The sequence below is a fragment of the Bacillus sp. B2-WWTP-C-10-Post-4 genome, from assembly GCF_009183805.1.
GTDB classification, from domain to species: domain Bacteria; phylum Bacillota; class Bacilli; order Bacillales; family Bacillaceae_G; genus Bacillus_A; species Bacillus_A cereus.
The window spans coordinates 1-57671 of the sequence record NZ_WEII01000019.1; the positions used below are offsets into that span (position 1 = coordinate 1).

Consider the following 57671-nt stretch of genomic DNA (forward strand, 5'->3'; position numbering starts at 1 on the left):
ATCGTATCCTTTACTAGTCAATTGCAAGTCTTTTACCAATAAGTTATAAGGATAACGCTGGTGAAATAGACATTGTTTTATTTCATGATTTACTCTTTTAATGAAAGATAGAACACTCTCATCTCCATCAACATTTAACCGTAACGGCATTGTGCTAGTAAACATACCTACTATTTTCTTTTCTAGTACACCGGAACGATTTAGTACAGGAGATCCAATGATTATGTCTGATTGATCATACATTTTATGAATATAAATAAGCATAAAGGTTGAAAATAATGTATTCATAGATATTCTATGTTTTTGTATAAAAGACTGTAGAGCAACCGATTTTTCTTTTTCAATTAAAAATATCTTTCGTTTCCCTTCTAGAGAATGAGATGTTTTTGATAAAAAGAAATCTGGCAGATTCATAAATTTCTCATTCCAATAATTCTTATTTTTTACGTATCGAGGGGATTCCAGATATTTCTCCTCTGCTTGTAAATAAGACAGATAAGTAGATTCAACCGTATCATTTATATGCTCATCATTCTTTAACTTAGAGTAAAAATCGATAATTTGACTCGTCATAAGTTGGATTGTCCAACCATCAGCTATAATATGATGAAACTTAACAAAATAGGAGCTTTCTACATCACTTATTTTCAAGAGCACAAATTCAAACAGAGGGCCTCCTTCAAGTGGAATTTGTTTTTGAAATTCATCCTGGGCCCATTTTCTAGCTTCTAAACTTGGATTATGATGATTAGAAAAATCAATTAAACGTATTGATGTAGGTTCAAATGGTGATATATATTGGTGGGGTTCTCTATGTTGTTGAAAAATCCGTAGACGTAAACCATCATTTTTCTTAATGAATAATTGAATTGCTTTTTCTAAAATTGTAAAATTAATTTCCCCATTAATAAGAACCATCCCTCCGATGTTATACATAGATGTGTTTGGATAAATTTGTTCATTATACCAAACTCTTTTTTGTGGATGCGTAAGAGAATGCTTTACAATTGTTTGTTGCATATTTCCACTTCCCCTCTATCCACATCCGTTGGTGTTTCCGGAAATTGTATATTAATATAGTGAGGATAAGGATTTATATTCTCAAGATTATGTTCTAAAATTAATATTCCATTTTCGTTGCTAGTTTCCTTAAATCCAGCTAATCGGTACGTAACAAACATCATACGGTTACGGTCAGTCTGTCGAAACTCAGCCAAAAAGCGTTTACCTGCCTGTTTTGTCCTTTCCATTAGATATGTGAGGAGTATAGTACCAACGCCACGGGACATTACACGACAAGACATGAGAAGAAGTTTTAGACAGTCGGCTTCCTCCGTCTTTTTTACAAGTGTTAAACCAATCTTCCCATAGGAGCCATATTTGTCTGATAACTCACAAACTAATAATAAATAATCTGGATGATTACGATAATAGTTTAATTCATCATAATCATAGGTAATACCAGTCGAATTTAATTGATTCGTACGTACTGTTAACTCCTCTGCACGCTGCAAATCTTCCTCACGAGCCTCACTAATCACAAAATTCATCCCAAGTGAAGCTAAAAATTCTTCTTTTGGGCCTTCATATTCTTCTTCATCCTTCGTTCTCTTAAGATTTTCTAAATACATCAGTCTTCGACGACGTGAATCTTCTGTAATTCTTTTTGGTTGTAGTCGTGGCAAGTCTAATAACGACTTATATTCATTTACATGTATACACAGAATATCATTATGAACACTCTGTACTTCTTCTAATTCAAACGGTTGGTCATCAATGAACGCAAAAGTATCAATACCTATGTTTAAATTTTTTCTAATTTTCTCAATGGAACTAGATTTAGAGTTCCAATGAATCTCCGGATATAAAAAATACTCTTCTATTCCAAATTCCCGTAATTTAGCTATTGCATCTTCGTAGTTATTTTTACTAGCAACTGATTGCAGTATTCCACGTCGATCTAATTCACATATAATTTCATAAATTCCAGGTTTTAAAGTAACTGTACCACTCTCTAATAAAACACCATCCCAAATTGTACAATCTAAGTCCCAAACAACACATTTAATTTCCTTACTCATGATAATGCCTCCTTTGTTTTATTCATTTTCACAGTTCCCATCTCCATCACTATAAGCTTATCTGCCAAATGAAAATATTGATCGTCGTGAGTAATAGCAATAATACATTTACCCTTCGCTCGCATTTGAGGTAACAATTCTTCATAAAAGAAGCGTCTATAACCAGGATCTTGATCTGCTGCCCATTCATCAAATAAAAGTATAGGTCGATCTTCCAAATACGTAACCAGCAATGCCAACCTTTTCTTTTGTCCAGTTGATAGTTGCGTAGTAGTAAAGCGCCCATTCTCAATGCCAACCTTGTCACTCAGTTGGAGAAGTTCTAAATAATGATCGATTTCTGCTTTCATTCCTTCTGTATTAATTCCATATAGCCTATCAAAAACATGAAAATCACTCAGGATAGCTGAATAGTATTGATTCAATTCCTCTGGAGCTATGTCTTTTCCATTTAATAAAATGTTACCTTCATTAGGTTCATATAACCCAGTAATCAGTTTTGATAAAGTAGATTTTCCACTCCCATTACCACCAGCAATAAAGACTATTTCTCCAGAATTAAACTCCATGTCTATTGGACCAATACCAAAACCAGTAAAATCTCCATCTTTATTCTTATACTTATAACTTACATTTTGTAGCTGCAAACAAATTGGCACATCTAAGTACTCTTTTGTTGTCGCGATTTGCTCATTTGCCTTTATATGATCTACACTCTTCACCATTTGTTGAATACGTTGCCAAGAAATACGTACATTTACGAGCTGAGGGATACCGCCCAGTATTTCATTAACTGGACCTGTCATATACAGAAAAACGATTACATAGTTACTTATCGTCTCTTTCGGCATATTAACAAAAATTTCTGGAAATACGAAAACTACAATACCAATAACAAAAATGAATAATAGTTCTCCCAGAACAAACACATTTGCAAATTTAATATCTCCTATCGTTCGTTTAACACGATAGTTATTACAGCTTTCATTCATAACTTCTCGAAAATCGTTTCGTTTTCCAGTATGAAGCCTAAGCTCTTTGAAACCATGCCTTAGATCACCAATCAAACGAAAATATACATTCTGAATATCTCTTGTTTCATTCCAAACTTTATCTGCTTGTCGTCCGATCAAAGAATATACCCCTGCAGTAATAAAGATGATACACAAGGATAGTAAAAAGGCATACATATTCATTACACCAAGATAGAGAAAACAAAATAGTAACGTTAATAAACTTGTTCCAGCAGTAACTAATAGATTGAGAGAACGAGAGATAACTTCCGTATCGTTATTTAATGTCGCCTCTATTCGGCCCTTCTCAATCAACTCCAATTTGTAATAAGGAGTCTGTAACAACTTATCTGTTAATTCCATCCTTTTTTCATAAACTAGCTCGTTTGTATACGATACAATGCTAGTTCTAATAATACGTTGTGAAAAGACATACATAACGATTCCAAGTACAAAGTAAAACAACAAGCCATTTTCCAAATTATTTGATCTAACAAACGTTTCATTAATCACAAAAATGAGAAAGGCATTACCAAATCCTGATATTAATCCCAAAACAATTAAAGTCAAAAGCGACTTTCCCTTTTGTCTTGGAAAACAAAGATTTAAGAATGTATGGATAACATAGGCCAAACCCACCCCAGCAATTGCATATATTGCAAGTACAACAGTTGAAGGAGCCCAAACTTTTATAAATGCCCACGGAAGCCCTCCAAACAAGAGATTTGGTAGTTGATAAAGTGCATAAATCATTAGCCCATATATTGCAACAACTAATACCATATGTAACCATGTTTTTCCCGTTGGTAATATAAACTTTCTTTTTCTAAAAATAATCTCCCTGATTAAATGAAATAACATGACCAATAACGTTAGTAAACACAAAGATGAGATCACAAATAAGGCTGTTCCTATTTGATCCGTTTTCTTATATTCATCATAGAGTAACGGTTTAACTTCTTTATCTATCATCATATTTAAAAGACTGCTACCGATATAGTAAGTGTAATTACTATTCAGATTTGCTAATACTACGACCCCTATCTGTTCCTCATCACGGAAACCAATATACGATGAATAATTTGGGTTACTTCCACCATGTGAAATTTCCCCTCCACCACTTTGATAGACCTCCCATCCAGCTGCATATGAAGCTCCATTGCTATCTGGGGCAACCTTTCTATTCGCTTTATGAGAATCGTTAATCAATTCCTCCGGAAACATCCTAGGCTTTTCAACCCCAAGCTGTAATTTTAACCATCTTTCCATATCATTTATATTTGAAATAAAATATCCAGCCGGTGTATTCCCCCTATAATTAGGAGCGTCATAGGGTAATGATTGTAAGAAATTACGCTTGTAACCTTGGGCCATGTTATCTAATGGGGCCATCTCACGTCCAGCGTATGTACTCAATAGATCCAACTTTGATAGCACATGATCTTGAACATATCTTTCAAATGATTGATTAGTTGCCTTCTCGATTACTAAGCCTAATAGATCGTAGTTAACCGTAGAATATTCAAAACTGCTACCCGGCTCTCGGTTTAGTCCTATTGGCATAACATTCCTAATCGTTTTCTCAATAGAATCTTTGCCATTGGTTATAGGAATATATCCAATGGCCTTTTCCGGTATTCCACTAGTATGGTGTAATAAGTCATAAAGTGTAATTTCATAAGGTTTGCCTTTATACTCCATTTCAAACCATGAAACATATTTAGTTAAAGAATCACTAAGTTTAATTTTCCCTTCTTTTTCTAGCTGCAATACAGCTAATGCCGTAAAAGCTTTTGAAGTAGAACCTAGCTCGAAAAGCGTCTCATTCGTAACTTGACGTTTTTTGTTTGTATCGGCATAGCCATAATTCTTCTTATAAATCGTTTCATTTCCTTTTACAATTACTACTGAAAGTCCAGGAATACCCGCTTGAGATATTTGTTCTTCTATATGCTTCTGTATTTTCTTCTCATTAAACTGTACCGTTTCCTGTGCTTCCACCTGTCGATAAGGGAGTACTATTAAGGTCATTAAAATGATAAACTTCAACCATATGTTTAACTTCATATTTTTAGCCCTCTTTTAGTTAACTTGGATTAACTTTTCAATTTTCTTTTTAAATGGTTGCACAACATTTTGACCAATACGTTCAATTTCATGCTCACTAATCTGAGAAGTAATAAGAAAATAATTTGCCCCTATTTCCCAAAAATCAGTTAACGTCGAGATGACTTCCTCATAGCTACCAACTATAGAAATTGAATTAGATGGGTTAACTAAACTTAGACCTCCCCAAAGATGATCATCTATCCACATACTATCTTTTGTAATTAAATCTTTGTATCGGCGAAGTCCAACAGAATCTGCATTATCTAAAAATAGCTTAGTCATCCTCTTTAAGGCTGCTGGTGTTCTCTCAAGTAATTCATATGCCTCTTCATATGCTTCTTCTGAAGTCTCACGAGCAATGATGTCTACTAAAATAGCACCTGGAATTTTCTCGCGCCCATATTGCTTAGCGTAATTATTAACTGTTTGATAGTGTTCTCTAAGACTTTTGCGGTCTGTTGCATAAAGTATATAAGCATCACCATACTCTGCAGCTACTCTCATTGCCTCCTCGGAGGACCCCGCTACAAAGTAGCGGGCACTTCGAAAGAGATCTTCCTTTGGATAAATATCAGTATTTTCTACTTGATAAAATTCACCTTTATAGCTAGTTACTCCTCGTCTTAATTGTTGTAACAGCTCAATATATTCTTTTGTCCTAGCATATCGAACATGGTGCGGTTCTGGTAATCCATCACGCGCAAGGACAAGCGAGGCACTTCCAGTTACAATGTTAATATCTGCACGATTACCAATTAAACTATTTAAAGTATTCAATGCTTTTGCTGTTACGGTAGGAAGCATCTGGTTTGTATTTTGCGCAACCAAAATCTTTACAAACTCCGTATTCATTCCAATCATAGACGCTGCTATCATTGGATCAACAGATGTTGGTGCAATGGAAACCAATACCGAGTCAAAGTTATTTTTCTCAGCTCTTTTAGCTTGATTAACATATTCCTCTAGAAGTTCTTTTGTTTGTGGTGTTGGAATAACAGGTAATCCCCAGCAAAACTCAACTTTTGACGGAACTACTTCTTTATTAATCATGTTGTTCCCCTCCCTTTACTACTTTCTACTTTTTAAAGCAGATAATGTATTTTTCATAACCGATTTCGCTTTCAATAACTCTTTTTTATTTGTTAAATTGTTATTTACTTCTTGATTACTTAAATATTTAGCAAGAGATTTAATTGACGTATGCTCATAAAGAACAACTATAGGTAAGTCTCGTTTAAAGGCCTCTTTTAATTTCACATTAATACGAACAAGATCTAAAGAACTCATTCCTAGATCGAAGAAATTATCGTAAATTCCTATTTCTTCGATTCCAAACATATCTTTTAATAATTCGTATAATTGTTGTTCAATTTCATTAGTTGGTGGTCTATACGTTGTGGAAACATCTGAACGATTCTGCTTTAATCTATTCTTACTTCCTTTTTCCAATAGTTCATTATAATAGTTGGCACCATTTAAAAGTTTCCAATGTAAATCTATTGGAGAAACCACGACTTGTTGTTGATTTCTATTGATGATACTACGGAATACTTTTAAACCCTCTTCTACAGTTACACCATCATGTAATACACTTTCCATATCCATATTAAATTGCTTTGCCCATATTTCAGCCGACTTAAGTGACATACCCACCTCTTGCCAATCTGGCCAATTAATAGCTACAGTGAACACTCCATCATGAGCCCGCTTATAAAACGCAAATGCATCTAAAAATTCATTCGCTGCATTATAACCACTCTGACCAAATTTCATATGATACGCCACATTACCAATTGATGAACATAATACGAAGAAATCAATTGGTTCATCTTTTAATAAAGCATCGAGTACTAGTGTACCTTTAATTTTCGGAGCTAAAATTTTATTATTAGATTCTTTTTCACGATTCATCATAATACCTAGATAATCAGCGACACCTGCTGCATGAATTACGCCATTAATAGAACCAAAACGAGATTTAGCCTTTTCAATTGCCTGTTTCATATCATCTTGAATGGAAACATCAGAACTTAGGATCATGTATTCTGCACCTTGAGACTCCATTGTCAACAAATCAGAAATAACTCGGCTTACACGCTCGTCTTTATTTTCTAAGTACTGTTCCCATTGATTACGTAGTGGGAACTCTGAGCGGCCAATCAATATAAGTTTGACATTTGGTACTCTATTAGCTAAATCTTTTGCAATTTCAAATCCAATTCCACCAAGTCCACCAGTAATTAAATAAACGCCACCCTCTCGTAATCTATCAATTTCTACATCTTCTTCCTCAAAAGGACTTTGAATAATCGTTTGCGCCCATCGATGACGTCCTCGATAAGCTACAACTATATCAGTAGAATCCACAAAACTCTCCATTAAACCCGCTTCTTCAAACATTTGTTGAGAATCTGTATCCATATCAATGGTACGACATTTTATATTTTGAAACTCAAGATTGCATATTTTTGAAAAGCCTAGAATTGTAGCTTGCTCTGGCTTTAAGTTCAGCTCTGTACCTGTAACTTCAAACATACGGTCAGTAAAAATGTTTAACTGTAATGCTCCCTCATAATTAATTTTCCCAATTGCTTGTGCAATATAAAGTAACGAATAATATCCTTCATCCATTGATCGTTCAATTCTCTCTTGATCGAGAATAACATCATTAACTGGATTAAAGCTCCAAGCATGTATAATCTTATTTGGTAATAAATCTTTTTGTTCTAATTCTGAAAATAGTATTTCATAATGCATTTTTTGAGATGGACATATCGTATATAAACCGTCGGATTTTTCAGAGAAAATACCACCTGTTTTAACTTCAATTACATCATGACCTTCTCTTTTTAATTTTTCTATCAGTCGATTGAATCGATTTAGATGATCATTGAAAATAAGCCATTTATATTTTTGTTCTTTCTTTATTTGTATAGATTTTAATGTTTTGCGTTCCCAAGAAGGCAAATAAAACCAGTCTTTAATATTAGCCTGTTTATTATGGCCTCTTGTTTCCTGAGTTAAACTCTGAGATTGAGTATTAAAAAATGGATCAGCTTTAAATCGTTTTTTCATGAAAGGATACGTTGGTAAATCTAATAACCTTTTATTCTCACTGTTATTAAAAGTATTCCAATTTATAGTTCCACCTTGCATCCATAACCGTCCCATTTGCTTGCATAAATGCTCGAAGTCATTTGATTTATCCAGAGGATGACGTAACATGTTTAAAGCCAATTGATCTTTACTTCTATTTAAATGTTTTAATACAAAAGTTGATAATGCATTACCTGGGCCAATCTCAAGGCAAATTACATTTTTCAAATGAAAAATTTCAGATAATCCCTTTGAAAATTGAACAGTACTTCGTAGATGCTGTGCCCAATAAGAAGGTGATGTGGCTTGATTTGCTGTAATCATTTCACCTGTAACATTAGATATATAAGGTATTTTAGGACTTGATAATTTTATATTTCCTACAGCTTGCTCAAATGCATCTAGAACTTCATCCATCATTCGAGAATGGAAAGCATGCGAAGTAAATAGACGCGTTGTCTTTACTCCATGATTTAAAAGTAATTCCTCAATCTTATTGATTGAAAGTACAGTACCAGAAATTACTGAATGTTGAGAGGAATTTACAGCTGCTATATCTACATCATCTGTTATATAGGTTTTTAATTCTTCAACAGATAAATTTACACTTAGCATAGCGCCTTCTGGTACGCTATTCATTAACTTCCCTCTAATCATTACTAAATGTAATGCATCTTCATAAGACATTACTTCTGCTAAACAAGCTGCTACAAACTCACCAATACTATGGCCAAACATGACCCTTGGATAAACTCCCCAATTCATTAGAAGCTTGGCTAATGCATATTCAATAGTGAATAGTAGAGGTTGCGTCATTGAAGTTCTATTTAACTGTTCAGTTGCTTTATCCTCTGTCTCCTTTGTAGGATACAAAATATTTTTCATGTCTATATCTAACCAATTTGAGAGTAGGGCTAAACCTTGATCAACGTGTTCACGAAATACAGGTTCATTTTCATATAAATCTCTACCCATATTGATATACTGTGATCCTTGACCTGAAAAAAGAAAGGCTAAAGGTCTACTCTCCATTGCGTTTGTTTTCTCTAGTCCCGTATCACCAAGTTTTTCTATGGCATCCTCCATTCCATTAGCAACTACAGCAGTTCTATATGGAAATTCACGACGACCTTTTTGTAATGTATACGCTGTATCAGATAGTGATATCTCTGGATTCTCCTTCAAATGCAATAATAGATCGTTAGTAGCTTTATCTAAGGATTCCTCTGTTTTTGCTGAAACAGTTAATAAGTTCCAAGATTGTTTTTCAAAATTCTTAGCATTGTCAGGAACAGACTCTAACACTATATGTGCATTAGTTCCACCCATCCCAAACGAACTAACACCCGCTCTTCTTACCTCTTCTTTCCATGGGATAAGTTCCGTATTTACACGAAACGGATTTTTTCCAAAATCAATGCTAGGGTTTGGGTTATTATAATGAAGGCTCGGCGGAATTTTCTTGTTTTTCAAAGCTAAGACCGTCTTTATAAATCCTCCAACTCCTGCTGCAGCATCTAAATGTCCAATGTTCGTCTTCACTGATCCAATTAAAACTCTACCTGGTTCTTGCTTACCAAAAGCTAACTTCAATGCTTCTACTTCTATAGGATCACCTAGTTGCGTACCAGTCCCATGAGTTTCTATATATGAGATTTCTTCAGGCTTAACACCAGCTATTTCATGAGCCGATTTTATAACAGCAGCTTGTCCATCAACCCCTGGCGCTGTAAATCCAGCCTTATTGGACCCATCATTGTTTACTGCAGCTCCTTTAATAACTCCATGTATTAAATTTCCATCTCGAAGAGCGTCCTCCAACCTTTTCAGTACTACAATACCAGCACCATTTCCACCCACTGTTCCTTGAGCATCCTTATCAAAAGCTCGACAATGACCATCTGGTGAGAAAATCATACCATCTTCATATAAATATCCTGTTTTTGTTGGATAAGTTATACTTACTCCCCCGGCCAAAGCTATATCGCATCGTCCATCAATAAGATCTGCCCATGCGTTTTGAATAGCAACTAAGGAGGTAGAACAAGCTGTTTGTACTGTAATCGCTGGTCCTTTTAGATTTAGTTTATAAGCCAATCGAGTAGCAAAGAAATCTTTTTCGTTTAACAACATTGCTTGGAAATCTTCTAATGTATTAGAAGATTCACTAGCAATAGAACGAAGCCAGTGGAAATTTGGTGATCCTCCAACATAAACTCCTGTATCCATATGAGAAGAATTAACCTCACCTGCTTGTTCTAGTGCTTCCCATGCGCATTCATGAAGTATTCGCAGTTGTGGATCCATCATTTCAGCTTCTTTTAGACTGTAATCAAAAAATTCATTATCAAATGCATCTACATCTTCTAAATACCCTTTAGATTTTATATAATTAGGTTTTTGAATCACTTCATTTGGTATGCCCATCTCACTAAGTTCTTCATCTGTAAATGTACGAATGGATTCTATCCCTTGTTCTAAATTTGACCAGAATTGCTTAAGATTAGAAGCGCCTGGCATACGAACCGCCATACCAACCACTGCTACATCATTTTTATTCATAGATAAAAGATTTTCTTTCTTAACTTCCTCAGGTTGGTGTTCCATAGCATTATCACTTCTAAAGTAGGAAGCTTGATCATGAACCGTTGGGTATCGGAATAACATAGGCATTGTAAGTTCTTTTTCAAACTTGCTTCGTAAACGCGAGAACAATCGAACCATTTTTAAGGAGTTCCCTCCAACATCAAAGAAATTATCATACAACCCTACTTTTTCTACCCCCAAAACTTCCTTCCAAACATCAGCTACCGTTGTTTCAAGCTCATCTAGTAAATCATTTGGTTGTACTAACTTAGTAGGCTTAGGTAAAGCACGACGATTAACTTTTCCATTCGTAGTTAATGGCATTTCACTTAAAAGTACAAAATACATAGGTATCATATACGAAGGTATTTTGTCAGTAAGATAATAACGTAATTCATTTTGAGATATATCTTGATCAGTTAGTATATAAGCACACAGTTCTTGTTCCTCTCCAAAAGCAATAGATAAAACTACCGCTTCCTTCACATCCGCATGCTGTTGTAAATGATGTTCTATTTCTCCTGTTTCAATTCGATAACCACGTATCTTCACTTGATGATCACTACGACCTATATACTCCATTTCGCCATTTTCAAGAATACGGACTAAATCTCCTGATCTATATAATCTTTCACTTGGATTATAAGGATTCTGTATAAAACGTTCACTGTTTAGTTCAGGTCGATTTAGATATCCCCGCGCAACTCCATACCCTCCAACATAAAGTTCCCCTTGCATTCCCTTAGGTGTAGGATTCATATGTTTGTCAAATACATAGCACGAATACGTAGGAAGAGGCACGCCTATAGCACTAAGATTACTGTGCATTTCTTTTTCTCCAATTTCCTTATAAGTAACATGTACTGTCGTCTCAGTTATTCCATACATATTTACTATGACCGTATTAGGTGAACGCTTAAACCAACTTTGCAGTAAACCTGGCTTCAGCATTTCCCCTCCAAATGTAATTAACCTAATTTTAAAAGCAAGTTTAGGCATCTCTTCAACTACTTGTTGAAAAACATAGAATGCAGATGGAGTTTGATTCAATACCGTTACTCCCTCATCTGCAATCAACTGGGCAAGTTTATACGTATCACGGATTGTTTCTTTTGTTGCCAGGACAAGACGTCCACCATAAGTAAGTGATCCAAATATCTCCCAAACTGACATATCAAAACAGAAAGAATGAAATAGTAACCACACATCATCACTAGAGAATTTAAAACTATTTGGTTGATGCATGACAAGTTGTATTACATTACTATGTTCAATCATAACCCCTTTAGGACGTCCTGTTGTTCCAGAAGTATAAATGACATATGCTAAATTATTTGGGGCAACATCTACTCTCTCGAAATCTTGCATAGGTGTCTCATTGAGTTCTTCAATAAAAAGCTTTGTGCTATCAAATTTAACTTTATCCTCAAATGAATTTGAGGTTATTATTACATTCGAACCACTATCTTGAAGAATAAAATCAATTCGTTCCTGCGGATAATCAGGATCAATTGGAACATAAGCCCCACCTGCTTTTAAAATACCAAGTAGAGAGATAATCATATTAAATGAGTAATCCAACATTACAGCTACTGGAGAATCTAAAGTTACACCTTCTTTTAGAAGAGCAAATGCCACTTTATCCGCACGCTCATTCAACTCTCCATAAGTCATCTCACTATTCTCAAATGTAAGTGCCACTCTCTCAGGATGCTTTTCAGCTTGCATCTCAATTAATTGATGAAGTGTTGTGTGTGGGAATGTAGCACTTTGATTTTGACCACCTTGAAGCAAAAACTTTTCTTCTGCCTCATCTAACATTTTAAGAGTTTGTATTGGTTGTCCTTCATCTAAAAGCATTGAATCTAATAGCTGTATAAAATGGTTAGTTATACTGGTAATAATGGATTCATCAAATACATCTTCAGGCCACATCATTGCAAGTTTAATAGAATCGAAACACTCTATTGAGACGGTTAAATCATAGTTGGTCATTTCATTTACTTCATAACCTGAAATTCTTACACTTTCATCAATTTCTTTCAGCTTTTCTATATCAAGAGGATAATTCTCAACTACCATAATAGTGTCAAATGACACGTTTAAATCAACAATTGGAGTCGTTTCATATTCAGTTCTTCTTTGGACATCACTTTGAATTCTTTGTAAAAGATCTGAAACAGTCATTCTCCCATCAGCACTTACACGAAGTGGTGGTGTATTTATAAATAAACCTACCATTTCACTCAGACCGTGCATTGGAATTGAACGCCCAGATACTGTTGTACCGAATATTACGTCCTCTGAATTTTTGTACCTTTGTAATAATAGACCCCAGGCTGTATAGAATAATGTAGCCAATGTTACACCTTGATTACTTGCAAAACTTCGGAATCTATCACTTCGCTCTTTATCTATCTCTTTTACATATGTTTTTGCTTTTTTTAGTTCATTAGAATTCTTATTGGATAAATTTATTTGTTCAGTTAATTCATTTAAATATTGTTCCCAAAAAAGCTTTTGTTTTGATTTATCTTGTTTTTGTTGCCATAGTATATATTCTTTAAATTTCCTTTTATTTATAGATGATGGTACATCTCCCTTTATTAACTCTCGATATACCTTAATAAACTCTTGTAAAATAATACTATTACTCCAACCATCAAACAAAATATGATGATGACGTACAACCATTTCATATTCGCCTTCGTTCAAATGGCACAGTTCGATAGAAAAGGGAACTGTTTGTAAATCAAAGCTTTCTGTATCATTAGATACTTTTCCATCACTATAAATAATGTTCGGAGTATGCTCTTTTAGTATAAGTTGTACAGGTTGTTTAACTTTTTCCCATCGAAAAATTGTACGCAGCATTTCATTTTCCCGCGTTACATAATTCCACGCCTCTTCAAACTTTGGAATATTAATTTTTCCAGTTAAGCAAAGTCGAAGTTCTTCATGATATAGCTTTCCTTCGGGTTCTTTCAAATAATGATAAAGAATACCTTCCTGCACTGGTGTAAGGGCGATTACATCTTCAATATCTTCTTTATGAATCTTTACTGCTTTCCTCATTAACAGAACCTCCTACAAGTGTGGTATGGTGTGAATATTTATCGGAACCTAATAAGGCAAGTGCTTTTCTATCTATCTTTCCGCTATCCGTTAATGGCATTTCATTTACACGTACAAAACGGTTAGGTATCATATAATCTGGTAAAAATAAGCGAAGATATTTTTTTAACCTCTCTAACTCAATATCATTTTCTGACTCATAGAAAGCTATTAACTTAACTACCATCTCTGATTCTTGTCTTACAATTACCGCACATTGTAAAACTCCTTCACAAGACATTAAACACGATTCTATTTCCCCTAACTCAATACGAAGCCCATTAACTTTAACTTGAAAATCAATTCTTCCATGAAACTCAATATTCCCATCCGATCTTATTAAAGCTAAGTCACCAGTTTTATATATACGGGTATCAAGGGAATATTGTACAAACTTTTCTGCCGTTAATTGCGGCCTATTTACATATCCACGTGCTAATCCTATACCTGAGATACATAATTCTCCTATATGGCCTTCCGGAAGTTTATTACCATATTTATCAACAACAAACATCTCAATATTCTTAATTGGTCGCCCTATTGGAACGCTCCCTTCTGTAATCTCATGTGTCGGACAATCATAAGCAGTCACATCAATGGTTGCTTCAGTAGGTCCGTACAGATTAGTAAGAAGTGTACCATTAGAAAAATTTAGCAACTTATTAAAACGGTTTACATGTTGAGACAGTAGTGCCTCACCACTAACAAATACTTGTTTCAACGATTTTATTCGGTTAGTTTCACCTGTCACATCAAGATAGTGTAAAAATGCACTTAACATAGATGGTACAAAATGCATAATTGTCACGTCATTACTTTCAGTTGTCTCAATAATAGCCTGTGGAAACTTCTCCATCCCCGGCGCAAGAATACATACTTTGGCTCCAACTATGGCCCACCAGAACATCTCCCATACGGATACATCAAATGTATAAGGGGTCTTTTGTAATATAGTATCCTTTGAACTAATTGGATAAGCCTCTTGCATCCACTCAATTCGATTTATTAAGGCCGAATGCTCAATCATAACACCCTTAGGTTTCCCGGTTGAACCGGAAGTGTATATTACGTACACAAGATCAGAGGGTTTGTTAATACACTCTAGATTTTCACTCTTTCCTTCATAGGAAATCGAATCTAAAGCCAACATATCAGCCTTCAAACTATCTTGAAAACGATGTAGGATTTGCTTTTGCGTAAGTATTAATTTAGCACCGCTATCTTCTATAATGAATTGTAATCGTGATGATGGATGATTCGGGGAAAGCGGAAGATATGCTCCGCCCGCTTTCAATATCCCGAAAATTCCGACAACCATTTCGATAGATCGCTCTACCATAATACCTACAACTGTATCTGGACCAACTCCACCTTCACGTAAAAGACGAGCTAATTGGTTACTTTTTTCATTTAATTCCTTATAGGTTAATGTTTCTTTTTTAAAGATAACAGCAACCTCATCTGGCGTACGGACTACTTGTTCTTCAAACAGCTTTTGTATACATGTACTCATCCGGGTTGTATCACTCCTTTAGTTACAGGTATTTTTTCAATGGCACGTTTCGCTTTTTTAGCAAATCCCTTACCAAGTAATAGCTGATGAATCTGATTACTCCCCTCAACGATCTCCATTGTTTTGGAATCTCTAAAGCACCTTGATATTGAATAATTATCATTACAACCAAGTGCTCCCATAATCTGTACAGCATTCGTTGAATGCCTTGTACCTGAGCGCGATGCAAAATATTTTGCAATCATAATCTTTTCAGTAGCATCAGCTCGATGTTCATTTTTGGCCTTACAAGCTTCTAAACTAAGGAGTATAGAAGCTTCTAAATCTACTCCCATATCCGTAATCATATGTGAAATCATGCCATGATCAATTAGAGAGTTACCAAATGCACTTCTATGTAATACATGATTCCCACAGATTTCTAAACAAGTACGTAATACACCAAGAGCAGCAAAGGCAATTGAAATACGCCCAAATTCTAAAGCATACGGTGCAAGGTAAGTAAAAGCAAATCCTGGTCTACCAATGATATTTTCTAAAGGTATTTCTACATTATTGAATTCAATTTCTGCCAAATATGCAGCTTTAAATCCAAGCATGTCTCTTATATGAGTAACATTTACACCCGCACTATCTTTTGGTACTAAACAGGCAACTGGTTGTTCACCATTTAGTTTTCCAAATACCAAAAACACATCCGCAGCTGCACCAAAAGTGATCCACTTCTTCACTCCATTAAGTATTAATTTATCCCCGTGTTGATCGAAGTTCGTTTTAATCATATTTAAATCTGATCCTGCTCCAGGTTCAGTAAGGGCTAATGCAGCTATTTGATTACCAGATGCAAGTAATGGTAACCACTGATTTTTTTGATTTTCTGTTCCCCATTTTAAAATCGTTTCTGTTACCATCGTATGGACATTAAATAATCCCGAAAGAGAGACACTACCTCTTGCTATTGCTTCAGTAAATAACCCATACGTTACATAATCCCATTCTAATCCACCATACTCTGATGGAAGTGTTCCACCTAAATAACCATTTTTAGCACAAGTCTTTATTATGTCTGATGGAATGCCCTGTTCAATCTCCCAACTATTAGCGTAAGGTTCTATATTTTCATAAACAAAATCCAAAAAATTCTGATACATTTTATATTGAGATGGCTCTAAGTATTGTTTCATGTCCATTACCGAACCATTTGCTTATTTCTTATAAAATTACCAATAGAATTTACAGACTTATAGTTATCCATATCTAAGTCATCCATAGTTACCTTTATGGCAAATTCTTTTTCAAGAAAAGTCATCAATTGGATTGCAAATAAAGAATTAACTAATCCTTCTTCAAAAATCTCAGTATCATCATTAAATTCAATACCTACATGATCTTGAATATACATATGAATAATTTGTTCTAAATTTTTATCTTGCATTTTATACACCCCTATTTGTAATTTTTAATTTTAATAAGCGTAAAAACCTTTACCACTCTTTCTACCACATTCACCTGCATCCACCATCTTTTTAAGTAATGGACAACATCTAAACTTTGGATCTTGATATTCCTCATAAAGTACATTCAAAGAATGTAATACTGTATCTAACCCAATTAAATCTGCTGTTTCTAATGGACCCATTGTATGTCCAAAGCATTTTTTAAATATATCGTCTACCTGTTTAGGCGTTGCTACACCATCCATTACAACCCAAGCCGATTCATTCATGAATAAGTGGGAGATACGGTTAGAAACAAACCCAGTCTGATCATTGACCACAATTGCATCTTTATCTAATTGTTTGAGGAAAGATTGAGCTTTTTCGACCGTTTCATCTGAAGTTAAATACCCTCTAATAACTTCTATAGATGGTTTCATATATACCGGATTCATAAAATGCATTCCTATTATTTTATCTGGACGCTTTGTTACTCCTCCTACTTTTGTTATTGAGATACAAGACGTATTGACTCCAAAAATTGTATCCTTTTTACATATCTCATCTAATCTTCTATAGATCGGCTCTTTAATTTGCCAGTTTTCTGGAACATTTTCTACTATATAATCACATTCAGCCACTTCATCAAGATTAGTAGAGCTACTTATTAACGAAAGTACTTCTTCCTTATGCATTCTAGGAAATGCTTTATTAATTAGAGGAGCAAAGCGAACTGTCTCTAATATTTTCTCTTCCGCTATTTCTAACTGCTCTTCTGTAACATCAATTAATACCGTTTCTAGACCATGCAGCACTAAATCTACTGCCATGCCGATCCCCATTGTTCCAGCACCTACAATACCAATTTTCTTGAACATTTATCCATCATCGCTCCCTTAATATATTTATAATTTATATCTAAAAACTTTTACATTGAAGAACTCTTTGCAGGTAACGTTTTTGTTCTCTCTCTTTAATCTGTTTTTCAGTAAGTGCTGTTTTCATCATTTGGATTGCTTCTTCTACATCACTTTTCTCCACTGAATACCCCGAATTAATTTTTTCTTCCAATTGACTTTGGACCTTTTGAAATGGGAGTACTACCTTTTTCTGATAATCACTTAAATCTGTATTATAATTTTTTGTACTTACAACTACAGTTAAACACCCTGATATAACTTCTTCATAATCAGATTCTTGTAATGTAAAAGAATTTTTTGTATTTAGGATATCTTTCTCCCTTTCATAATTAAATGTCGATATAGCAGGGTTAATAGCTTGCAGAAGATACTTCAAGACTTCCTTTGGTCCCATTTCAATAGCTTTCATAGATCCTTGATTCATTAGATAGTGAATCATGTCCAACCATTTCACAGGCTTTATTAATTGTAAGTAAAGGTTTTCTCTTATATTTTCTACACCTTTATACATTGAACTATCATGATTCGCTATGACAGGTACTAATGGCTGTTTCATATCTATATTTTCTAGTACACTCTTATATTTTTCAGCAGCAGGTTGCATCATAGGAGAATGAAATGGCCCACTTAATTTAAGGGGGATTGCAATTCCCCCATGCTCTACTACCATTTCACAAGCTAACTGAACCGCAGAGTTTGTACCAGAAATTGATGTTTTATTTGGAGTGTCATAAGCCGATATATATACTTCCTGTCCCTTGGTTAACAATTCTGAACAAATACCTTCAACAATTTCTGGAGCAAGATTGTTAACCCATGCCATAGTTCCATCTATAGTCAATGCATAGCTACTCAAAATCGTACTACGTTCTTGTACTAATTTTAAGGTATCTGAAAATGCAATTGCTCCAGAAGCACATAGAGCTGTATATTCTCCCAAAGAATATCCAATCATTGCCTCTGGTTTATTGCCTATTTCCTGTTCAAAAACTCGAAAAGCTGCCATGCTAGTTGTTACTAAAGCAGTTTGTGAATTTTGTAACTTTTCAAGGTCAGCTTTGTATATCTTCTCCATACAAAGGGAAGCCATGTCTATTTTTAGAGTGTCACTTGCTTCTTCAAATATCTCACGTGCTACAGGGAAGTTTTCATAAAGGTACTTACCCATTCCAGAATAATGGGATCCTACGCCAGGAAACATAAATACAATATTCATCTTTTTATCTCCCTTTTTTTCATCTTAAGCTATCTTCAACTCTATCTAATAAAGCTCGTCCCTCTTCAGTTTTTCTTAAATTCACTAAATCAACTACATAGCGAATATCTGATACATCATTCCATCCTAAATCCAGTGCAAGATTCATATGCTTTAACGAAAGATCGATTCTATCAATTAATGAATAACCACATGACAGTAAAAAGTGATGCCATGCATTTAAATCTCCTACAGTACGAGCTTTTTGTACAAACTCACTAGCTTTATTAAAATCTGAATAGTATCTTAGTTGATGGTATGCGGTAAAAACGAAATTATCTAATTCGTTATAAGGAAACACATAAGCTGTATAGGTTTGAAGATTTGTGAATCCAACTTTTCCCGCTAGTTTAATAGATGGAATACGAAAATCCTCTGTCTTCCAATGTGGTGTTCTTCCTTGTTTTAAACAGTCATCCAAGAATGCTCTTGCAGCCAACCAAGCATACCCTTTACCTCGCTGGAATAAATCATAAGTGTTAATTCCAATTTCCACATCAGTATCTGTCGCAAAAACCGATAAGCAACTAGTCACAACTTGTTCATGTACCATTACTACATAACCAAATCCATTTCGAATGAAATCCTGAGTTGACTCCCAAAAATCAACAATATCATCCCGTACCATTGCGAACTTTTTATCTGATAACATGTCGATTGTAATACGTTCCACCGTTACCTCATCAGGCATATTAGGTTTAGATAACTTATTATAAGACTCCGGATCAAAAGTAAATGTTACTCGAGTGTAAGGTTTAGGAATAAACATTTGCAATTGTTCCTCGACAACCTGTTTCCATTTTGATTCGGGTAATAATTCAACCTGAAAAAAGTCATCCCCTATCTGCTGAGCCTCAAGTGCAATTACTTCTTTAATAAAAGTTGGTAGCCTTGAAACAAAATTACTTGTTGGATCACCTAATAAATAAAAAATTTCTTGTTCTGCCCATACAAGTGCACATCTAGGGTTATTAGGATTATCCACATAAATATGTCCCTTATTGTAACCATGAGCTATACCATTAAGTATTGGATGGTTCTTATAATCAACGAGAAGTGGTGATATTTGTTTGAATTCATCCTTTTCTTTTACCAATTCATAAATCATATTCTTAAAAGTCCTCCCTTTTGAGAACAAGTGTGAAGTGCATGCTGCGCAATAATTGGCTGAAGTACCTGCGAGGTACCTTCAATAATTTCTAAAACCTTTGCTTCCCTAAATAAACGCTCAACAGGATATTCTCTTGAAAACCCGTTTCCACCAAACACTTGGACAGCGTCTGTGGCTACCTTCATAGCCATCTTTGAGGCAAAATATTTTGCAATGGTTGTTTCAATTACAGCATCAGTATGTCTATCCTGACGCTTTTTCCCAGCCTCTTGGCATAACGAACGAGCTGCTTTTATATTTACACTTGCTTCTGCTAAAATTGTTTGAATTGCTTCATATTCACATATATATTTATTTCCTTGTTTTCTTCTTCTTGAATAAGCTACCATTGCTTCTAGTGCTTCTTGAGCAATGGCTACTCCCGCCCAGGCAATACTATATCTACCATGATCAAGAGCTGTGTTAACTACATAACTCCATCCACCCCCAATTGGTCCTAACAAATTTTCAGCTGGTACCTTTACATCTTGCAAATGAATCTCAGCTATATGCGAGGAATTACTTGCTAACAGTTTACTCATTTTATTTGTAGAAACACCCGTCATTGACCGTTCAACAATAAAAGCGCTAACTTTTCCCTCACTAGACGCAAAAACTAAAAAACAATCCGCAATGTCAGCAAAAGAAATCCATTTTTTGTGCCCATTAAGAATAAAATGATCATTAACTTGTTTATAGGAAGTTCCAACAGCTTTTGCATCAGAACCAACCTCTGGCTCAGTTAGGGCAAATGAAAATAATAGGTTCCCCTTTGCCATCTCAGGTAACCATTTTCTCTTTTGCTCTTCAGTCCCCCACCTTTTAATTGACTCCCCTACTAAAGATACATGAACTGTAAGTAATTCACGAACCGAATTACAAGCTTTACCAATGATTTCAGTAAGACGACCATAATCTAAAGAATCAAGAGAAAGCCCACCATATTCTTTTGGTATCGTTGCACCCAATACACCATAACTTGAGATTTCTTGTATCACATCATAGGGAAGCTCTTCATTACTTTCAAACTCACTTGCTCGAGGCCGAAGCTTCTTTTCCGCAAACTCATCAACTACTCCCAGAATCTCTTCTGCATTACTCATACTGTGAAATTCCCATTCTTCTTTTTGTTAATTAGATCAACCATATTATTAATAGTAGAAAAGTTAATAATATCAAGTTCATCATTATCTACTACTATATCAAACTCCGTTTCTATGAAATTTAACATTTGCATAGCAAAGAGCGAATTTACATAACCTTTTTCAAATATGTTGTCATCATTAGCAACAATAGTTTCCTCTGCATTAAAAATAATAAGATTTTTTTTAATGTATTGACGTATTTTTTCATGATTATCCATGTAATTACTCCTTCTGAGACCTGGGAAATCAATTAACCTATATCCCAATTAAAATCAGTCTCTATTTTTATTTTTTCTTTCTCCTGAGTCGCAGATAAAACAAGTTCTTTTTCCTCACTTGTTAACATTTGAATATCTTTTAGACTAACATTAGGATGAGTTGTTATTTCTTCTAATAGAAGGTTAAATCGCCGTCCAAATTCTACTATTGTTGATTTATCAAATAAAGATGTAGCATATTCAAAAGTGAATTCATATATATCTTTATTTTCTTCAGCAATAAGAGTTAAATCAAACTTACTTGTTAGTGTATCTGTGTTTGTTTCCGTGCTAATTTCTAATCCATCCACAACTGTATGTTTTTCATCCGAATTTTGTAATACAAACATGACATCAAATAAAGCACTTCGGCTTAAGTCTCTAGAAAGATCTAATTTTTCCACTAACTGATCAAATGGATACACCTGATGTTCGAAAGCTTCTAACGTATCGTTTTTCACTTTTTTCAAGTGATTAATAAAAGATTGATCTGGATTTATTTGATAACGTAATGCAATTGTATTTACAAACAACCCCATAAGAGGTAACAGATCAGCATGCGGCCTACCTGCAACTGGTGATCCTATAATGACATCCTTTTGTTCCCCATGCTTGTACAGAAAAATAGTGAAGGTAGCCATAAGTAACATAAAAGGTGTCGTATCAGTTTCTAGTGCTATTTTTTTTATTTTCCGAGTAATTTCCTTGTTTACTTGGAAATTATATTGTTCACCCTCAAAACTCTTTACAGGTGGTCGACCTCGATCATATGGTAATTCAAGAACTGGTATATCCCCTGAGAATAATTCTTCCCAGTATTTCTCATGGATATCAAATTCTTTAGAAGATAATAATTTTTGTTCCCACACAGCATAATCTTTATATTGCAAACGATTTTCCGGCAATGTTTCCCCAGCATATAGGGCCTTAAAATCATGCATAAATATACTTAAAGACACGCCATCTGTTATGATGTGATGAAGGTCAATTACAAGTAAATAACTATTATCTTTTAACTCCTTTAGTCCAGCCCGCATTAACGGAACCTTAGAAAGATTAAATGGTTGCAACCATTCTTTATACTCTCCCTTTATCATTTCTAGCTCAAATGTTACCTGTTCTAATACTCTCTGTACTAACTGATCTCCCTGCCACTCAAACTGTGTTCTGAGTATTTCATGGCGTTTAATAAGCTTTTCAAAGACTAATTCTATCCTTTTCCGGTCCACCATTCCTTTAAGAATAAAACAACTTGGTACATTGTATGTCATCTGTGCCCCATCCATCTCTTGTAATAACATCATTCTTTTTTGAGTCGATGAAACCGGGTATACCTCAGATTCCGGTACTATTTCTATATCTTGCAACCTATTTTCTTTTGAATTTTTAATAAAATGACTTAAAGTGCTTATTGTTGGATACTCAAAAAGATTTGCCAATGATAATTGCACGTTAAATTCTTTCCATATTTTAGCGTTGATTACAGTAGCATGAAGGGAATGACCACCAAGTGCGAAAAAATTATCTTCCACACCAATACAAGGATTACCTATAACTTCTTTCCATATATCAACTAGCTTTCTCTCCATATCATCGAGTGGTTTTACATAATTAGTAGTCTCCATCGATGGAGAAGAATCTATAATTACATTCTTTGTATTACCTTCTATAACAGAAAAAAGAAATATCATTATTTGTTCAGCTAAATTTTGCTCGTATTCTGCAGCATGGTGAATTTTATCTGAAATGTTTACTATTCCTTCTTTAGTTACTGATTTTGTTAAGTGCATTTTTATCAATGATCCACGAATTACTCCCCAATTGGCAGCTGCTGTCTTCATAGATTCAGCGATAGTTTGGAAGTCCGAGTGATAACGCTCACCAAGAAACGAAAGCATTTTTGAAAACTTCACTCGGCCATCTACAACTTGACCTAAATGTGAGAATAACGGAACATCATTAAAGTCTAAATATCCATCTGTCTCTTTATTTAAATCAAACCTACTTATTAGTTTCGTAGCAAAAAGGTGCATTTGTGAAAAAATATGTTTTTCATCTTTTATATGTTTTATCCAATTTGACAATTCGGTTGTAATCGATTGTATGTCTGTGATTTCATCTTCAGTAACTTTTAAAGTACTTACTTTTTGATAACCCTTATGAAAAAGTTCTGTTGAAAGTTGTGCATTTTTAACCATAAAATATGGATCGGTAATAATGAAACAGTCTTCTTCGGGCTCATATCCTACAATAACAAATGAATGAACAATATGATTTTTTAGATAATTCTCATCCCAAGGAAGCCAGTATGCATTCATGGTTACCACCACAGGAAATCCCGAGTATAATTGTTCTAATATAATTTCAAATCCTTCATCGGATGAATCTGTATCAAATATAGTACTTTTTATACCATGATATTTTTCTAAATCACTTACAAAATAACCAGACTCTGTATATAAACCATCCCCTAGATTTCCATTATCGACAGGAGAAAAACCAAAATCCCATAATCTAGCGTACATTAAATAATGTTTACGCTTAAACCAATTAGCTAACGTAGCAATTACATCATCAATACAATTCTGTTCAGAACTTTTACAAGGCTCTACATCATATAAGATTGAAGAAGTATAATTTCCCATTTACTCACCTCTATATTTTTACCAACAGGAAAAACTATTGTAATTTGGTTATTTCTCTATACTAAGTTGACAGAGATATGTATATCTTCTTTAAAAAGCTATCCATTATTATTAACGCATTTCATATAAAGAATCTTATTTCTCGAATCACTTTTTTATTTTAATCATTCTATAATAGGGAGGAGAATTCCCTAACTCATAGTCACCAGAATAAACACTAACATTCTAGAAAGCTAAGAGGGAAAGCTCCTTTAATCCTACAGTATAGCAAGTGCAAATTTAAACTCTTAAAAGTCGTGTTTACAATATGAAGTAATACTAATTATTTTTCTTTTCTGCTATATAAGCAGCTAGTTGTTTAATATTGCGTTTTGTATATGCGACTAAGTCGTCCGTATTAAGATTCTCGTTTTCTAAAGCAAGATCAAGCTCAATAGCTAGTAGAGAATTTCCTCCTAAGTCAAAGAAATCATCCTCTACACCGACAGCTTCAATCTTCAATATACTTTTCCATATTTCAACCAAACGAGATTCTAACTCATTACTAGGAGACATCATACTCTCCTCCTCATTCTTAGGTAAAGATCTAGGTGAAGGTAAGGAATGTCGATCAACCTTTCCACTTGGTGTTAATGGTATGTTTTCAACTTCAACAAAGAAAGTAGGTATCATATAACTCGGGACTAATTTCGCAAGATGCAATTTCAAATCAGAAATGGATACAAGTGATTTTGCTACGAAATAAGCTACAAGTTTTTTCTGCCCATCTTCATCTTGAATGTCTACTATCACTGCTTCTTTAATTGCATGATGTGAAGATAAAGCATCTAAAATTTCCCCTGGCTCAATTCGATATCCTCTAATTTTTAATTGTTCATCATTTCTACCGAGGAATTCTATATTCCCATCAGGTAACCAGCGTGAAAGATCTCCTGTCCTGTACATTTTCTCCCCTTTTACAAATGGGTCTGGTAAAAACTTTTCTTCAGTTAATCTCATTTGATTTACATATCCTCTTGCAAGCCCTTCTCCCGCAATATACAGCTCTCCTACCGCGCCAATAGGCTGAAGTCTCTGTTTTTGATTAAGTATATAAAGCCTTACATTCGGAATAGGCTTTCCAATAGGAATAGTATTATAGTTTTCACTTTCTTGAAGTGAAAACGTACTTGCGATAACTGTCGCCTCCGTAGGACCATACATATTTTCTATTTGAGTCGATAGTCGATGCTTTTTAAACTTATTAACCACCTCATGTGTCAAAGCTTCACCCGCAAGTAATATATACTTCACTTTATTTAAAACCTGGCAATTTTCATTATTAAGTGTATTTACGAAGGCTCTAAACATAGACGGTACAAAATTTAATAATTTCACATCATATTTATCTATAGTTCTTAAAATTGCTCTTGGGTTTCGATGTTCCCCATTGTCCATTATTACTAATTTACTACCTACTATGGTCCACCCAAACAACTCTAGAACAGATACATCAAATATATAAGGTGTCTTCAGTAAATACGTATCTGATTCATCCATAGGATATAAATGAGACATTGAAAATAAGAAATTCACAATACTACAATGTTCAATCATGACTCCTTTTGGTCTACCTGTAGAACCGGAGGTGTATAAAATATAAGCTAAGTTATTTGGTTTTCCAGTAACCTCCAGGTTGCTTGTATCACCAACGTACAAATTTTCTTGCTTTAAATCAATAATCTCTCCTACAAATGGAATTTCACCTACGTATTTAGATTCTGTAAGTACAAATTGAGGATTACAATCCTCTAAAATATGTTCCATTCGACGCTTTGGATATTCAGGATCAATTGGTACATATGCAGCTCCAGATTTTAGCGCAGCAAATATAGCTATAATCATTTCTACGGATCTTTCCACAACGATACCAATTTTAGTTTCCTGATCTACACCTTTTTGTCTAAGAATACGAGCAAGCTGGTTTGCTCGATTATTGATATACGAATAACTGTACGGTATATCATTTGAAATAACTGCGATTTCTTCTGGTTTATTTTCAACCTGATCCTCAAAAAATTGATGAACTAATTTACCCTGAGTAAAATCTAATTTTGTATTATTAAGTTCATTTAACATCCTTGTGGATTCACTTTTACTTAAAACATTAACGTCTTCAATTTTCGCTTCAGGATTAGCTACCATCCACTCTAGCGTATTTATAAAATGCATCATAAACCGCTCTATAGTTTGCGGATAATATAGTCCTGTCGCGTATTCCAATTCTAATCGCAGACCCTCTTCTTCCGGAAATACTTCTATACTCATATCTACCTTTGAAGCTTGATGCTTAATTTCGTATGATTTAAATGTAATATCTTTTATTTTTTCTGATGTTCTTCCGATATTCTGCATTACTAACATGACATCAAATACAGGATTTCGATTAGTATGATAAGTCATGTCTAACTTATTTACTAACTCATCAAATGGGTATTCTTGATATTGAAATGCTTCTAGCGCATTTTCTTTTACTTCATTTAAGAATTGAATTATCGTCTTTTCCGCTTTAGGATGATTTCTCATAGGTAGAGTATTTACAAACATACCTATGATAGGCTCAAGATCATGATGAATTCTTCCTGCAATTGGAGAACCTACTATAATATCTTCCTGTTGCGTATACACATGCAATACTATATTTAGTGACGAAAGAAGTACCATATATAAAGTAGCTTCTCTTTCATCCGCAAAGGATTTTAATTTATTAGAAAGTTCAGGTGTTAGATGGAATACTAATCTATCACCTTCAAAAGTTTGATTTAGCCCACGTGGCTTATCGGTTGGGAACATAAGAATTGGTAACTCACCTTTAAACTTCTCTACCCAATACTCTTCAATTTCTTTCAGCCCTTCATCATGTAAACGGTTGGTTTGCCAATTGGCATAATCTTTGTATTGTATTTTAATAGGCTCTAAGGCTTTGCCTGAATATAAATCTATAAACTCTTTTTCTAACTTCGCTAAAGATACTCCATCTGCTATTATGTGATGAAGATCAAAAAGTAACAGGTATTGATTGAATTCCAATTTCATTAAACCGACGCGCATAAGTGGAGCCCTATCTAACTGAAAAGGACGAACAAATTCCTGTATTAACTCTTCAATTGTTGATCTATCAGATTTATATAAATGTTCAATTCTAATATCTAAACTATCATGAATAAATTGAACTGGTTCACCTTTAATAAATTGGAATGAAGTTCTTAATGATTCATGACGTTCCACTAATTCTTTGACACATTGTTCTGCCTTTATAAAATCAAACTCACCTTCTATTAACATTGCACCTGGTATATTGTAGGCAGTTCCTATTCCAGCAAAGCGGTTTAATATATATAATCTTTTTTGTGAAGAAGAAGCTTGATAAAATTCTCTATCAGGTACGATCTCAATTTGGGAATAATTTTTCTTCCCTTCATATTTCTCTATATACTCCGCTAATAGCATAATTGTAGGCCTTTGAAACATTTCACGTATAGGTACATCTACACCTAAACGTTTATATATGTGTGAAACAACAGAAGTAATTTGTAATGAATTACCTCCTAATTCGAAAAAGTTATCATTCACACCTATTTTCTCTATTCCAAGTACTACTTTCCATATCTCAGAGAGCATTTGTTCAATTTCATTACGTGGTTCAATAAATAAAGCTGTGGATTGCTCCCAAATTGGATCTGGAAGAGCTTTCCGATCTATTTTACCGTTTGATGAGATTGGAAACTGCTCAATCGGGATGATGTATGCAGGAATCATATAAAAAGGTAAATACTCTCTAAGGAATTGGCGTACCTCTTCTACTTTAGCTGAAGAATTCATAACAACATATGCACATAAAACCGGAGCATCTTCTCCCTCTTTTTTACGTGTAATTACAATAGCTTCACCAATTTCAGGATATCGTAATAGTTGCTTTTCTATTTCTCCCAATTCAATTCGTAATCCACGAATTTTGACTTGATCGTCCATACGGCCTAAATATTCAAGGTTTCCATCTGGTAACCAGCGAGCCAAGTCTCCAGTACGATATACCTTGTCATCTATAATAGAAAAACCTATTTTGGTGATTTGTATAGGAACAAATTTGTCCATAGTTAACTTAGGTTGATTTAAATACCCTCTTGCTAGCCCTTCTCCTGAAATACACAACTCTCCAGGAATTCCAACGGGTTGTAACTGTTGATTATCACCCATAATATAAACTTTTTGATTGGCTAGAGGTCGTCCTATTGGTAATTGATTCATAAGTTCTAACTTATCGTGCTGAACATGATAACATGTAGAATCTACAGTAGTCTCCGTAGGTCCATAAGCATTTGTTAAATTAGGTTGGCAGTTCTTATTAAATAAACCAAGGAATTTCCGCGCTAATTTCGGTGGTAATTCCTCTCCAGCAATAATAAAATGTTTAAATGAATATTCTATTTTTTCATCTATAAAATTAGTTAATAATCGAAGATGCATCGGCGTTCCATCCGCGATATTTATTTGCTTTTCTTGATAAAAATTCATTAGCTTCTGCCCATCAGTTCTTGCTTCCTCTGGTACTATAAATAAACTATTTCCTAATAAAAGCGCACCAAACATGTTTTGTACTGAAGCATCAAACTCAAAAGGTGAAACTAACCCGATTCGCATAGAGGAACTATATTTATCATATATTTCATTTTTTAACCCGAATATTAAATTTACAACACTACGATTTTCAACCATAATTCCTTTAGGATTACCTGTTGTTCCAGAGGTAAAAATAACATATGCCAAATCGTAAGGTGTACTTACTGAAGGGAAACTAACCAATTCTGTTTCAAGTAGTTCATTAAAACTTACCATACTACAATCCTGGATTTCCCTTGTAAAATCTTCACTAATAACTTCTGGTTTTACTATACAAAGTGGAGATTTACATTCTTTTAGCATTGCCTCTATCCTTTTATACGGCAAATATATGTTAATAGGTAAATAAGCAGCCCCACTTTTTAAAATACCTAGCATTGCAATGACTGCATCAATTGATCGATCCATCATAAGGCCAACAATGTGTCCTTTTCCAATTCCTTTTTTATGTAGAGAACTGGCAACCAGATCTACCTTTTCTTTTAATTGAGCGTATGTTATTTCTCTTTTGTCATCAGAAACAGCAAGCTTATTTGGATTATGCATGACTTGTTCTTCAAATAACTGTATCACCGTTAAATGATGCGGGTAATCTAACTCAGTTTGATTAAATGTGATTAACTCTCTTATATCATTATCACTAACCCAATCTAAATCTATATGCGGCGTATTCGGTTGTAGTAAAGCTTGCTCTAACAAGTCTATAAAATGATGACCAAATCGCATAACAGTAGATGTTTTGTATAGATGCTCATTAAAATACATATCAACTTCTATACACCCATTTACTTGACGGAAAGAGAATATAATCTCAGCATTGCTCTCACTTAAATAATTTAAATCTTGAATTTCCTCTAGCAAAATTGCAGTACGGAACGGATAATTACGCCCCTCTGGAAGGTAGTTACTCAAAACCGGTTGTAAACTTTCCAATGGGAAATTTTGATGTTCTAAAGCATTAACCATTACTGTACTAACATGCTGGAGAATTTGTCTAAATGTCATATGTTCCTCAAGACCATGTCTTAAAACTAACAAAGTATTAATAAGGTTTGTATCACTATCTTGTTTTAAAACAGGTGTACCAATGCATATATCTTGCAATCTAGTATATTTATTTAATAGCAAAATAAGTCCAGCAGTAAGAATCATGTGCAACTGAAGATCTGATCCATTTGCTAACTTTAAAATCTTCTCGGACAATTCCTCTTTTAGTTTTATGTTAACATTTGATAAATTCACCTGTTTGTTTGATGTCCGGTAATCATAAGGGAAATGGCAGTCAGCCAGTTCCCCTGATAAGTTTTCTAACCAAAATTCTCTTTCCTTTATTCGTTCATTTGCGGCAATTACTTTATCTTTATTCGCTATTCGTTCAACCATAGTTACTCACTCCTGACAATAATCAATTAAAAGTTAAAATCCCCAAAATCTACTGATACCTTAACTGGTTGCAGTTCTTGAATTTCTTGTTTAAATGAAATATCTTTTAATAAAATTTCAGGATGATCTACAATTTGTTCAAAAATCTCAACATAACGCTCACATAACTTTTGAACCGTGTCCCTAGTATATAAAGAGGTTGCATATTCCATAGTCAGTTCAATTGTATCTTCCAATTCAACCACTCTTAGCAATAAATCCATTTGTGCGCGCTTAAAGTCGTGATCATATGTCCTTAGTTCTAAACCATCGATAAACATATGATCTGCATCCATATTTTGCATAACAAATGAAACATCGAAAAGTGGGTTCCTATTATACGTGCCCTGAAGTCCTAATTGATTAACCAGGTCCTCATATTGACATTTTTGATGTTCAAATGCTTGTAAGACCTGCTCTTTTACTTCAAATAGGAATTGAGTAAACCTTTGTTCAGCTCTTGGATAGTTCCTTATTCCTAACATGTTTACAAATACTCCTATAATATCTTGTAAATCCGCATGCGGGCGACCAGTAATTGGTGAACCAATAACAACATCCTCTTGGCCAGTATATTTACCTAGCAAAATATTATATACAGAGAGCATTAGCGTATATAATGTAGTTTCTTCTTTTGCTAATAAACGCTTAATTTTCTTGGTAACATTTGAATCAATAGTAAAGGATATTTTACTACCTTTTAGATCTAATATTTCAGGTCTTGTATAATCAGTAGGCATATTCAAGACAGGTACACCATCTTTAAATTGATCTAGCCAATACTGTTCATGTTTGAGAGCAATTTCTTTTTCTTTTTCACTCTGCTGCCATTCTGAGTAATCCTTATACTGTATTTTTAAGTTTGGTAATTTCTCTCCTGAGTAAAGCGCAAATAGATCTCTAACAAAAATATCATAGGAAACTCCATCGGTTACTATATGATGTAAATCAATAATTAAAATATGTTTTTGTTCTTCCAATCTAATTAACCCTACACGGAAATATGGAGCATTATTAAAATTAAATGGGCGAATAAACTCATTAATTATTTGTTCCACTTCAGATTCAAAGCCCTTAATTTGAGTAATATGGAAATCAGCATGATCATGAATAATTTGTACCGGTTTATCATTTTTCATTTCAATAGTAGTTCTAAATATCTCATGACGCTTAATTAATTGAGTGAACGCCTTTTCTAAACGTTCAATGTTTAATTTTCCATTCAAAAGAATAACGGAAGTATCATTATAAGCTGTACTTTCTGGATACAATCGGTGTAATACATAAAATCTCTTCTGAGCTGAAGAAAGCTGATAATGAGATTTAGGTTCAGCTGGAACAATAACATCAAATTCACTCTTATCTGCCCTTGAAATATAATTTGCTAGTTTCTCAATATTTGATAGAGTAAAGAGTTCTTTAATAGGAACTTCAACATTAAACTCTTTATGAATTTTTGAAACAATAGTAATAGCCTTAAGTGAATCTCCACCTAGTTCCAGAAGATCATCATGAACACCAACTTCTGAAACTTTAAATATATTTCTCCAAATTTTTGAAAGCTTTTCTTCTACCTCATTACGAGGTGCTACATATTCAGTCAAGAGTTGTGGTCTAGAATGGTATAACGTAGAATCTAATTCTTCTTCCTTCTCATCATTGAAAGAATTTAATAACACCCATTGATCAATACGCGCTTGCAGTTCTCCTGGAGAATGAATCAGTACTTCCCCTTGTTTCCATGACAGTGCTATATTAAAAGCCTGAACTCCTTCTTCAGGTGTCATAGATAATTCATGTACACTTGCACCTATCTGCATATCTTTTTCTTCATCTTCCCAGTATTTCCAATCACTCCAATTGACACTTATCCAAGGCAGGTTGGAATAACGATTTATATATTGTGCAAAAACATCCATGTATATATTTGAAGCAGCATATGATACATAACCTAATCCACCTAAGACCGCTGAAATTGAAGACATTAGAACACAAAAATCTAAATCTTTATTTCGTAAACACTCTTCTAAATTGAGAAGACCATAAATTTTTGCAGAAAATTGTTCCTCACAGTCCTCTTTTTCAAGTTCCTGAATTAAATTAAAAGTCTTTCCACCAAGAATACCTGCACCATGAATTACACCATTAATCTTTCCAAATTCTTGTTCTGCCTTATGAATTGCTTCGTATAGTTGTGATTGATCTGTAACATCAGCAGCAAGTACATAAACTTTAGATCCCGTTTCTTCTATCTCTAAAACTTTACGAATTCTGTCCGAATACATCGTATTTTCCTTCAAATGCATATCCCACTCATCACGATTTGGCAGACCTGTACGTGTAAGAAGAACTAAGTTGGCTTGTACAGTTTGAGCCAAGTGTTTCGCAAGAATTGTACCAATACCTCCGAGTCCTCCTGTAATAAGGTAAACTCCATTTTTTCGTAACGGCAGTTTCTCTTTAGCTGGCTGTTCTAGTTGTAAAGGCTCGTAAGTTTGAACAAATCTTTTATTTCCTCGATAAGCAATCATCTTATCATTCGTATTTGAAAGACATTCTTCTACTAATTGATTTATTAACCTGCTCTTCCATTCTTTGTTTAGAGGTAAAACAACATCAACACTTGAACAAGAAAGATAAGAATACTCTTGTGGAACAACTAATGACGTTCCAAGTACAGTTGATTTTTCTGGAATTAATTCTTCATCACCAATCACTTGTTGAACACCATTTGTAATAATTCGAATTGAGATTGAATCAGAGATATTCTTGTCTCCTAGTGCCTGAGTTAAGTAAAAAATTGAATAGAATCCTAAGTTTTGTTTACTATTTACATATTCAATTGAGGCTTGTCTTTCCTCATCCGTAATTCCCCACATATGAACTATTCTTGTAGGTAAACCACATATTTCCTGTACTTCATCCAATAACTTAACGTAATCTATACGTTCTTCAGGATTTATAATGAAACGATCGTGATTCTCCTTATTAAAAGCAAAGCCAGGTTCTACTGTAACTACTCTCTCCCCTTTATTTAATAAGTCCTTAACTATTTCATTACCTAATCCTTCTTGATCCACAAAAACAATCCATGTCTCATTCACATCATGATTTGGTTCAAACAATGTAGAACTTTTCCATTGCGGTGTATAGAACCATTCAGAAATGTTGTTATTCTTACTAATTTTAGATTGCTTACTATTAAGCTTTTGACCTAAATCATACGGATTACCTTGTAATTTATAAGATATTTTATTGAAAGAATACATTGGTAATGGGATACGTCTTCTCTTCTCATCTTTATAAAATTGTTCCCAATCTATAGAAATACCTGTTACCCACATTCGAGTGATGTGACTAAATAAGAAATACATATCTGATACATCTTGTTGAACAGATCGAACTGTATTAAATATTCTTTCATTACCATTTTCATAGTCTAAAAGGCGACTAGTAAGCCTACTAAGGTCATTTCCAGGACCAATCTCTATGAATAGACTTGTATTGTCGCTATTCAACTCTTGAATTCCATCAGAGAATCGAACAGTTCCACGCATATGTTTTACCCAATAAACTGGGTTTGTTGCTTCTTCAGGTCGTATCCAAGTACCAGTCAAGTTTGATAAATAAGGTATTTTAGGTTCTCTAAGTGTCAATGTACTAACATAGGAAGCATACTCGTCCAGAATTGAATCCAGTTCGTGTGAATGTGCTGCTCCTTCTATTGTTACTCGCATACACATTAAACGCTTTTTCTTTAATTCATTTTCAAAATCTACAATTGCTTCTTCTGTCCCAGAAACTATACAAGCTGGACCATTAACTACCGCTAAAGAAATGGTATGTTGATATTCTTTTTCAAAAGAATTAATTAAATGAATTAATTCCTCTTCTGGAAGCGGAACACTAAGCATTACCCCTGCAGGAAGACTACTCATTAGCTGACCTCTTTTTACAACTAATTTAAATGCATCTTCCAAAGTAAATACTTCTGCTAAACAAGCAGCCACATATTCGCCAAAAGAATATCCAATCATTGCTTCAGGTTTAATTCCCCAACCCATTAATAATTTCGCAACTGAGTATTCAAACGCGAAAAGAACTGGTTGACTAAATTCCATTCTTTTTAATTTTTCCGTTGCCTCATCAATACTGAAAGTAGTTGGATATAACACTTCTTTCATGTTTACATTCGTAATTGATTGAAGAATTGCAAAGCATTCATCCATAGCTTCACGGAAAATTGCCTCTTGTTCGTATAATTCTAACCCCATGTTCACATATTGCGATCCGTTCCCAGAAAACAGGAAGTTAATTTTAGGATGTTCCTCTTTTACATTTGCATATTGCACTCTTCTTCCTTCTGGCTGGTTTAATTGTTCAATTCCCTCTTGGGTACTGGAACAAACTAAAGCTCTCCTATGCTTGAATTCCTTACGTCCAATTTGCAATGTATAACTAGCGTCTGCCAAATTCACATGAGGATTCTGTTCAAGGTAATTTCCTAAATTCAAAGTCATACGATCCAAAGCATCTTTCGATTTTGCCGAAATCATTAACATCTGGTATGGTCTACTATTTGATGTTGCTTCAAGCTTTGGTGCCTCCTCCAAAATAATATGTGCATTTGTACCACCAATACCAAATGAACTAACACCTGCACGTAATGGTTTATTATCCTCTTTCCACTCATTTAATTGTTGATTTACATAAAAAGGTGTCTTTTCAAATCCAATTTGCGTGTTTGGTTTTGTAAAATTCACACTTGGCGGAAGAACCTGATCTTTCATCGCAAAGACCGTTTTAATTAGACCCGCAACACCGGATGCTGCATTTAGATGACCTACATTTGCTTTAACAGATCCAATTGGTACAGATTGTTTTTCATTAGAGTTAAACACTTCACTAAGCGCCTTGATCTCAATGGTATCTCCTAGTTTAGTAGCAGTTCCGTGTGTTTCAATATAGGAAATGGACTCAGGTTCTACATTTGCTTCATGTTGCGCCATTTTAATAACTTCTACTTGGCCCTCTACACTAGGTGCAGTGTAACCAATTTTCCGATTCCCATCATTATTAATCGCCGTTCCTTTTATTACTGCATGTATAGTATCCCCATCATTTATAGCTTCCTGTAAAGGCTTCAGAACAACAATCCCAACACCGTCTCCAAAAAGCATTCCATTTGCATTTTCATCAAAAGGACGACAATGACCATCTGAAGAAAATAGCATTCCTTCTTGGTAGGTATAACCTGCTTTTTCAGGTTGAGTTAATGTAATTCCCCCAGCTATAGCAATATCACAATGCCCCTGTAATAATGCTTGGCATGCATTATGAATAGCCACCAATGATGTTGAACATCCCGTAAAGATATTCATACTTGGTCCTTTAAGGTTAAATTTGTAAGAAATTTGAGTACTAAGCGAGTCTTTGTCGTTAAGTAATGAAATTAAAAATTGCCCAGCTGGTTCATTTGCCTCTGAAAGAGTAGATAACACTTGCCAATATAAGTTAGGAGATGCCCCACTATATACACCAATTAGGCCCGGGTATGTCTCGATATTATATCCAGCATGTTCAAGGGCAGACCACGCACATTCATGAAATACTCGTAGTTGCGGATCCATTAACGATGCATCTTGAGGTGTATAATCAAAGAATGGAGCATCAAAATTATCAGTTCCCTCTAAATACCCTTTCGCTTTAACATAATTAGGGCTTTTTACTTCCATAGGATTCACACCAGATTCAATTAACTCTTCATCTGTAAAAAATTGAATAGACTCTGTTCCAGACTTTATATTATTCCAGAATTCATTTACATTCTGTGCTCCAGGAAAACGTCCATCTATTCCTATAATTGCAATATCGTTATCTTCTTTCGTTTTTCGATTAAAACGTTTTGTATGTTTAACTTGATTCTTTTGCTTATCTCCACTTAAGTATCTCGCTAAAGAACGAATACTTGGATACTCAAACATAACTCCAATTGAAATCTGTTTTTCTAATCTATTAATTAATCTCTCATGAATCTGAATTATATGAAGTGAAGTTGCACCAAGATCAAAGAAATTTTCATTTACATTTACAGTATCAACACTGTAAAATTCTTTCCAAATTCCTGTAATTATTTCCTCTACTTCATCTTGATTTCTGAACTTATCTCCCGTTTGCGTTTGAGTTTCCAATCCCGAAATTCGTTTACGAGAATTCAGATTAATCCATTGATCAAAACGTTTATTTAAATCTCCAGAAGAAATAATTACCTGATTTAAACCACTTAAACCAAGCACACATTGGAATGTTTTTTGTCCTTCCTCAGATGTCATTTCAAGCGCTTCTATATTTTGAGCATTGAATATTTTATTAACCTGTTGAGCTCCCGTGTACTGCCAATCTCCCCAGTTAATACTGGTCCATCGATTATTAGATGTATTACTCACTTTGTCTGAAAAACTATCTAAGTAAAGGTTTGCTGCTGAATAGGCTACAAAACCTAATCCACCCAAAATAGGTGAAAGTGATGAAACAAGATAACAAAAATCAAGATCATAATTACTCAATAACTTATCAAGAACTAGCACACCATGTACTTTAGGAAGAAATTGCTCTTCACATTCAATCCTACTTATCTTTTCCATTGGACACTGAGCTGATTTAACACGTAAGACACCTGCAGCATGAATTACCCCATTTATGTGACCAAAATTAGCCTCGGCCTGATGAATCACGTTTCTCATCTGCTCTTCATCAGCTACATCTGCAACAGCTGTCATTACTTTTGCTCCCAATGACTCCAACTTCTGAATATGGTTAATACGTTGACATAATTGTTCATTTTCAATCTGTGATTGAAGAATTTGATCCCATTCTTTACGATCAGGAAGAGCTGTTCTACTAACTAATATTAGTTTAGCCTTTACTGTACGCGCCAAATATTCTGCTAATTTAAGGCCCACTCCTCCCATTCCACCAGTAATTAAATAAACCCCTTCCGATCGAATATTCGGAATTTTTGAAGCTAATTCATTTTCATTTATTACTAGCATTTCACTTACTTTTTCATCAGGTATAGGCTCATAAATTCGAATGTAACGAGTATTATTTCGAATTGCTATTACAGTGTCAATAATGTCCGTTTGAATCTCAGAATATAAGTTTGATATTAATGCTTCTTCATTATCAGACAACGTAAAATCTACACTACGGCATCTAATATTTGGATACTCTTGCGGAAATACTTTTATAGGAGCCAAAAGAGTAGATTTTTCTGCAATGATAGACTCGTCTCCTACTACCTTTTGCATATTATTCGTCATAACATTTATATTGATAGGATAAAGTAAATTAAATTTACTAATTGTCTTTGCAAGTGATATTAATGAATAGAATCCAGTATCTAAGGTCTCGATACCTAAATCCTTATTATCGACATTCCATAGGTGAAGAATCTCCTCTGGTAAACACTCTTGTTTTTGTAGCTCATTAAATAACTGATAATAATCTTCTTGTTCAGTAGGGCATATTGTAAATTCATTTAAACTAATCTTTTTATATGAAGGACCCACACCGACTGTTATAACACGATGTCCATCTCTTCCAAGTTTTTCTTTAAGAGCTAAGCCTATATGCTCATTGTCTAAAAATAACAACCAACTTTTAGTAGATCCTTTAGTTACATCTACAATTTCTTTTTCCATCCACCCTGGAGTATAGAACCACTCAGCTATATTAGAACGTTTCTTTATCGATGTTTCTTCATTATTAGTTATATTTTGCTGTTCAGCTGGATCTATCCAATATCGCTTTTTCTCAAAAGGATATGTTGGTAAGGCAATACGTAATCTATATTCCTCTTCATACAGTTTACTCCAATTAATTTCTACGCCTAACTCCCACGCTTGTCCCAATACCTCTAACAAGTCGCCTCGCAAAATAATCTGATTATTATTAATTTCAGAATTTAATAACTCTCCAATATGTACAATCACAGAATTAAGATCTACATCCTTAACTTGTGTTAGAAGTTCTACTTTTTCTCCATGCGCCCATTCTGCCTGTAACTCTGTATAGTTTTCAACTAATGGATTCAGGACATCTTCTGACTTAAGAGATTTATTATAAATATCTGAAACCATTCCAGCTAAGCCTGTACCAATAATGTTAGAAGGACGTACATCACATTCAATTAATACATCAATAATCGATTGCAAGCAGACGAAGAAGGTTAAATCTTCAACCAAGCTATCATCTGTTCCTTTAAAGAATGCTTCTTTCAATGCTTTTCCAGTATACATTTGGGCATCAGTCATATTACGCTCAAATACTTTTAAGAATAATGGTTCCTTTTGGTATAGTTCTTTTACATTCTCAATAATTGATGAGTATTCGCTAGGTAACACAAATACCAAATCTGGATTTTCTTGCGTTTTTACGTGAAAATCTTTAACTGTTTTTAAATTGTCTATGGCGCTATCTATATCCTTACATAAGACCGCTCTTCTATACGGAAATGATCGACGGCCAGTTTGCAATGTGTATGCTACATCTGCTAATTCAACATCTTTATTAGATTCCAGATATTCAACCATATTTACTGTAGCATTATTTAAAGCTTCTTTTGATCTAGCAGAAAGAACCATTATTTTTTTCTCTCTAGTAGAAGCAGAACTTTTAACTTTAGGGGCTTCTTCTAATACAATATGAACGTTAGTTCCACCATATCCGAAAGCACTTACACCAGCTCGAAGAAGATCATTATCATCACTTTGCCAATTTACCAAATCAGTATTGATATAAAATGGGCTATCTATAAAATCAATTTTCGAGTTAGGGCGCTTCACATTTAAAGTTGGCGGGAGTTGTTTATGTTTCATAGATAAAACTGTCTTTATAAGTCCGGTCACCCCTGCAGCTGTATCTAAATGACCTACATTACTCTTAACAGAACCAATTGCACAAAAAGATTTCTTGTCCACATCTTGAAACGCTCTCTTTAGAGCCTCTACTTCGATAGAATCCCCTAATGGCGTTGCCGTCCCATGCGTTTCTATATAACTAATTGTAGAAGGATCAACTTCAGCAAAACTATGAGCTGCTTGAATTACTTCAGCCTGTCCCTCAACACTCGGAGCAGTATAGCCTACTTTTCGACCACCATCATTATTTGCTGCTGATCCCTTAATTACACCATAGATTGTATCCCCATCAGCAATCGCATCTTCTAATCTCTTTAGTATTACCATACCTACACCATCACTAAAAACTGCACCCTGGGCTTCTGCATCAAAAGTACGTACTTTGCCATCCGGTGAACTTGTCATTCCTTCATGGTATTTATAACCATTCTTTTTAGGATACGTTATAGATACTCCACCTGCAGCTGCAATAGAGCATTCTCCAGTTAACAATGATCTACATGCAAGATGAATGCTCAAAAGAGATGTAGAGCATGCTGTATATAATGTAAAACTCGGTCCCTTAAGTCCCAGCTTATAGGATGTAAGCGTTGAAATTGCATCTTTATAGGAAAGAGTACCTGCCTCTGAAAACTCAACCACACTATCACTGTTTAATAATGGCGTGTGCTTCATCCAATTAAAATTAGTAGATGCTCCTACGTATAACCCTATTAATCCTTCATAATCAAATGGATTATAACCTGCCATCTCTAATGCTTCCCATGTTGTTTCCTGTAACATACGGATTTGGGGATCCATTATTTTCGCTTCTCTAGGTGTATAAGCAAAAAAGGATTCATCAAAATATTCTACTTCCTCCAAATACCCTTTTGCTTTCACAAAATTAGGATGTTGTAAAACATCTAAATTAACACCCTCTTTAATTAACTCATCTTCAGTAAATGTAGAAATTGAATCAACACCATTTTTTAGGTTATCCCAGAATTGGTTTATTTCATTTGCACCTGGAAATTTACCTGCCATTCCAATAATCGCTATTTCCAAACCAGTTTTACTATCATCTTGATGCTTCATTTTCACTTTCCTCCTATTTTGTTTAATTCGGATTTTCTATGCTTTACATACTCTTAGCTACAATACTTAGAGCTAATACTCCTATTTCATAAACTTAAGCAAAAGAAAAAACACATGAAATTACCCATAAAGTAGCTAAAGTGATTTACATACCTGACAGAAAACAAAAAATTTTAATTACGATTTCTATTCCTGGATTTCAATGATATTTTGAGCAATCATTTTTATTCTAAAAACCTAATACTTTGGTAATAATTCTGTTAATATTGCACTTTATGTAGTTAGTAACATATTCACAAGAAGTTTTCTTTAAGAAATTAATTTGTAGAGCAATAATTTTGTAGGGGTTTTATGTTATAAAATTAAGCATACTTTTTCCAATATCATATAGAAAAAAACAAAAAAGTGACATACAGTGAATATTGAGAAATAAAATTCAATTATTCCATATCTAACCAAAATAGAACGAATTTTCAATTTTAAATTAGATTTTCTTGCATTTATAATTGCATTCTCTATAAATCATCTATGGTGAGCTTTTAAACTTTAAACATAAATAAAATTATATGTGAAGTTTTTTAATTTAGATGAGGATCTATAAGTGAATCCATTCCAGAGGAATAACATATGCTACAAATTTAATATTCTTCATAAAGTTATATACATAAACTAAATTCCTTCAAACGTTTTAAGAAAATATTGAGTATGAACATCGTTAGTGGAACGCTTCCTACCGAAGGCAAACTTATTTCTAGGATTGCTGACTTACAATTATGCATTGTACGACTCCTAAGACAGACCAAATAAGTTCCATATGCTACAGTACTGTTTATCCTTCCGATATGTTTCGCTATGCACATATAATATTTTCATCTTATACCCATAACTATTGTCCTGCAGACGCTTTATATTATCTTCAAACCTACTATTTCACTAAACTGTAAAATTAAAACCACTAAATTTCCGAATAAACTGAAAACTCGTGAGAAATTGACAAGAAATCTCAATAAGATCTTTTCAATATATCTTAACTTCAATCTCATGGAATCAGGACTCAATAATGATGATATACAGGGGAGTATTCTATTAAGTAGAATTACAGAAACGATTCTGCTTATGCAGGATAAATTAAAAATTTTCCATTTGATCCTTTAACCTTTGTAAAAATCAGGTATTTAAATGTTATAAACAAAAAACGTAGGAATATTTAATTCCTACGTTTTTCATAAATAAATTTAATTTATTTATACAATTCCTCAAATTCGTCAATCTCAGCTTTACGCTTTAAAAATAGTTCCATATCTTTATTTTCTCTTTCTATTAACCCCAGAGCATGTGTATCATCCAAGGCTAGCTCTTTATATCCCCATATATAATCTATAGTTGTATCTTTAACCTGTTTGTGTTCTGCACAATACCATTCTAAAGGTTGTAACGCATCGGATATTTTAAATAATTCTGCTGGATACCATGATGGCATATTTTCACGTTCTCCTAAGATTAAATATGTTAACTCACCACTTTGTAATTTACATATTCCATAAACAATATACTCTTTTTCAATGGTTAAATTAAATGTTTCCTCTGTTATCTTAGATAGGGCATTGCCGGTATTATATAAACAAGTTACTTTCATAACATATTCCCCTTATTTATTTTTATCTTTAAACTTAAAATTCAACCGTTTCACCTGTCCCCACATCAAATGCTTGATAAAAACAAGCATAGCGTTTAAAAAGAAATTCATAATATTGCAGAGGTACAGAAACGAGTTGAGATATAAAGAATCAATATGAAAGAAAATCAAATTGATATAATATAAACCGCATGAATTAAATATTTCCACAGTTTTATGTTTATCTAAGGTCTGTTTAATTATTTTACAACAATATAGAAATTACTTAGCATTTTTTCTTTTGCAAATACTTATCTTTCAATTTTTATATCCTTACACCATATTTCTAATTCCATAGGAGGCATAATTATATTACAGGTATATAATTTCAAGCCCTCTTTTTCTACTTCACCGATTTCAATATCATGAAGAAAATAGGGTAACTGTTCATATGTAAATGTTTTTATTGGCTTTTCTTTTACATATCCCATACTATGTTTGTATTCTATTTTATAGCAACCACTGAATTGAAGAGTTACATCATCCCCATCTTTAAAAATCAAAATCACTTCATCGCCAATATAATTGCATTCTAATTTAGTAACCCACGCATCCCAGTAATTTAACTTATCAATTTTTTCTTGTATTCTTTGTACGTTCATATTTCCTCACCTCATTTTTTATATGGGATATGAGCATCTGGACTTTTAGCATCAACTATGTTTCCATTTAAATCTAAAGGATTTTTATTTTCATCGTATAAATGTACATGGTCATACTTTGTAACTTTATCCGGTGGATCTATCCTCATTCTTATTGTACCATTACCATCCCGAACATGAACAAACCCATTATTATCCGTGTATTTCCATCCGTCTGGAAGCTTTTCTAGAATTTCTTTTTTAGACATATTTGGGATATTGTGCGTGTTAATCTTACCAATAGTTTTTCCAGTAGACTTCGCAGCCTTCTCAAGATTTTTCGCTTTCTTTTCAATATCCTCAACAGTGCCAACTACCCTTCCGATAGTTTTTACAGTTTTTACAGTTCCACCAGTTAGTACTGATGCAACACCAATCGCGTAATCAGATGGTTTGTATTTGTCTTTTTCGCCCATTTCATGGCCTTGTACCAATTGAATAATTTCTTTTGGCACATTAATAATTGGCCAAGCATCCAATGTGACATTCATAAATTTAGTCGTATCTCGATCAGCTTGTTCAAGCTCTCTCATTTTTTCTGGAGTAACACCAAAATCACGGAAAGCATTTGTTAAATCAATACTGCCAATACTTCCAGCAGGTATATCAATTTTATGACTTGCTATTTTATTAGCGGAGTCCATAAATGTATTTGCAAGATCTATTCCCATATTGAAATCTGTGAAGAATCCTGGGACCTTGGCATCCAATGCTTGTAAATCTTTCGCAATGATTGGAGCGTTTTTTCTTGTTACTTGTACAAGTTCCTCCATAGCAGGTTTCGCTATATCTACAGAATGTTTTAGACGAATGGAACTATCTACAACCGGTCCTAAATCTTTAACGACACCTGAAAGCCCTTCTGCTAACTTACGATGATTTTCCTCAATTTGAAGAATATTTTTATTAATCTCATTTTGGGTTTCAAGTGCTTTACCCGCAACCACATCTAATGTTTGATAATACCAAGCATAGCTTTGATATAGGGATGTATAATATTGCAGGATAGATACATATACATCAGCACTAAATCCCATCCACTCTTTTCCATACGCTAGAGCATCTTCTTTCGTATTTCCAAGCAGTTTAAATAGCTCTTTTCTTTGAGTGACCGTTAAATTTTTAATGTCACCTTTCATTGCATTCACTAATTCTTGCAATTTATCATGTGATTCTTTAATCACTTTCATTTTATACTGTACATCTTGCTTTGCGTTGTTTACGTTCCTTGAAATACTTTCCCAGTTCTCTGCAGCATCTAACAACCCTTGTTCTGATTCTTCTAAAATTTTAATCGTGTTATTTATGAATGGTTCGTCACTTTTTAAATAATCTAATACACCTTCAAATATCTTTACTTTTCCATCAAGCAAAGTAAGTGGACTTTTAGCCTCCTGATCAAAGATAATAGCATCATGAATACGTACATATCCTTTTTCTCCTTGATAATTAACCTCATACCAAGAACCGACTTTCCCAGTTACTTCTATCACTTCACCCTTATTTACACGTTTTGCACGTAATGCTTTTCTTAAATCTGGCTCAGGATATACTTTTTTAACAAGGGATTCTAATGTAACCCATCCTTTAACCATTTCTCCCTCTTGATTAAAGGAGAATTTCTTATCTTTATATGTAAAATTTCCTGTTTGTAATGCACCTGAAGGCTGTAGCAAATACCAATTAAACTCTTGCTTCATCCAACCATTTCTTGATTCATGAGAAGCATCAAAATAATACGGTTTCCCATCAACATGTGTAAATCCAGATTGTACAGGACCTAACGGGCCAAAGTAATAAGTTTTTCCGTCAATATGCTGGATTCCAGTTTGCACCACGCCATCGGTTCCCAAATAATAATCGTATCCATTTGTATGTACCCATCCGGTTTGCATAAAACCATCGGTACCAAAATAATAACGTTTTCCATCAATTGATTGGAAACCTGTTATTCTTTGCCCATCTTTTTTATAATACGTCCATTTTCCTTCTTCTTGTACCCAGCCTTGTTTATTGTCTAAATAGAGTGCTTCTTTTAATTGATCAATCCATTGTAATCCATTCGCAAGAAGAGCTAAATCACTATCTAGTTGTTTATCAAATTTCTTTTGAATATTGGGTGGAAAGTATTTTTCAGGATCTTTATGATACTCCGTTATCATAAAATGAGACAAATTCGTTGCTTCCTTTGTTACATCCCATGAACGAACTGGTGATTCACCAATTACAACAGATTCAAATATCCGAACATAACCGACTTCTCCTTGATATTTAACCTGATACCATAACCCCTGCTTTGAAATGACCTCTAAGACATCCCCATCCTTTACAGGTTTAGATTTAAATAGAAATTTTGTTTCTGGCTTTGGATAGATTCTTTTAACAGCAGAACGAAGAGTAATCCATCCTTTTTCCATATCCCCGTACTTATTAATTTCAAATGGTTTTCCTTGATAGGTAAATGTTCCTGTTACATACTTCCCATCTTTTAAATAGCTCCATGAAGTTGCAGAAAAACTCCATCCAGTCTTTAATTTACCAGGCTCACTATAATATAAATCGTCTTTTCCTACCTGTTTTCTCCCTTGGAATAGCCTCCCATCTTTAAAAAAGGAATACTCTATTCCATCTAAAGTAATGTTATCTATTTGCTTACTTCCATCTTTTTGATAATAGTACCAATTCTCATTTTCCTTCACCCAGCCTACTTTATTTAAAACTTCGGCTGCCGCTGTAAATGTTGGTGCATAGGTAGAGAATAATAAAAATAATGATACTATAAGTCCTATGACTTTCTTCATACTCGCATCTCCTTATCAATTCATTAAAAACTTTTTAATTATATATTAGATTTTAAAGTTATTAAAAATATTCAATATAAATATGCATAATTGCATATTTATATTCTCGATAGTACGATCCCAATCATATTGGGAAGGAATCTTTTCCGTACCCCTAAGTTATCTTTACCCCCAAAAAGAACCTGTTTTCCATGGAAAACAGGTTCTTTTTCATTATTACTTCTTCGCTATACAATCTTTTATTTTTTGTACTCAAATAATTAAGATTTTTAAATAAAAAGTTTCGAAGTGAAACTCTTCTTCCCTTTTGTTCAAAATCGTTAGAGTATACTACAACAGTATTGGTTCTTTAATTAGTGGTAAATACTCTATACTCATAGCATAATTTAATAACAAATTGATATACTCTTGATTTGGCTCTACACAGTGTATATTCTTCAAATATCCTTGCGTGTATAAACAAGAAGGTATAGCTACTGATAGCTCTTCTACAGATTCTAATAAAGGCATTATGAGCTCTAAAGCTTTCTGTTCATCAGTAGTTAAATTCGTATTAAAAAACTTCTCTATATATTTTTCTTGTTTCATTAACAGGATATCGTATCCAAAAGCTTGTAAACTATTAATAAATTGTTCCCATTTTAGCTGAATTGGATTACAAATATGCATGGTTTTATTTACTGTATTGGCCTTATAAGATAATTCAGTAATAGCTAAACTCCCATAGTCTACAGGCGTTAAATCTACATACGTATTGACGTCAGGAGCTATGCTAGATAGGCATATCCCTTTTAATAATCTATAAAATGCGTTTTCATTAATATTGTATTGAAATTTACCTGTTTTAGAGTTACCCACTAAATTCCCCACACGGTATATTGTGGCACGAACTCCTTTTTCCATTGCTTCTCTGACCATTTTCTCGCCTTGAAACTTACTTTCTAGGTACAGATTATCTAAATTTTGCCCTCTATCAAAATTAGACTCAAAGAATTCAAATTCTTTTGGATCGCTTTCAGCCTGACCTACTACACTTAAAGTCGATATATAATGAAAACGTGCATTTGTGTTCTTAGCTAATTCCAATAAGTATTTCGTAGACTGAACATTTACCTTTTGAAAATGCTCACGTTCTCCATAGTGTCTAACTTCTCCACCACAATGTATGATTGACTCTACCCTATTCTTTACATGATCCAATTGCTTTGAATCTAGACCTAGATTCATCAAAGATAAATCTCCTTCAATTAATTCTACTCTCTCCTTCAACTTTTGGAGGATTTCTTTACCGAAATAAAACTCCATTCTTTCTTTTAATTTTGCACCAATTACTTGATTCTCATTTTTTCTTACTAAACAGTAAATAGTCGTAGATGGCAACTGTAATAACCGTTCTAAAATATGTGCTCCTAAATATCCTGTTGCCCCTGTAAGGAAAACTGCCTTTGGATAATTCACCATATCTAACTCACATTCTTCTAATTTAGTTGTTTCATAAACAGGAGTCGTTTTCGTTTCATTTTCCATACATGCTTCATTCATATTCTTCTCTTTCTTGAACGACATATCTTCCATCTCTTCAATATAAGAGGCTAATTTTTCTATTGTTCTATACTTAAAGAAATCTTGAATTTTCAAGTTAGGGTATAACGGTTTTAATTTGACTAATGCAGGCATAACTTTTAAAGAATGTCCACCCAAATTAAAGAAATCATCTTTTAACCCTATAAATTTTACGTTTAGAACTTCAGACCATACCTTTGCAATGTTTTTTTGTACTTTAGTTTGAGGTTTAAGTTTACACTCATCTTTTTGCTTATGATCAAACTCTATTTTTGGCAGTTTTTCAAAATCAATTTTACCGTTCGCCGTTATTGGTATTTCTAACACATGAGAGTAATATTTAGGGACCATATATTCTGGTAATACATTTGATAAATGTAAAGCTAACTTACTTTTCTCTATCCCTATACCGTCCACTGTTTTATAATAAGCTTGCAGTAACATTCCACCTTTCGTTTGTGTTACCACAGCCTGACTTATCCCCTCAAGTTGTAACATTGCATCTTCTATTTCTCCTAATTCAATTCTGTGCCCTCTAATTTTAACCTGCTTATCTTTTCTCCCCATAAATTCTATATTTCCATTTGGTAACCACCTTGCTAAATCACCTGTTCGATATAATCTTTTACTATTGTCTTCTGAAAATGGGTTTGAAATAAATGCCTGTTTTGTTTTTTCTTCCTGCTTCCAATACCCTTGGGCCAATCCTAAACTTTCAATATATAATTCACCCATAGCCCCTACCGGACAATGTTGCATATATGAATTCAATATATGAACCTTTGTATTAGAAATAGGAATACCAATTGGTATGCTTCCTAAAAGATTATTATCGCCTTCTAAAACTGGTATGAAATAATACATTGCTGAAACGGTTGCTTCAGTAGGGCCATACTCATTTACCAGCTGTACTTGGTTGTTAAAAGTATTTTGCCAACTTCTAATAGCATTTGTTGATGCAGCTTCCCCTCCCATTATTATAAATCTTAAAGAACGTATCTTTTCGCTATCCGGTTTCGTTAATGAAGTCGATAATTCATTGAAAAATACTGTTGGTAAGTCAGAAATAGTTGCTTGAGTTTCTTGAATGGCTTGAGCATATGCGACAGTTGAATAGCGCTGTTCATCACTTAATAAATATAGTTCCGCCCCATTTAACAAGGTAGAAAAAATTTCTGATACTGAAGAATCAAAACTATGGGAATAAAACTGTGTTACTTTATCATTTGGAGAGATCTGAAATACTTCATTTCTCCATTCAACTAAATTTAATACTCCTTTATGCGTTAATAATGTACCTTTTGGTTTTCCTGTTGAGCCTGAAGTATAAATTACATATGCCAAGTCATCTGGTTTATTTAAAATTTTCACTTCATCATTTATAGTCGTACGATATATATCCTCTATGATTGAAACCTTATAATCACTTACATTCAAATGACTTTTGAATTTGTTACTCGTTATAATTCTACATGCCTCACTGTCACGAACTATATAATTTATTCTATCCTCAGGGTATTTTACATCGATTGGTATATAGGCAGCACCGGCTTTTAATATTCCAAGCATAGAAACGATACTATTCATACTTCTATCTAAAAATATGGCTACCTTATCACCTCTTTTTATACCTTTTTCGAGTAAATGTTGAGCTATTTGATTAGAGCTCATATTTAATTGTCTATATGTTAAAGATTCCGTTGCAGTCGTTATAGCAATACGATTGGATTGTCTATCTACTTGCATATAGAATTGCTCCTGTATATTTTGAAAATAAGGATATGGTCTTTCTGTATGATTTACCTTTTTATATAAAGATTCTTCTTCCTGTGATAGGAATGAAAGATTTTCATATGCTACTGTTCGTTGATGAATAAATGCGTCCAGTATAGTAAGTAAATTTTGAGTAAACCTATTAATTGACTCTTCCTTGAAAAGATTAATATCATACTCAAATGAAATCCCTACATAATCCAATCCTTCTTCAACAGCTAAAGAAATGTCAAATTTACTAATATCTTGTTTATTAGGTAACAACTGAAGCTTATACGCATCATGTTGCTGCAGAATATCTTTCTGATAACTAAACATAGTAGAAAAAATCGGGTTATTCCCAAAGCTTCTATCAGGATTTATTTGCTCAATTACTTTATCAAATGGATACGATTGGTTTTGGAATGAATTCAAACATTTCTCTCTCACTACTTGTAATAGCTGTGTTAAATTTTTCACATCATTTAATTGTGTTCTAATTGCTAGGGTATTTACAAAGAATCCTTGTATTTGTTCAAATTCTTGATGATTTCTTCCAACAACCGGTGTACCTACAATAATATCTTTTTGATCCGTTAGATAATGTAACAATTGAATATACGCTGCTAAAAATAGCATATACATAGAAACATTCTCTTGCTCACATACTTGTTTCAAAGACTCTTTCATTTCATTATCTAACTTCATTTCAAATACTGTACCTTTATTTGTACTTTGACGATTCCTACTAAAATCTAAAGGAAGATTTAATATAGGAAGAGGTGCTGCAAGTTCGGCCATCCAATAAGATTTTTCTGTATCCCATCGACCTAAATTTAACTGCGCCTGTTCCCACTCTGCATAATCTACATATCGATTAGATATAGTTGGCAACTCAGGATTTCTACGTTTAGCAAAGGCACTATATACCTTTATTAATTCATCTAATAAATTCCTTACACTCCATTCATCTGTAATAATGTGATGTAAATTAATATATAAATAAGACTTTTTCTTATTCAGATTAAAAATTCTAATCCTAAAAAGAGGGCCATTTTCTAAATCAAATGGTGTATGATCCGTTTGATTTATTGTTGTACGTATATATTCTTGTTGTTCTTTTTTAGACGTGTGTTCAATCTCATCGTGAATCAGGTCAATCGCTATTGAGTTTAAGATGACCTGTCTAGGCTCCCCATTTCTTTCAATAAAGACTGTTCGTAGCATCTCGTGTCGTTCAACTAAAAATCTTATGGTGTCTTGTAAGATATCTTTTTTCAAACTCGGCTCAATATATATGTGTAGTGGTGTATCATATACTCTATTAATGGCGTTATACTTATTTAAAAACCAGATTCTTTTTTGAGCACTTGATAACTGATAACTTTCCTTATCTGCGACTTTTAATACTTGCATCTCCTGTTCTTCCCTATCATGATTTACTGCCATTAATTTATCGATGTAAGCAGATAGACTAGCAATCGTTGTATGCTCAAAAATATCTCTAATTTCAATTTTTAGATAAAACTCTTTTTGAATTTGATTTAACACTTGCACAGCAATTAATGAATGTCCCCCAAGTTTAAAAAAGTCATCATCTCTGCCGATTCTATATTTCCCTAAATTTAAAATCTCTGCCCATGTTTTTGCCAATCTTTTTTCTGTTTCACTTATCGGTGGAACATATTGCTTCTGCATGTTTTCAAGTAAAGATGGGATTTGTAATTCTAATTTTTTTCTATCTAGTTTCCCGCTTGGCGATACAGGAAAACTTTCAAGGTGAAATATATAATTTGGCATCATAAAATCTGGTAAACTTTCACTTAAGAATGTTTTTAATGCCTCTTGTTTTAGTTCTGTATTGTCTTTAGATAAATAAAAACTAACGATTTTGTCGTTTTGATAAGTGAATACTACAGCATCTCTCACTTCTGGATGTTTAAATAATGTTCCTTCAATTTCATCCAGCTCAATTCGATACCCACGTATTTTTACTTGATTATCTTTCCTTCCGATAAATACTAAATTTCCATTCGGTAAAAGACGTACTAAATCTCCAGTACGATACATCTCTTTATCGTAATTATAGGATTTTCCGAAAGAAATAAACGCCTCTTTTGTTTTTTCATTTTGATTTAAATATCCGTTGGCAACTCCATCACCGCCAATAAATAACTCACCTACTACACCTGACGGACATAATGTATTGAACGGACTAACCACGAAAACTTCACTATTAGCAATTGGTTTACCGATTGGGATATTAGAAATTTCTTTTTGTATCTCACGATTTACTTCATACATGGTTGCACATACAGTAGTTTCAGTAGGACCATATGCATTAAGAACTGGAATCTTTAACCCTAATTTACTTTGCCATTTACGAACTGATTCAGCAGGTAAAGTTTCCCCTCCTACAAATACACGTTTTACAGAATTTAATTTAAGTAACATTTCTTTTGGCATATCAGCTATTAATTTAAAAAACGCAGTTGGTAAAACCACATTTGTAATACCATTCTTTTGAATTACATTTATAAATTCCTCTGCTGAACGTTTTTCGATTTCAGAAATTAAATGCATTCTTCCTCCACATAGCAAAATCGGAAATATTTCCATAATGGAGGCGTCAAAAATGATCGTTGCAAATTGTAAAAACACATCTTCTTTTCCTAAATGAAATGTATTGATTACTGAATATGATAAATTAACTACACCTTTATGTGGTACAACGACTCCTTTTGGCAAACCTGTTGAACCTGACGTGTAGATAATATAAGCTGCATCTTCTATGGTATGTGTAGACGCAATTTTTTCTATAGAATTAGCGTAATGAAAATCTTCTAGATAAATTGTATGGATCGCAAACCTTTCAACCAATCCCCTGTATTCTTTCTTCGTAATAATCATTTGACTTTCGCTATCTTTTAAGATGTATTCTATTCTTTTTTCAGGAAACTTTGGATCAATTGGTACATAAACTCCGCCTGATTTTAGGATTCCTAAAACCCATACAATGGTATCAATCTCTCTTTCCATAGTAATACTTACACGTTGTCCCTTTTTTATATCATTTTCACATAAATAATTCGCAATTTGATTTGACCTTTGCTGTAATTCATAATAGGTAATGGATTTATCCCCCATTGAAATCGCTATTTGATTTGGCGATTTTAATGCTTGTAGATCGATTAATTGATCTAGTGTTTTTGAATGAGGATATGTAAGAGCATTTGAGTTCATTTCTTTGTATAGACGATGATCTTTCTCTAAAAGTAAATCCAATGAATGGATAGGTTCGTTCACATTCTTCATTAGTTTTTGTAACAAATATATATATCTTTCAACTAAATCACTAATACTCTCTGGTTTATATAATGCTGAGTTATAGTCAATCTCAATTTTATTCTCTGTTTCCCCTTCATATCGCATTATTCTCCAAGTCATGTTAAAAGGATTTACTCTTTTACAATCTGTTAAAACTGTTGACTCAATATCAGGAATTTTTAACTCCGGTATCTTCATCGTATTAAATGCTGTGGAATATACCATATTATGATTTGTATTTGTATTTAGATTTAAATCCTTTACTATATGTGAATAAGGATTATGTTTATACGTAATAGCTAGATGAATAGATTTATTCACTTTATTAAGTATTCCCTTAAATGTCTCTCCCTTTTCTATTGTTATACGTATAGGTACTGTATTAACAAAATAACCAAAAGTATTTCGTTCTTCTGTATGTGGTCTAGTATTAATTGGAATACCAACAGTTATCTCTTCAGCATTTGTCATTTGATGAAGCAAGGTACAATAAGTACTTAACATTACTCGATAAATACTTATATTATTTTTTTTAGCAAAACATTGTATTTGATAAAATAAATCCGAATTAATATTCTTACTTATATTTTTATCTGTATATCTTTTTTCATTCATTTTATTAAAATCAATAGGAAACTCTGTAGGAGTTAATTCACCTTGTAAATAATCTTTCCAATACGATGATCCATCTTTATATATTGCACTATCAATAAAACCCTCCTCATACTCTACGAGGTTCTTATAAGGAGATTCAAATTCTACATTCGTCTTCCCTTGAAGTAATTCACCATACGTATTGGATAATTGTCGGATGAAAACTCCTAAACTCCATCCATCGTAAATAATGTGATGAAACATTAAATGTAAAATAAATGTATCTTCACTGAATTTAATGATGTGGAATTTAAACAAAGGCCCCTCCTCTAAACTAAATTTCTCATTCACTATAGATTCTAAGAAATTTTTAAAAATAGATTTTTGTTCTGTGTTTTTAAAAGCAGTTAAGTCCTTAATTGGTATATCAAATTCTACATTCTTTTGAATTAATTGCTTTATTTTTTCATCCTTCTTCTTAAATATTGTACGTAGCGCCGGATGTGATTGCACTATCATAGTAAGCGTTTTCTTTAAAACCTCTATTTGAAGATTTCCTTTTAACTTTATTATAATCGGTTCATTGTTCATTCCTTTTTCTATTTCCATTTGATGAGCTATCCATAATGCTTCTTGACCTACTGTTGCATCCAATTCTTCTACAATTTCATATTTCTTTTGTATTTCTTTCATATGAATTTCTCCTTTTTTAAATATTTAAAAACGGATAATATTTACAGTTACAACTATATGTACATATTCTGCAATTTGTAAATCTATATTTTCCGACTAAATTCAACATTTATTTCGCTTATTGCATAGTTATTAAAATAATGAATAAAACTCATATTTATACTGTAACCGTTCATACTTTTATTCAATTTAAGCATAAAAAACCATTTCACTAATAATTCTAATTTCTTTTTATACAGTAATCTTACATATTTTATTAAAGGAAATAACCTAATTTATACCCCGAAAATAAATTCAAGAATATTCCAACTGGTCGCTATATATATTTCTAATAACATAAACTGTAAAGGAGGAGTCCGTACATAATGGAATATAGATTATTAGGTAACACGGGATTAATAGTTTCAGAGATAGGATTCGGTTCTTGGGCAATTGGTGGAGATGAATGGGGTGCAGTAAAAGATAATGAATCCATTGATGCAATTGAAAAAGCAATTGACCTAGGGGTCAATTTTATTGACACTGCTGATGTTTATGGATTAGGTCATAGTGAAACGCTAGTTGCAAAAGCAATAAATAATCGCAGACAGGATATCATTCTTTCTACAAAAGGTGGATTAATTGGTCATCATTATGACCCAAATCAACCAGCCGTTTATGGAGATCCTCAAAAGATCATTGATGCGTTTGAGGCTAGTTTACTGCGGCTTAAAACGGATTATATAGATGTGTACTTTTGTCATATTTGGTGGGATAAACCTGAAGAAACAGAAGCCTTTCTACAAGCTTTCCAAACCTTAAAAAAATCTGGCAAAGTAAGAGCTGTTGGTGTTTCTACTAATGATTTAGATTATATAAAACATTTTAATCGGGATAATGATTTAGATGTCGTACAATTCGATTATAGTATTTTGAATAAAGAACCCGAAAAAGACATCCTTCCTTATATTGAAAAACATAATTTAGGTGCTGTGATAAGAGGTCCACTTAAGATGGGAATTTTAACTGGGAAATTTAATCATGAAACTCAATTTCCAGACGATGATTTAAGAAAAGATTGGCCAAAAGAAAAGTGGTTTAAAGATAGCTTAAACACAGTAGAGAAATTACGTTCACTTGAACGTTCAAATCGAAGTTTAGCGCAAGTTGCTTTACGTTATGTTTTAAGTCACCCAGCAGTTTCAGTTGCTATTCCTGGTGCAAAAAATTCTACTCAGGTTGAAGAAAACTCTTCCCACTTAACTCGTCCATTATTATTAGATAATGAAATTGAATTCATTAAAAAGCTTTGATCAGCTCGTTATTCTCCCATAAAAATCAAACTGATGTAGCTACCAAATCCATACCATTACTTCTTCTCCACTAAAACATATCTTTAACACTTCCACCTTATTTTTTCCCTTTTCTCAGCAATATCTACAGTTTATAAGGTAGTTGAACCCTTTTATTCAACTACCTTATAATACGTTCTACATTATATTAAAATATCTACTACACTAGTTGAATACATGCTAAGGCAACATGCTAACCGAATAAACAATTAATTCAGAAATATTTTTAGAAACTTCATTATCTCACAATTACTTTTTTAAAAATAAATCAAAAAATTTTTCTTTACTTTAAATTCCATAATTCATATAATCTTCTATGGAATTACATTTTTTTCTAAATAGCTCCTCATTTCTAAGTATTCAAAAGGGCAATTACAAATTATTATACCCTTATGTTTAACCAAGTAAAATAAAAATCCAGTTTTTCACAAGGAGAAGTGACTGCATGCAAGATATTTTAAAACTATTTCCGAGCGTTGACGGAAATGAAGAAAAACAACAACTTTTATTAGAATCTATGCAGAAAATAATTAAAAATCTTGACCAATTAAAAAATGATGAGCGAGCTACTTTAGGTAAATGTGAGGAAAAATCAGAAGGATACTACAATGGCTTAATTCACCAAAGTCATATTCCACTAGCTGGAATCACTATGTCTGAGGTTATAGAAGAGCTAAACCAATTTACGAATGGACATCCGTATCCAAATAAATATTACTTGTCTAACGCTGTACCACTACCAAGTATACCTTCACTATTAGGGGTAATGACAATGGCACTTTTAAATGGTAATGGTGTTTGGGATGTATATGGTCCAGGGGCAGCAGAAGCAGAAGTAAAAGTGGTATCCATGCTTTCAAAACTGATAGGTTATAATCCACATAATAGCGGTGGATATACCACATGGGGTGGACAAGGTTGTGTATTTTCGAGCTTACGCTTAGCAATTTCTAAACAATTTCCATCGGCAAAAGAACATGGTGCTCCACAAAATGTATATTGCTTTGCTTCTGAGAATGCACACTATAGTTTATTAAAGTCAGCTGAAGCAACTGGCATTGGATCAAATCACTTAATTAAAGTGAAAACTGATCCTTATTCAAATTCTATGGATATAGATGATTTAGAGGCAAAAATGATACAAGTTATTAATAATGGTGGTATCCCTCTTTATATTCTAGCTACTATGGGTTCAACAGATACTTTTACCATTGATGATATAAAAAAAATAAAAGAGAGCGCTGAAGCAATACAAAAAAAATATAAATTAAAACCTATTTATATCCATGCGGATTCTGCAATGGGTGGATTCTATAGTTTCTTTAATAATTATAATTTCGAAGAAAATCCACTTTCATTTGAACCTAACTTAAAAAATGCTTTACTATACGTACAAGATAAAATGCAATACATGGCACTTGCTGATAGTGTATGTTTTGATTTTCATAAATTAGGACAAACACCGTATGCTTCAAGTATTTTAATCGTAAAAAAACATACTGATTTACAACTGATGGACATTGAACAAGATGACACACCTTATCTTGGTAATAGGTCATATGGAAGTTATCATACAGGCTATACCTTAGAATGTTCACGATCTGGTAGTGCTATTCCAATGTATATCAATCTATTAGCCTTTGGAATTGAAGGATATCAAAAAATATTAGCAAATTATATTCGTGTAAATCTATTATTTAGAGAGAAGTTGCGCAAGGCCCTACCCCAAGTCGCAATCACAAATGATTTTACATATGGACCAATTACAACTTTTCGGTTCTATATGAATGGAGATGGCCAAGAAAATTGGGAAAAAGAACGAATAGGCCTTGCAACAAAGGAAGAAATTGAGGATACAAATCGATTAAATATAGAACTATTTAATTATCTAGGAAAAAATCGTGATCAAATATTTTTAGGCGATACAACTCGTTCATGTGTAGTAGACGCAATAAACAGTTGTGATAGAAATCCGATTTCTACATTAAAATTCTTTTCTATCTCTCCATATACAACTGTTGAATGTATAGATGAGATCGTAGCATTTCTTTATGAACATATTTCGATTGCTACTAAACAGATTCATTCATATGTTTCATAACCATTTTTGTTAGCGCTTTAATAGTTAAACTTAACTAAATGAAATAAAATTTTTAATCCTTTTAATTACTATTAACTATATCAGGAAAGAGGAAAAACATATGAATATAGAGCTACTTGATACACACCACGTGAAAGATGCAGCACATTTACTTGCACATTCTTTTGTGAATAATGAACCTCTTGTAAGCAGTTTACAAATTCCTTTTGCTCCTTTTCACAAAATGTGCGAAGAAATGATGAAACAAGCTGCATCTCAAGCTATGTCATTTGTAGCAATAGAAAATTTTCAAATTGTTGGAGTTCTTTTAACAAAAAAATTAACCCAGCCACTAATAGATACAGAGAAAGCGATTGAACTATGCCCGCAAATGGAACCTATTTTTCAACTTTTAGATACATTAGAGACAGAATCTATTGAGTTTTCTCATTTAGATAAAGAAAAATTGGTCTATCTAGATATGGGCGCTTGTCATCCAGATTGGATGGGAAGTGGTATAGTCACTACCCTTCTTTCACATGCCATTCAAGAAATAAGTAAAAGAGATTATGATTTTATTGCTGCTTGTACAAATAAAATTTCTCAAAAAATCCTTAAAAAACTGTATACGACCTTTGAAATGAATGAAATAGTGTATAGTAAATTTCTTTATAAGGAAGCATACCCATTTGCTAACACAACAGCTTCCTTAGCAGCTCAATTACTATATATACCTCAATCCCAATTCGTCATCAAGGCCATATAAATTTGTGAAGAAGACTAGCTGTACTTTTGTGCAGCTACTTTTTTATATA

Annotated in this window: 23 protein-coding genes; 3 read left to right on the forward strand and 20 right to left on the reverse strand. The window is 33.5% G+C overall.

The genetic code is table 11. From position 1 onward, the window contains the following. From GBN78_RS10835 to GBN78_RS10930, 20 genes are all read right to left on the reverse strand, one after another. On the reverse strand, positions 1-1020 hold a 1020-nt coding region (locus GBN78_RS10835; RefSeq protein ID WP_226798477.1), incomplete at its 3' end, for a condensation domain-containing protein. Next, complete coding sequence (locus GBN78_RS10840) at positions 1002-2081, reverse strand: HAD-IIIC family phosphatase (RefSeq protein ID WP_000031544.1); 1080 nt, start codon at positions 2079-2081, stop codon at positions 1002-1004. The genes GBN78_RS10840 and GBN78_RS10835, both read right to left, overlap by 19 nt. Then, positions 2078-5161, reverse strand: a complete 3084-nt coding sequence (locus GBN78_RS10845; RefSeq protein ID WP_152127349.1) for a cyclic peptide export ABC transporter — start codon at positions 5159-5161, stop codon at positions 2078-2080. Before GBN78_RS10845 ends, GBN78_RS10840 begins: the two co-directional genes overlap by 4 nt. A gap of 15 nt (positions 5162-5176) precedes the next feature. After that, entirely contained in the window at positions 5177-6253 is a 1077-nt protein-coding gene (locus GBN78_RS10850; protein WP_152127351.1) for an LLM class flavin-dependent oxidoreductase, read from the reverse strand. A gap of 18 nt (positions 6254-6271) precedes the next feature. Further along, positions 6272-13960 carry a non-ribosomal peptide synthetase/type I polyketide synthase gene (locus GBN78_RS10855; protein WP_152127353.1) on the reverse strand — a complete coding sequence of 2563 codons (7689 nt, stop codon included), beginning with the start codon at positions 13958-13960 and terminating at the stop codon, positions 6272-6274. Continuing rightward, positions 13935-15512 carry a zwittermicin A synthase ZmaJ gene (gene zmaJ / locus GBN78_RS10860; RefSeq protein ID WP_002099041.1) on the reverse strand — a complete coding sequence of 526 codons (1578 nt, stop codon included), beginning with the start codon at positions 15510-15512 and terminating at the stop codon, positions 13935-13937. Before zmaJ ends, GBN78_RS10855 begins: the two co-directional genes overlap by 26 nt. Then, a complete protein-coding gene (locus tag GBN78_RS10865) occupies positions 15509-16702 on the reverse strand; it encodes an acyl-CoA dehydrogenase family protein (RefSeq protein ID WP_000367337.1) in 1194 nt (397 codons plus the stop codon). Before GBN78_RS10865 ends, zmaJ begins: the two co-directional genes overlap by 4 nt. Further along, positions 16702-16947, reverse strand: coding sequence for an acyl carrier protein (locus GBN78_RS10870; protein ID WP_001152970.1), 246 nt, complete (start codon positions 16945-16947; stop codon positions 16702-16704). Before GBN78_RS10870 ends, GBN78_RS10865 begins: the two co-directional genes overlap by 1 nt. Before the next feature lie 30 nt (positions 16948-16977). Next, a complete protein-coding gene (locus tag GBN78_RS10875) occupies positions 16978-17826 on the reverse strand; it encodes a 3-hydroxyacyl-CoA dehydrogenase family protein (RefSeq protein ID WP_000473347.1) in 849 nt (282 codons plus the stop codon). A gap of 40 nt (positions 17827-17866) precedes the next feature. Then, a complete protein-coding gene (locus GBN78_RS10880; protein ID WP_001028177.1) occupies positions 17867-19084 on the reverse strand; it encodes an ACP S-malonyltransferase in 1218 nt (405 codons plus the stop codon). 19 nt (positions 19085-19103) lie between these two features. After that, complete coding sequence (locus GBN78_RS10885) at positions 19104-20231, reverse strand: GNAT family N-acetyltransferase (RefSeq protein WP_152127355.1); 1128 nt, start codon at positions 20229-20231, stop codon at positions 19104-19106. Beyond that, complete coding sequence (locus GBN78_RS10890; RefSeq protein ID WP_000063355.1) at positions 20228-21376, reverse strand: acyl-CoA dehydrogenase family protein; 1149 nt, start codon at positions 21374-21376, stop codon at positions 20228-20230. Before GBN78_RS10890 ends, GBN78_RS10885 begins: the two co-directional genes overlap by 4 nt. Further along, the gene (locus tag GBN78_RS10895; protein ID WP_000368639.1) at positions 21373-21636 is read right to left on the reverse strand and encodes an acyl carrier protein; all 264 of its coding nucleotides are present in this window, start codon (positions 21634-21636) and stop codon (positions 21373-21375) included. The genes GBN78_RS10890 and GBN78_RS10895 overlap by 4 nt, the downstream gene beginning before the upstream one ends. Before the next feature lie 32 nt (positions 21637-21668). After that, the gene (locus tag GBN78_RS10900; protein WP_152127357.1) at positions 21669-24320 is read right to left on the reverse strand and encodes a condensation domain-containing protein; all 2652 of its coding nucleotides are present in this window, start codon (positions 24318-24320) and stop codon (positions 21669-21671) included. Between the two features lie 318 nt (positions 24321-24638). Beyond that, the gene (locus GBN78_RS10905) at positions 24639-30362 is read right to left on the reverse strand and encodes a non-ribosomal peptide synthetase (protein ID WP_152127359.1); all 5724 of its coding nucleotides are present in this window, start codon (positions 30360-30362) and stop codon (positions 24639-24641) included. A 26-nt stretch (positions 30363-30388) separates the two neighbouring features. Continuing rightward, on the reverse strand, positions 30389-40399 hold the full coding sequence (locus GBN78_RS10910) for a type I polyketide synthase (protein ID WP_152127361.1): 10011 nt from the start codon (positions 40397-40399) through the stop codon (positions 30389-30391). A gap of 1240 nt (positions 40400-41639) precedes the next feature. Next, positions 41640-42035: a hypothetical protein gene (locus tag GBN78_RS10915; RefSeq protein WP_000868983.1), complete on the reverse strand. Its 396-nt coding sequence runs from the start codon at positions 42033-42035 to the stop codon at positions 41640-41642. A gap of 290 nt (positions 42036-42325) precedes the next feature. After that, positions 42326-42676, reverse strand: a complete 351-nt coding sequence (locus GBN78_RS10920) for a hypothetical protein (protein WP_088346306.1) — start codon at positions 42674-42676, stop codon at positions 42326-42328. Between the two features lie 11 nt (positions 42677-42687). Then, complete coding sequence (locus GBN78_RS10925; RefSeq protein WP_152127363.1) at positions 42688-45516, reverse strand: N-acetylmuramoyl-L-alanine amidase family protein; 2829 nt, start codon at positions 45514-45516, stop codon at positions 42688-42690. 330 nt (positions 45517-45846) lie between these two features. Continuing rightward, complete coding sequence (locus tag GBN78_RS10930) at positions 45847-53445, reverse strand: non-ribosomal peptide synthetase (protein WP_152127365.1); 7599 nt, start codon at positions 53443-53445, stop codon at positions 45847-45849. A gap of 365 nt (positions 53446-53810) precedes the next feature. On the opposite strand from GBN78_RS10930, the gene GBN78_RS10935 reads away from it, so the two are divergent. The 3 genes from GBN78_RS10935 (at position 53811) to GBN78_RS10945 (ending at position 57622) form a co-directional block, all read left to right on the forward strand. After that, entirely contained in the window at positions 53811-54737 is a 927-nt protein-coding gene (locus GBN78_RS10935; RefSeq protein WP_152127367.1) for an aldo/keto reductase, read from the forward strand. A gap of 484 nt (positions 54738-55221) precedes the next feature. After that, positions 55222-56877, forward strand: a complete 1656-nt coding sequence (locus GBN78_RS10940; protein WP_152127369.1) for a pyridoxal phosphate-dependent decarboxylase family protein — start codon at positions 55222-55224, stop codon at positions 56875-56877. A 100-nt stretch (positions 56878-56977) separates the two neighbouring features. Further along, on the forward strand, positions 56978-57622 hold the full coding sequence (locus GBN78_RS10945; protein ID WP_152127371.1) for a GNAT family N-acetyltransferase: 645 nt from the start codon (positions 56978-56980) through the stop codon (positions 57620-57622). Positions 57623-57671: the final 49 nt, after the last annotated feature.

What these genes read in the sequence shown, in the direction of transcription:
- GBN78_RS10910 (WP_152127361.1), bottom strand. Translation starts at nt 40,399, where the DNA reads ATGAAGCATCAAGATGATAGTAAAACTGGTTTGGAAATAGCGATTATT.
- GBN78_RS10915 (WP_000868983.1), bottom strand. Translation starts at nt 42,035, where the DNA reads ATGAAAGTAACTTGTTTATATAATACCGGCAATGCCCTATCTAAGATA.
- GBN78_RS10890 (WP_000063355.1), bottom strand. Translation starts at nt 21,376, where the DNA reads ATGAGTAATGCAGAAGAGATTCTGGGAGTAGTTGATGAGTTTGCGGAA.
- GBN78_RS10840 (WP_000031544.1), bottom strand. Translation starts at nt 2,081, where the DNA reads ATGAGTAAGGAAATTAAATGTGTTGTTTGGGACTTAGATTGTACAATT.
- zmaJ (WP_002099041.1), bottom strand. Translation starts at nt 15,512, where the DNA reads ATGAGTACATGTATACAAAAGCTGTTTGAAGAACAAGTAGTCCGTACG.
- GBN78_RS10930 (WP_152127365.1), bottom strand. Translation starts at nt 53,445, where the DNA reads ATGAAAGAAATACAAAAGAAATATGAAATTGTAGAAGAATTGGATGCA.
- GBN78_RS10935 (WP_152127367.1), top strand. Translation starts at nt 53,811, where the DNA reads ATGGAATATAGATTATTAGGTAACACGGGATTAATAGTTTCAGAGATA.
- GBN78_RS10875 (WP_000473347.1), bottom strand. Translation starts at nt 17,826, where the DNA reads ATGTTCAAGAAAATTGGTATTGTAGGTGCTGGAACAATGGGGATCGGC.
- GBN78_RS10895 (WP_000368639.1), bottom strand. Translation starts at nt 21,636, where the DNA reads ATGGATAATCATGAAAAAATACGTCAATACATTAAAAAAAATCTTATT.
- GBN78_RS10850 (WP_152127351.1), bottom strand. Translation starts at nt 6,253, where the DNA reads ATGATTAATAAAGAAGTAGTTCCGTCAAAAGTTGAGTTTTGCTGGGGA.
- GBN78_RS10845 (WP_152127349.1), bottom strand. Translation starts at nt 5,161, where the DNA reads ATGAAGTTAAACATATGGTTGAAGTTTATCATTTTAATGACCTTAATA.
- GBN78_RS10900 (WP_152127357.1), bottom strand. Translation starts at nt 24,320, where the DNA reads ATGGGAAATTATACTTCTTCAATCTTATATGATGTAGAGCCTTGTAAA.
- GBN78_RS10865 (WP_000367337.1), bottom strand. Translation starts at nt 16,702, where the DNA reads ATGGACATGAAACAATACTTAGAGCCATCTCAATATAAAATGTATCAG.
- GBN78_RS10920 (WP_088346306.1), bottom strand. Translation starts at nt 42,676, where the DNA reads ATGAACGTACAAAGAATACAAGAAAAAATTGATAAGTTAAATTACTGG.
- GBN78_RS10905 (WP_152127359.1), bottom strand. Translation starts at nt 30,362, where the DNA reads ATGGTTGAACGAATAGCGAATAAAGATAAAGTAATTGCCGCAAATGAA.
- GBN78_RS10855 (WP_152127353.1), bottom strand. Translation starts at nt 13,960, where the DNA reads ATGAGGAAAGCAGTAAAGATTCATAAAGAAGATATTGAAGATGTAATC.
- GBN78_RS10925 (WP_152127363.1), bottom strand. Translation starts at nt 45,516, where the DNA reads ATGAAGAAAGTCATAGGACTTATAGTATCATTATTTTTATTATTCTCT.
- GBN78_RS10870 (WP_001152970.1), bottom strand. Translation starts at nt 16,947, where the DNA reads ATGCAAGATAAAAATTTAGAACAAATTATTCATATGTATATTCAAGAT.
- GBN78_RS10940 (WP_152127369.1), top strand. Translation starts at nt 55,222, where the DNA reads ATGCAAGATATTTTAAAACTATTTCCGAGCGTTGACGGAAATGAAGAA.
- GBN78_RS10945 (WP_152127371.1), top strand. Translation starts at nt 56,978, where the DNA reads ATGAATATAGAGCTACTTGATACACACCACGTGAAAGATGCAGCACAT.
- GBN78_RS10880 (WP_001028177.1), bottom strand. Translation starts at nt 19,084, where the DNA reads ATGAATATTGTATTTATGTTTCCTGGCGTAGGATCCCATTATTCTGGA.
- GBN78_RS10885 (WP_152127355.1), bottom strand. Translation starts at nt 20,231, where the DNA reads ATGATTTATGAATTGGTAAAAGAAAAGGATGAATTCAAACAAATATCA.